General features: G+C 57.2%; 52 protein-coding genes (2 of these 52 cut by a window edge). 33 read left to right on the top strand and 19 right to left on the bottom strand.

Annotated elements, in window-relative coordinates; translation table 11 throughout:
- Positions 1–406: the 5' end (the start) of a peptidyl-dipeptidase Dcp gene (gene dcp, locus RTX96_RS03090; RefSeq protein ID WP_312670100.1), read on the bottom strand. It extends 1640 nt beyond the left edge of the window; 406 of the gene's 2046 nt are visible here — the first part of the coding sequence; it begins with the start codon at positions 404–406; the stop codon falls past the left edge of the window.
- 86 nt (positions 407–492) lie between these two features.
- On the opposite strand from dcp, the gene ydfG reads away from it, so the two are divergent.
- On the top strand, positions 493–1239 hold the full coding sequence (ydfG, locus tag RTX96_RS03085) for a bifunctional NADP-dependent 3-hydroxy acid dehydrogenase/3-hydroxypropionate dehydrogenase YdfG (protein WP_312670350.1): 747 nt from the start codon (positions 493–495) through the stop codon (positions 1237–1239).
- A gap of 90 nt (positions 1240–1329) precedes the next feature.
- Entirely contained in the window at positions 1330–2016 is a 687-nt protein-coding gene (locus RTX96_RS03080; RefSeq protein WP_103820972.1) for a GntR family transcriptional regulator, read from the top strand.
- A 107-nt stretch (positions 2017–2123) separates the two neighbouring features.
- Here RTX96_RS03080 and RTX96_RS03075 read toward each other — a convergent pair whose 3' ends face one another.
- The 4 genes from RTX96_RS03075 to RTX96_RS03060 all read right to left on the bottom strand — a co-directional run bounded on the left by RTX96_RS03075 (position 2124) and on the right by RTX96_RS03060 (position 6809).
- Positions 2124–3590, bottom strand: a complete 1467-nt coding sequence (locus RTX96_RS03075; protein ID WP_312670099.1) for a mannitol dehydrogenase family protein — start codon at positions 3588–3590, stop codon at positions 2124–2126.
- Between the two features lie 159 nt (positions 3591–3749).
- Complete coding sequence (locus RTX96_RS03070; protein ID WP_103820970.1) at positions 3750–5084, bottom strand: MFS transporter; 1335 nt, start codon at positions 5082–5084, stop codon at positions 3750–3752.
- Between the two features lie 60 nt (positions 5085–5144).
- Positions 5145–6359 carry a D-mannonate dehydratase ManD gene (manD, locus tag RTX96_RS03065; RefSeq protein ID WP_312670098.1) on the bottom strand — a complete coding sequence of 405 codons (1215 nt, stop codon included), beginning with the start codon at positions 6357–6359 and terminating at the stop codon, positions 5145–5147.
- 108 nt (positions 6360–6467) lie between these two features.
- Positions 6468–6809 carry a YnfA family protein gene (locus RTX96_RS03060; RefSeq protein WP_312670097.1) on the bottom strand — a complete coding sequence of 114 codons (342 nt, stop codon included), beginning with the start codon at positions 6807–6809 and terminating at the stop codon, positions 6468–6470.
- Between the two features lie 91 nt (positions 6810–6900).
- On the opposite strand from RTX96_RS03060, the gene RTX96_RS03055 reads away from it, so the two are divergent.
- Positions 6901–7242, top strand: coding sequence for a DUF1283 family protein (locus RTX96_RS03055; RefSeq protein WP_103820967.1), 342 nt, complete (start codon positions 6901–6903; stop codon positions 7240–7242).
- A 2-nt stretch (positions 7243–7244) separates the two neighbouring features.
- Here RTX96_RS03055 and RTX96_RS03050 read toward each other — a convergent pair whose 3' ends face one another.
- A complete protein-coding gene (locus RTX96_RS03050) occupies positions 7245–7955 on the bottom strand; it encodes a YnfC family lipoprotein (RefSeq protein ID WP_312670096.1) in 711 nt (236 codons plus the stop codon).
- Positions 7956–8213: 258 nt separating this feature from the next.
- Here RTX96_RS03050 and atzF point away from each other — a divergent pair, with 258 nt between their 5' ends.
- The 9 genes from atzF (at position 8214) to RTX96_RS03005 (ending at position 20179) form a co-directional block, all read left to right on the top strand.
- Positions 8214–10016: an allophanate hydrolase gene (gene atzF / locus RTX96_RS03045; RefSeq protein ID WP_312670095.1), complete on the top strand. Its 1803-nt coding sequence runs from the start codon at positions 8214–8216 to the stop codon at positions 10014–10016.
- Complete coding sequence (gene uca, locus RTX96_RS03040) at positions 10009–13629, top strand: urea carboxylase (RefSeq protein ID WP_312670094.1); 3621 nt, start codon at positions 10009–10011, stop codon at positions 13627–13629. The genes atzF and uca overlap by 8 nt, the downstream gene beginning before the upstream one ends.
- A 2-nt stretch (positions 13630–13631) precedes the next feature.
- Positions 13632–14318: a GntR family transcriptional regulator gene (locus RTX96_RS03035; protein ID WP_312670093.1), complete on the top strand. Its 687-nt coding sequence runs from the start codon at positions 13632–13634 to the stop codon at positions 14316–14318.
- A gap of 34 nt (positions 14319–14352) precedes the next feature.
- Positions 14353–15624: an urea ABC transporter substrate-binding protein gene (gene urtA / locus RTX96_RS03030; protein WP_103820962.1), complete on the top strand. Its 1272-nt coding sequence runs from the start codon at positions 14353–14355 to the stop codon at positions 15622–15624.
- Between the two features lie 59 nt (positions 15625–15683).
- Positions 15684–17258 (top strand): urea ABC transporter permease subunit UrtB, encoded by a 1575-nt coding sequence (gene urtB, locus RTX96_RS03025; RefSeq protein ID WP_312670092.1) that lies wholly within the window; start codon positions 15684–15686, stop codon positions 17256–17258.
- Positions 17258–18334, top strand: a complete 1077-nt coding sequence (urtC, locus tag RTX96_RS03020) for an urea ABC transporter permease subunit UrtC (RefSeq protein WP_103820960.1) — start codon at positions 17258–17260, stop codon at positions 18332–18334. The genes urtB and urtC overlap by 1 nt, the downstream gene beginning before the upstream one ends.
- A complete protein-coding gene (urtD, locus tag RTX96_RS03015; protein WP_103820959.1) occupies positions 18327–19118 on the top strand; it encodes an urea ABC transporter ATP-binding protein UrtD in 792 nt (263 codons plus the stop codon). Before urtC ends, urtD begins: the two co-directional genes overlap by 8 nt.
- 1 nt (position 19119) lies before the next feature.
- The gene (urtE, locus tag RTX96_RS03010; protein ID WP_312670349.1) at positions 19120–19818 is read left to right on the top strand and encodes an urea ABC transporter ATP-binding subunit UrtE; all 699 of its coding nucleotides are present in this window, start codon (positions 19120–19122) and stop codon (positions 19816–19818) included.
- A gap of 61 nt (positions 19819–19879) precedes the next feature.
- Positions 19880–20179 carry a DUF1161 domain-containing protein gene (locus RTX96_RS03005; protein ID WP_312670091.1) on the top strand — a complete coding sequence of 100 codons (300 nt, stop codon included), beginning with the start codon at positions 19880–19882 and terminating at the stop codon, positions 20177–20179.
- A gap of 5 nt (positions 20180–20184) precedes the next feature.
- Here RTX96_RS03005 and bioD read toward each other — a convergent pair whose 3' ends face one another.
- The 3 genes from bioD to RTX96_RS02990 all read right to left on the bottom strand — a co-directional run bounded on the left by bioD (position 20185) and on the right by RTX96_RS02990 (position 23254).
- Positions 20185–20880, bottom strand: coding sequence for a dethiobiotin synthase (gene bioD / locus RTX96_RS03000; protein WP_103820956.1), 696 nt, complete (start codon positions 20878–20880; stop codon positions 20185–20187).
- A gap of 125 nt (positions 20881–21005) precedes the next feature.
- On the bottom strand, positions 21006–22226 hold the full coding sequence (gene mlc, locus RTX96_RS02995; RefSeq protein ID WP_103820955.1) for a sugar metabolism global transcriptional regulator Mlc: 1221 nt from the start codon (positions 22224–22226) through the stop codon (positions 21006–21008).
- Positions 22227–22333: 107 nt separating this feature from the next.
- Positions 22334–23254, bottom strand: coding sequence for a LysR family transcriptional regulator (locus tag RTX96_RS02990; RefSeq protein ID WP_312670090.1), 921 nt, complete (start codon positions 23252–23254; stop codon positions 22334–22336).
- Positions 23255–23363: 109 nt separating this feature from the next.
- Between RTX96_RS02990 and RTX96_RS02985 the strand changes: the two genes are divergently transcribed.
- The 4 genes from RTX96_RS02985 to RTX96_RS02970 all read left to right on the top strand — a co-directional run bounded on the left by RTX96_RS02985 (position 23364) and on the right by RTX96_RS02970 (position 27841).
- A complete protein-coding gene (locus tag RTX96_RS02985) occupies positions 23364–24620 on the top strand; it encodes an MFS transporter (protein ID WP_312670089.1) in 1257 nt (418 codons plus the stop codon).
- A 180-nt stretch (positions 24621–24800) separates the two neighbouring features.
- Entirely contained in the window at positions 24801–26285 is a 1485-nt protein-coding gene (locus tag RTX96_RS02980; RefSeq protein ID WP_312670088.1) for a carboxypeptidase M32, read from the top strand.
- A 163-nt stretch (positions 26286–26448) separates the two neighbouring features.
- A complete protein-coding gene (gene asr / locus RTX96_RS02975) occupies positions 26449–26790 on the top strand; it encodes an acid resistance repetitive basic protein Asr (protein WP_103820951.1) in 342 nt (113 codons plus the stop codon).
- A 235-nt stretch (positions 26791–27025) separates the two neighbouring features.
- Complete coding sequence (locus RTX96_RS02970) at positions 27026–27841, top strand: trypsin-like serine peptidase (RefSeq protein WP_103820950.1); 816 nt, start codon at positions 27026–27028, stop codon at positions 27839–27841.
- Here the strand turns inward: RTX96_RS02970 and RTX96_RS02965 are convergent, their stop codons facing one another.
- From RTX96_RS02965 to RTX96_RS02950, 4 genes are all read right to left on the bottom strand, one after another.
- Positions 27842–30004, bottom strand: coding sequence for an EAL domain-containing protein (locus tag RTX96_RS02965; protein ID WP_312670087.1), 2163 nt, complete (start codon positions 30002–30004; stop codon positions 27842–27844). It abuts the gene before it with no gap.
- 157 nt (positions 30005–30161) lie between these two features.
- Positions 30162–30299, bottom strand: coding sequence for a hypothetical protein (locus RTX96_RS02960; RefSeq protein WP_181016644.1), 138 nt, complete (start codon positions 30297–30299; stop codon positions 30162–30164).
- A 64-nt stretch (positions 30300–30363) separates the two neighbouring features.
- Positions 30364–30795: a hypothetical protein gene (locus RTX96_RS02955; protein ID WP_312670086.1), complete on the bottom strand. Its 432-nt coding sequence runs from the start codon at positions 30793–30795 to the stop codon at positions 30364–30366.
- A 158-nt stretch (positions 30796–30953) separates the two neighbouring features.
- Entirely contained in the window at positions 30954–31193 is a 240-nt protein-coding gene (locus RTX96_RS02950; RefSeq protein WP_103820947.1) for a hypothetical protein, read from the bottom strand.
- 427 nt (positions 31194–31620) lie between these two features.
- Between RTX96_RS02950 and RTX96_RS02945 the strand changes: the two genes are divergently transcribed.
- From RTX96_RS02945 to RTX96_RS02935, 3 genes are all read left to right on the top strand, one after another.
- Complete coding sequence (locus tag RTX96_RS02945) at positions 31621–32505, top strand: SDR family oxidoreductase (RefSeq protein WP_103820946.1); 885 nt, start codon at positions 31621–31623, stop codon at positions 32503–32505.
- Between the two features lie 50 nt (positions 32506–32555).
- A complete protein-coding gene (locus RTX96_RS02940) occupies positions 32556–34391 on the top strand; it encodes a glycoside hydrolase family 15 protein (RefSeq protein ID WP_312670083.1) in 1836 nt (611 codons plus the stop codon).
- Between the two features lie 99 nt (positions 34392–34490).
- Positions 34491–35003, top strand: coding sequence for a ferritin-like domain-containing protein (locus tag RTX96_RS02935; protein WP_103820944.1), 513 nt, complete (start codon positions 34491–34493; stop codon positions 35001–35003).
- Positions 35004–35171: 168 nt separating this feature from the next.
- Here the strand turns inward: RTX96_RS02935 and smrA are convergent, their stop codons facing one another.
- Entirely contained in the window at positions 35172–35735 is a 564-nt protein-coding gene (smrA, locus tag RTX96_RS02930; protein WP_312670082.1) for a DNA endonuclease SmrA, read from the bottom strand.
- Between the two features lie 411 nt (positions 35736–36146).
- On the opposite strand from smrA, the gene ogt reads away from it, so the two are divergent.
- The 6 genes from ogt (at position 36147) to uspE (ending at position 41208) form a co-directional block, all read left to right on the top strand.
- Positions 36147–36662, top strand: a complete 516-nt coding sequence (ogt, locus tag RTX96_RS02925) for a methylated-DNA--[protein]-cysteine S-methyltransferase (protein WP_312670081.1) — start codon at positions 36147–36149, stop codon at positions 36660–36662.
- 191 nt (positions 36663–36853) lie between these two features.
- On the top strand, positions 36854–37606 hold the full coding sequence (gene fnr / locus RTX96_RS02920; RefSeq protein ID WP_131406021.1) for a fumarate/nitrate reduction transcriptional regulator Fnr: 753 nt from the start codon (positions 36854–36856) through the stop codon (positions 37604–37606).
- 905 nt (positions 37607–38511) lie between these two features.
- Positions 38512–39003, top strand: a complete 492-nt coding sequence (tssD, locus tag RTX96_RS02915) for a type VI secretion system tube protein TssD (RefSeq protein WP_312670080.1) — start codon at positions 38512–38514, stop codon at positions 39001–39003.
- Entirely contained in the window at positions 39003–39368 is a 366-nt protein-coding gene (locus RTX96_RS02910) for a tlde1 domain-containing protein (protein ID WP_312267956.1), read from the top strand. The genes tssD and RTX96_RS02910 overlap by 1 nt, the downstream gene beginning before the upstream one ends.
- Before the next feature lie 4 nt (positions 39369–39372).
- Positions 39373–39813, top strand: coding sequence for a Shiga toxin A subunit (locus RTX96_RS02905; protein ID WP_312670079.1), 441 nt, complete (start codon positions 39373–39375; stop codon positions 39811–39813).
- Positions 39814–40257: 444 nt separating this feature from the next.
- Complete coding sequence (uspE, locus tag RTX96_RS02895; RefSeq protein ID WP_042393661.1) at positions 40258–41208, top strand: universal stress protein UspE; 951 nt, start codon at positions 40258–40260, stop codon at positions 41206–41208.
- A gap of 57 nt (positions 41209–41265) precedes the next feature.
- Here the strand turns inward: uspE and pntB are convergent, their stop codons facing one another.
- Positions 41266–42654 carry a Re/Si-specific NAD(P)(+) transhydrogenase subunit beta gene (gene pntB, locus RTX96_RS02890; RefSeq protein WP_312670078.1) on the bottom strand — a complete coding sequence of 463 codons (1389 nt, stop codon included), beginning with the start codon at positions 42652–42654 and terminating at the stop codon, positions 41266–41268.
- Positions 42655–42664: 10 nt separating this feature from the next.
- Positions 42665–44194 (bottom strand): Re/Si-specific NAD(P)(+) transhydrogenase subunit alpha, encoded by a 1530-nt coding sequence (pntA, locus tag RTX96_RS02885; RefSeq protein WP_312670076.1) that lies wholly within the window; start codon positions 44192–44194, stop codon positions 42665–42667.
- 489 nt (positions 44195–44683) lie between these two features.
- Here pntA and ydgH point away from each other — a divergent pair, with 489 nt between their 5' ends.
- The 3 genes from ydgH to folM all read left to right on the top strand — a co-directional run bounded on the left by ydgH (position 44684) and on the right by folM (position 47946).
- Complete coding sequence (gene ydgH / locus RTX96_RS02880) at positions 44684–45628, top strand: DUF1471 family protein YdgH (protein WP_103820936.1); 945 nt, start codon at positions 44684–44686, stop codon at positions 45626–45628.
- Positions 45629–45804: 176 nt separating this feature from the next.
- Positions 45805–47190 (top strand): amino acid permease, encoded by a 1386-nt coding sequence (locus tag RTX96_RS02875; protein WP_312670075.1) that lies wholly within the window; start codon positions 45805–45807, stop codon positions 47188–47190.
- 33 nt (positions 47191–47223) lie between these two features.
- On the top strand, positions 47224–47946 hold the full coding sequence (gene folM / locus RTX96_RS02870) for a dihydromonapterin reductase (protein WP_103820933.1): 723 nt from the start codon (positions 47224–47226) through the stop codon (positions 47944–47946).
- Here folM and RTX96_RS02865 read toward each other — a convergent pair.
- Complete coding sequence (locus tag RTX96_RS02865; protein ID WP_312267962.1) at positions 47943–48278, bottom strand: GlpM family protein; 336 nt, start codon at positions 48276–48278, stop codon at positions 47943–47945. The genes folM and RTX96_RS02865 overlap by 4 nt on opposite strands.
- 126 nt (positions 48279–48404) lie before the next feature.
- Here RTX96_RS02865 and rstA point away from each other — a divergent pair, with 126 nt between their 5' ends.
- The 3 genes from rstA to tus all read left to right on the top strand — a co-directional run bounded on the left by rstA (position 48405) and on the right by tus (position 51474).
- Entirely contained in the window at positions 48405–49121 is a 717-nt protein-coding gene (gene rstA, locus RTX96_RS02860; RefSeq protein ID WP_312670072.1) for a two-component system response regulator RstA, read from the top strand.
- Between the two features lie 3 nt (positions 49122–49124).
- Positions 49125–50435 carry a two-component system sensor histidine kinase RstB gene (gene rstB / locus RTX96_RS02855; protein ID WP_312670070.1) on the top strand — a complete coding sequence of 437 codons (1311 nt, stop codon included), beginning with the start codon at positions 49125–49127 and terminating at the stop codon, positions 50433–50435.
- 109 nt (positions 50436–50544) lie between these two features.
- Positions 50545–51474, top strand: a complete 930-nt coding sequence (tus, locus tag RTX96_RS02850) for a DNA replication terminus site-binding protein (RefSeq protein ID WP_312670068.1) — start codon at positions 50545–50547, stop codon at positions 51472–51474.
- A 10-nt stretch (positions 51475–51484) separates the two neighbouring features.
- On the opposite strand, the gene fumC is transcribed toward tus, so the two are convergent.
- Both fumC and fumA read right to left on the bottom strand, forming a co-directional pair.
- Positions 51485–52888 (bottom strand): class II fumarate hydratase, encoded by a 1404-nt coding sequence (fumC, locus tag RTX96_RS02845; RefSeq protein WP_312670066.1) that lies wholly within the window; start codon positions 52886–52888, stop codon positions 51485–51487.
- 121 nt (positions 52889–53009) lie between these two features.
- Positions 53010–54656, bottom strand: coding sequence for a class I fumarate hydratase FumA (gene fumA, locus RTX96_RS02840; RefSeq protein ID WP_103820927.1), 1647 nt, complete (start codon positions 54654–54656; stop codon positions 53010–53012).
- Positions 54657–54854: 198 nt separating this feature from the next.
- Here fumA and manA point away from each other — a divergent pair, with 198 nt between their 5' ends.
- Entirely contained in the window at positions 54855–56033 is a 1179-nt protein-coding gene (manA, locus tag RTX96_RS02835; protein ID WP_312670063.1) for a mannose-6-phosphate isomerase, read from the top strand.
- Between the two features lie 97 nt (positions 56034–56130).
- Positions 56131–57671, top strand: the 5' portion of a protein-coding gene (locus tag RTX96_RS02830) for a YdgA family protein (protein ID WP_312670061.1). Its footprint extends 109 nt past the window's final position; 1541 of the gene's 1650 nt are visible here — the first part of the coding sequence; it begins with the start codon at positions 56131–56133; its stop codon lies off the right edge, out of view.

Here is a 57671-nt window from a genome sequence, read left to right as displayed (position 1 = left end):
TTAGCCGTACCGATTCCGCGTCCAGCCCAAGCGTATGGCGCTGTTGCCAGACGGCATCGATACGGGAGTAAAGCGCGCTATCCAGGTAGATATCATTCGCCAGATCGGCCAGCTCTGCAGAGAAGGCTTCATCAAGCTGCTGAAGGTAGTCATTGGTGTGGGCGGAGGTCATGGCAAAAAAGAGGCTGGCGACCCGCGTCAGTAGCTGCCCGCTCTGCTCCAGCGCCAGAATGGTGTTATTGAAATCCGCCGGTGTCGTCGCCTGAGCGATGGCGCTGATCTCAGCGCGCTTTTGTCTTACCCCTTCGTCAAAGGCGGGACGATAGTGGCTATCGTCAATCATATCGAAGCGCGGAGCCAGATAAGGCAGCGTGCTTTCGCGTAATAAAGGATTTGTTACCGACATTTCAACTCCTTAAACATTGTCGTTTACCGCAGGCTCTTAACCCATGCTATCGTAATAACACACAAAAAGCGTTGAGGAACAGAATGATGATTATTTTAGTAACCGGGGCAACGGCAGGGTTTGGCGAAAGTATTACCCGCCGTTTCGTTGAGAACGGTCATAAAGTGATTGCTACCGGCCGTCGTCAGGAGCGTTTGCAGAGCCTGAAAGATGAGCTGGGCGATAGCGTTCTGACCCTGCAGCTGGACGTACGCAACCGCGCCGCTATCGAACAGGCGCTGACCTCCCTCCCTGCCGAGTGGCGCGATATCGACGTGCTGGTCAACAACGCCGGACTGGCGCTGGGCCTTGAGCCTGCGCATAAGGCCAACGTCGAAGACTGGGAGACAATGATCGATACCAACAATAAGGGGCTGGTCTATATGACCCGCGCCGTGCTGCCGGGGATGGTGGAGCGCAACCGCGGCCATATCATCAATATCGGCTCAACCGCAGGCAGCTGGCCCTATGCGGGCGGTAACGTCTATGGCGCCACCAAGGCCTTTGTACAGCAGTTCAGCCTTAACCTGCGTACCGATCTGCATGGTACGGCGGTGCGGGTAACGAATATCGAGCCGGGTCTGGTCGGCGGAACGGAGTTCTCCAACGTACGCTTTAAAGGCGACGATGATAAAGCCGGCAAAACCTACGAAAATACCAACGCGTTGAGCGCAGAGGATGTCACTGAAGCCGTCTGGTGGGTCGCGACTCTGCCGAAACACGTTAACATCAATACGCTAGAGATGATGCCGGTTAGCCAAACCTGGGCTGGCCTGAGCGTACATCGCAGCTGATATTTCCCTCCCGGCCTGCGGGCCGGGTATGGGATGCAGATCAAATAGATGGTATGGTAGGCCAGTCACTATTCTATTAAGTATGAGCGCATGGCCGTCGAAACCCACCTTAATCCTGTATTGCCCGTCAATCAGCAAATTTACCGTATCCTGCGCCAGGATATCGTACATTGCCTGATCCCCCCCGGCACACCGTTGTCGGAGAAAGAGGTGTCGGTGCGATTTGACGTCTCGCGCCAGCCGGTTCGTGAAGCCTTTATTAAGCTGGCTGAGAATGGCCTTATTCAGATCCGCCCCCAGCGCGGCAGCTACGTAAATAAGATCTCCATGACTCAGGTCCGCAACGGCTGCTTTGTCCGCCAGGCGATTGAGTGCGCCGTCGCCCGTCGGGCCGCGACGCTGATCACCGACAGCCAGCGCTATCAGCTGGAGCAGAACCTCCACCAGCAGCGGATCGCTATCGACCACAAGCAGCTTGATGATTTTTTCCAGCTTGACGACGAGTTTCATCAGAAGCTGGCGCTGATTGCCGACTGCCAGCTGGCGTGGGATACGGTGGAAAACATCAAGGCAACCATCGACCGGGTGCGCTATATGAGTCTCGATCACGTCTCCCCGCCCGAGAAGCTGCTGCGCCAGCATCAGGCCATCTTTGACGCACTGGCGAAGCATGACGTTGAGGGGGTGGATAAAGCGATGACGGCGCATCTGGAGGAGATTGGCGAGACGGTACAGCTAATCCGCCAGGAGAACAGCGACTGGTTTAGCGAGGAGTAGTCATCGGCTGTGGTGAGATGTAGGCCGGGTAAGGCGTTAAGCCGCCACCCGGCGTAACGGGCTGATGCGGCTATGTCGGGCGGCGCTTCGCTTGCCCGACCTACAATTTAACGCTGACTTTGGATGTATTGCGCCACGGTGGCTTTCGCCCCCTGCGCCAGCAGCTGCTGATAGGCCTGCTGCACCTGCTCCACAAAAGCACGCTCCTGCGGCAGCTCTTTGCCAAAGATCGCTTCGATACCCAGCAGCGCCATTACGCGGGGTTCGCCCTCTTCGCTGCCGTTAACCGCCTGCTGAATTGTAGACAGCAGCGGATCGCTGACCTCAATTGCCTGCCCCTGTTCATCAACGCCGCCGACGTAGCGCATCCAGCCCGCCACGCCCAGCGCCAGCAGAGAGAAATCGCTCTTGTGCACCAGATGCCAGCGCACGGAGTCCAGCATACGCTGGGGCAGCTTCTGGCTACCGTCCATTGCAATCTGCCAGGTGCGGTGGCGCAGCGCCGGGTTGCTGTAGCGGGCAATGAGCAGATCCGCATAGTGAGCCAGATCGACGCCCTTCACCTTCAGCGTCGGCGCCTGCTCGTTTAACATCAGCACATGCGCGGCGAGGCGGTAGTTTTCATCCTCCATACACTCGTTAATGTGCTGGTAACCGGCCAGATAGCCGAGATAAGCGAGGAAAGAGTGGCTACCGTTGAGCATTCTCAGCTTCATCTCTTCGAACGGCACCACGTCGGTGACCAGCTCCGCACCCGCCCTCTCCCATTCCGGACGTCCGGCAACGAAGTTATCCTCCACCACCCACTGCCGGAACGGCTCGCAGGCGACGCCCGCCGGATCCCGTACGCCGGTCAGCTGCTCGATTTTGTCGAGCGTATCGGCAGTCACCGCCGGAACGATGCGGTCCACCATCGTTGATGGGAAGGTGACGTGTTGCGCGATCCATTCTCCCAGCTCAGCGTCTACCGCGCGGGCGTAGGCGCAAACCACGTTGCGCACCACGTGACCGTTTTCCGGCATGTTATCGCAGGACATCACGGTGAAGGCTGGCAAGCCAGCGGCCTTACGGCGGGCCAGCGCTTCAACAATGACGCCCGGTGCGGATTTCGGCTGCTGCGGGTTTTGCAGATCGGCGACGATCAGCGGGTGATCGAGCATCAGCTCACCGGTGGCAGGCGCATGGCAGTAGCCTTTCTCGGTAATGGTCAGAGAAACAATCGCTACTTGCGGTTCGCATAGGGCGGCAAAAACGGTTTCCAGCCCGTCGACCTGGGCGTGCAGTGCGCGTTTAACTACGCCAACCACCCGCGCGGTCCAGGCATCGGCGGACATCTCCGCCACGGTATAGAGGTTATCCTGCTGCTTAAGATCGGCAATCTGCTGCTCACCGCCGATCAGGTTGACCTCGCAGTATCCCCAGTCGCTGTTATGCTCTGCCGCCAGGATATCCGTGTAGACACCCTGATGGGCGCGGTGAAATGCACCAAAACCTAAATGGACGATACGCGGAACCAGTTTGGTGCGATCGTAGCCAGGCAGCGTAGCCTTTGCCGTTAAGAGCGTGTTTTGCATTATATAACCTATGGTTTATTAAGATCGGGACAGGTTGAGAGTAACGCTTGTATGGTTGTATGCTTTGACCTGAATTAAGCTTTTTGCAATTGGTATAACATCATAGGGAAGTTATGTGACAGGCGGCCTCCTTGCCGCCAGAGGGAATGAGAGAGTGAATTAATGCTTTTGCCACTGCTGATATTCACGTTTTAACCGCTGCGGCGCCGTTTCCGGCATCATAAGCAGGCCAATCACCGAGATGACGCCCAGAACAGCCACATAGGTAGCCAGCCCGTAATAGTGCCCTTCAGTGACCTGTAGGATCTTCACTGCGACTAAGCCGAGGATACCGCTACCGATTAGCGACCCCATCTGCCAGATCAGTGCGATACCGCTGCAGCGAATATGCGTTGGGAAAAGCTCAGGGAAATAGGAGGCTTGTGGCGCGTAGCACATGCTATGCCCTACGCTGAGAACCAGGATCATTACCAGCTGCGTTAACCAGAAACTGTCCTGATTAATTGCAAGGAAGAAGGGAACAATCATAATCACCTGCAGCAGCGCGCCCATAATATAAACCGGCTTGCGGCCAATCTTATCGCACAGGGAACCCATCAACGGTATGGCAAAGATCTCCAGAATGACCGCTACAATCATGGTTTCCATCAGAATATTGGCATCGAGATTATTAGCCTTACCGTAGGCAAGGACGATGACGGTAAACATCGCGAAGGTACAGGCTTCAATCAGCTTGGCACAGACGCCTTTAATAACGATCCCCGGGAAGTCGCGAATAACTTCCACCAGCGGACGCGACTCTTCGGCTTTGGTTTCACGAATTTGAGCGAATACCGGCGACTCATCAATTTTCAGGCGGATAAACAGGCCAACGATCACCAGCAACAGGCTCAACAGGAACGGAATACGCCAGCCATAGTCCATCATCGCTTCCGGAGAGAGGGTTGCATTAAGCAGCGCAAACAACGCTAACGGCAGCAGAAAGCCCACCGGTGCGCCTATCTGTACCCAGCTGGCGAAAAAGCCGCGGTGTTTCGGCTCTGAATATTCCGCCGTCATCAGCACTGCCCCGGCCTGCTCGCCGCCAACACCAAACCCTTGCAGCACACGAATGAAAATAAGCAGTACCGGTGCCCAAATACCAATTTTTTCATAGGTCGGTAACAGCCCAATACAGAACGTACCCAAGCCAACGATTAAGATAGTAATAACCAGCGCTTTTTTGCGGCCAACCTTATCGCCAATATGACCGAACACAATTCCGCCTAACGGTCTTGCTAAAAATCCCACCGCGTAGGTAGCAAACGCGGCCAGCGTACTAATTAACGGATCGCTGCTGGGGAAAAACAGATGCCCGAAAAAGAGTACCGCAGCGGTACCGTAGGCAAAGAAATCATAATATTCAGCAGCGGTACCAATTGCCGAGGCAGAGGCAACCCGGCGAATGATGGGTTTATTATCTACGCCGTTTTTAATATCAACTGAACTAACCATAAATATGTACCTATGTAGGGTATAGGGTTAATTAACTTTCTGACCGTGTGTCGTTAAAACTTACCAGTTCCACAGCGTGCCGTCTTCGAGGCGGGCTACCGGCAGGTAGGCAGGATCGTAGGGATATTTCGCCGCCAGCTTCTCGTCAAACTCTATGCCGAGACCAGGCTTCTCGCCGGGGTGCATATAGCCGTTGTCGAAGGTCCAGCTATTCGGGAAGACCTCCAGCATCTGCTCGGAGTAGCCCATGTACTCCTGCACGCCGAAGTTCGGTACCCAGAGGTCGAAGTGCAGCGCCGCCGCATGGCAGATCGGCGAGAGATCCGACGGGCCGTGAGAGCCAGTACGCACCTGGTAGAGCGAGGCGAAGTCGGCGATACGGCGCATGCCGGTAATGCCACCCGCGTGGGTAATGGTGGTGCGGATATAGTCAATCAGCTGCTCTTCGATCAGCTGCTTACAGTCCCAGATGCTGTTGAAGACTTCACCTACCGCGATTGGGGTTACCGTGTGCTGGCGGATCAGGCGGAAGCACGCCTGGTTCTCGGCCGGGGTCGGATCTTCCATCCAGAACATGCGGAACTCTTCAATGCTCTTGCCGAAGCGCGCCGCCTCAATGGGCGTCAGGCGATGGTGCATGTCGTGCAGCAGGTGCTCGTTAAAGCCAAACTTGCTGCGTACCGCGTCAAACAGCTTCGGCGTGAAGTCGAGGTACTTCTCCGTTGACCAGAGCTGCTCTTCCGGCCACTGGCCTTTGGTGGCAGGCTCGTAGGCCAGCCCTTTACCTTTAGACATACCGTAGGTAGTTTTCATTCCCGGCACGCCGCACTGAACGCGAATGGCTTTGAACCCCATCTCTTTATGGCGGGCGTAATCTTCCAGCACGTCGTCAATGCTGTGGCCGGTGGTGTGGCAGTAGACCATCACCCCTTCACGGGAGGCACCGCCCAGCAGCTGATAGAGCGGCATGTTGGCCGCTTTGGCTTTGATATCCCACAGCGCCATATCGATAGCCGAGATAGCGGACATGGTGACCGGACCACGACGCCAGTAAGCGCCCTTGTAGAAGAACTGCCAGATATCTTCGATGCGATGTGCATCGCGGCCAATCAGCTGCGGGCAGAGGTGATCCCTAAGATAGGACGCTACGGAGAGCTCACGCCCGTTCAGCGTGGCATCGCCCAGACCGACAATCCCCTCGTCGGTGGTAATTTTTAGGGTGACAAAATTGCGCCCCGGACAGGTAACAAATGCTTCAGCCCCTACAATCTTCATCTTCTGATCCTTTACATCTCGGTTGCGATGGAGAGAATCTACGCAACTGAGCTACTACCATACAAGTATGATGATCGTAAAACTGTCCCTGGATCACAAAAAAAGGCGCTATGCGCGCCCCCATCCTGCCACGATAATCAGCATCCCGCAGAGCGCTACCAGCGCACCCAGCCAGTCATAAACGCTGAGCTTGACGCCATCCACGACCCGCAGCCAGATTAGCGCGGTGCAGACATAGACCCCGCCGTAGGCGGCGTAAACGCGTCCGCTGGCGGCGGGATGAAGCGTTAGTAGCCAGACAAAAGCCGCCAGCGCCACGCCGGCTGGGATCAGCAGCAGCGGACTTGCTCCCCTTTTCAGCCACAGCCAGGGCAGAAAGCAGCCGACAATCTCGCATAACGCGGTAATAAAAAAGAGCAGCGTGGTATTAAGAACGGCGGTATTAAACATTAAAGATAACGGCCTTATATCGTCTAAGAAGAATGGTGTAGAATAACGTGAGACCGGAGCCACGTCCTCCCTGGCGAAACAAGGAATAACAATGAACATGACCTTTAGTAAACGCCTGTGCCTGGCGGCTATGCTGACGCTAAGTGCTGGCATGATGAGTGCCGCAGCCAATGCCGATACCAATAAGCTTATCATTGAGTCCGGCGACAGTGCCCAGAGCCGCCAGCAGGCCGCGATGGAAAAAGAGCAGTGGAACGACACCCGCAATCTGCGCCACAAGGTGAACACGCGCGTGGAAAAAGAGTTTGATAAGGCTGATGTGGCCTTCGACGCTCGCGATAATTGCCAAAAGAGCGCCAATGTTAACGCCTACTGGGAAGAGAATACGCTGCGCTGCCTCGACCGCCGCACCGGGCGGCCAATCGGGCAGTAACCTTAGTAGTAGGCGATCGTATTTTTGATTGCGTACTTATGCTCAACGGCAGGCGTCACGCTTTCATCCACGATGGTTAATGAGCAGCTCACCGGGTTGTCATGACGATCGTATTCACAGGCCTGCTTCACGCTGCCGATAGGCTTATCGTTCAGCGTGCTGACGCCGGTATAGTCGAGCTTTTTGCGTCTGTCCGTTGAGGGCGTTGATTCCACGGACAGATGCATCTCCTTGCTGGTGGTCGATTTACCGAGCGGATACCCTTCCGCATCGTACTGGTAGTTAATCTGTAACTCCTTGCCGCGGGCAAGGACCACAAACCCCTTCTCATCCGTATCCCAGGTTACGCCCGCCGAGGGGAACTCCGCCAGCTGGCATTTACCCTGCAAGCGCAGGCGCTTCTCATGGGTTACAGCATCAACATAGAAGTTGGCATTGAGCACCAGAGCCAGTCCGGTATTGTTATCCACGTCGTGAAGCTCCAGCGTATCGAAACAGCCCTCCTGCGAGAGCGAGCCGGTTACGCGTTTTGATACTTCACCCTTCTCATTGAGCAGCGTCTGGCTAAAATCTTTCACCGGGCCACGCAGCGGGTCAAAGTCAAACTCATTGGAGAAGCTGGCCATCTCCGGCGTAAACGACACCGGCGCTTTGCCGTCATCGCATCCGGTCAGCGCTGCCGCCACCGCCGCCAGCATCATTAACTTTTTCATAAATTTCCCACCCGTTGCACCCTATTAAAGCATCTTAGCAAATTCAGTAATTTATGTAACATCATCCCTTTGTATTACCTGTGCAGCCTAACCGTGACCACGCGCACCTTTTTTGCTCAACGCTGCGCAGGCCGGGTGCAGCCATAACCTCGCCGCCACGTAAAATTATTAAAATATTATTATTTAACAATACATTAAAAACTGGCACGCCGCTTGCTATTTGAATTCCATCTTGTATACCAGATGGAATTGCCCACTATGACAATAATGATCGGCCAGACCCTGAAGGGGTGGCAGCAGCAGATCCAACAGCAGCATGGCGACGCTCTTTCCCTACTGACGGCGCACCTGGCGGCCCTCTCTACTGATGATAGTGCATGGATCACCCTCGCTACGCCCGAGCAGATCGCCGCCCAGCTGGCAGCGCTAACGCCCCGCTACCAGCAAAACCCTGCGGCGCTGCCGCTGTATGGCATTCCCTTCGCAGTAAAAGACAATATCGATGCGGCTGGATTTCCCACCACGGCGGCCTGCCCGGCGTTTCGCTATATTGCCGAGCAGGACGCCACCACGGTTGCCCAGCTTAAAGCCGCCGGGGCGATTGTCATTGGCAAGACCAACCTCGACCAGTTTGCTACCGGCCTGGTGGGGACTCGCTCTCCGTGGGGCGCGGTGAGCAACAGTTTTAATCCTGAGTATGTCAGCGGCGGCTCCAGCTCCGGCTCGGCGTCCGTGGTCGCGCGCGGCCTGGTCCCCTTTTCACTGGGGACTGACACGGCAGGTTCCGGCCGGGTGCCCGCCGGTTTTAATAACATCGTCGGGCTGAAACCCACCAAAGGCTGGTTCTCAGCCAGCGGCGTGGTTCCGGCCTGCCGCCTTAACGATACCGTCTCGGTATTCGCCCTGACCGTCAGCGATGCCTGGACTATCGCCGAGGCGGCAGCAGGCTACGATGCCCGCGACGCCTACTCCCGCCACGCACCGGCCACCGCGCCCGCCGCGCTGCCTGAGCGCCCGGTGTTTGCCGTTCCCGACACGCTGCAATTTTTTGCTGACGCTCAGGCTGAAGAGGCGTGGGAGCGCGCCCTTGAGCAGCTGCGCAGCTGCGGCGTAACGCTGAAAACCATCGACTTCACGCCGTTCGCCGAGCTTGCCGCCCAGCTCTATCAGGGACCGTGGGTTGCCGAGCGCACCGCGGCTGTAGGAGACATTATCGAACGCCCGGAAGAGATGGATCCGACGGTGTATCAGATTGTCGCCGGAGGCAGTCGCTACAGTGCGGTGGAGGCCTACAAAGCCGAGTATCTGCGTGCCGAACTGGCCCGTAAAATTCAGCAGACGCTGGCCGAGGTTGATGCGCTCGTCGTTCCCACCTCGCCGACCATTCGCACCAGGGAGGAGATGCAGCAGGAGCCGATCCGCTACAACTCGGAGTTTGGCACCTACACCAACTTTACCAACCTGGCCGATCTCAGCGCGCTGGCCCTGCCCGCGCCGTTCCGCGCCGACGGCCTGCCCGCCGGGATCACTCTGCTCGCTCCCGCCTGGCACGATCGTGCCCTGGCTAGCTTCGGCGTCCGCTGGCAGCAGCTGAGCGGCCTGAGCCTGGGCGCGACCGGTACCCGCCTCCCCGCAGACCAGGCCGCGCTGCCTCTCTCAAAGGATCACGTGCGTATCGCGGTCGTCGGGGCGCATCTGCGCGGTATGCCGCTCAACCACCAGCTGATTAATCGCCGGGCGGTATTTGTCGGGACCAGCGAAACCGCAGCCTGCTACCGCCTTTACGCCCTGGCCAATACCCAACCGGCAAAACCCGGTCTGGCCCGGGCCAGCAGCGGCGAATCTATTCAGGTTGAGCTGTGGGATATCCCGCTGGCGCGCTTCGGGGAGTTTGTCGCCGAGATCCCGGCTCCGCTGGGGATCGGCTCTCTGGAGCTGGCCGATGGCCGCTGGGTGAAAGGTTTTATCTGTGAGGGTGCGGCGCTTGGCGACGCGCAGGACATTACGGCTTACAAAGGCTGGCGGAACTGGCTCGCCAGCAAGGAGACCCAGCATGTTTGATCGCGTACTGATTGCCAACCGGGGCGAAATCGCCTGCCGCGCTATCCGCACCCTGCAACGTCTGGGGATCGTGAGCATCGCCGTCTACTCCGACGCGGATAAAAACGCCGAGCACGTCAAGGCGGCGGATATTGCCCTGCCGCTCGGCGGCGAGAAGGCCAGCGATAGCTATCTGCGCATCGACAGCATTATCGACGCCGCTAAGCAAAGCGGCGCCCAGGCTATCTGGCCTGGCTACGGCTTTCTCTCTGAGAGCCTGGCCTTTGCCGACGCCTGCGAGCAGGCGGGTATCGTCTTTGTTGGCCCCACGGCGCGGCAGATCGGCGAGTTTGGTCTCAAGCACCGGGCGCGGGAGTTAGCTGCCCAGGCGGGCGTGCCGATGACGCCGGGTACCGGCCTGCTAAATAGCCTCGACGAGGCGCTGCGGGCCGCAGAGGAGATTGGCTACCCGGTGATGTTAAAAAGCACCGCGGGCGGGGGTGGGATCGGTTTGACCCGCTGCGCCGACGCCGAGGCGTTGCAGTTGGCGTGGGAGAGCGTCCGCCGTCTGGGCGAGCAGTTCTTCAGCGACGCAGGGGTGTTTATTGAGCGCTGCATCGATCGCGCCCGCCACGTCGAGGTGCAGATCTTCGGCGACGGCCTGGGCAACGTCGTGGCCCTCGGCGAGCGTGACTGCTCCCTGCAACGCCGCAATCAGAAGGTGGTGGAAGAGACCCCCGCGCCGGGATTACCAGAACCTACCCGCACCGCGCTGCTCGCCTCTGCCGTTGAGCTAGGCAAGCTGGTGAACTACCGCAGCGCGGGCACGGTGGAGTATATCTATGACGCTGAGCAGGATGCATTCTACTTCCTTGAGGTCAACACTCGACTCCAGGTAGAGCATCCGGTCACCGAGTGCGTTACCGGTCTCGATCTGGTTGAGTGCATGCTGCGCGTCGCCGCCGGGGATAGCATCGACTGGGAACGGCTCCAGCGCCCACCGCTGGGCGCGGCGATTGAGGTACGTCTGTATGCTGAAAATCCACTGAAGAATTTCCAGCCGAGCCCTGGCGTTCTGACTCACGTTAGCTTCCCGGAGAACGTGCGCGTCGACAGCGGCGTGACCACCGGCAGCGAGGTCTCCGCTTTCTACGATCCGATGATCGCCAAACTGATCGTCCATGCACAGACGCGTGATCAAGCCCTGGTTAAGCTGCGCGAGGCGCTGGACGCCACTCAACTGCACGGCATCGCCACTAATCTTGACTACCTGCGACAGATTGTCGCCAGCGAAGCCTTCACGCAAGGCAGCGTCTGGACGCGGATGCTCGACACCTTTATGCCCGCCACGGCGGCCATTGAGGTCGTGCAGCCCGGCACCTGGAGCAGCGTACAGGATCACCCTGGCCGACCGGGCTACTGGGACGTCGGCGTCCCGCCCTCGGGCCCGATGGACGATTTTGCCTTCCGCCTCGCTAACCGCATCGTCGGCAACCACGCCTCCGCCGCCGGGCTGGAGTTTACCCTGCAAGGCCCGACCCTGCTGTTTCACAGCGATACCACCATTGCCCTCACCGGCGCCGACTGTCATGCCGAGCTTGACGGCCAGCCTGTCGCGTACTGGCAGCCGGTGGCGGTCAAAGCAGGGCAGACGCTGGTGCTGGGCCGCGCCCAGTCCGGCTGCCGCACCTATCTTGCCGTGCGCAACGGTATTGATGTGCCCTGCTATCTTGGCAGCCGCGCCACCTTTGCCCTCGGTCAGTTTGGCGGCCACGCCGGACGCACGCTGAAGGTGGCCGATCTGCTGCCTATCTCCCGCCCGGAGCTGGCCGCCTGCACCACGCCCGCGCCGGAGCGGGATCCGCAGCCGCTGGCCGCCGGGCTGATCCCGGAGTATGGGGAGAACTGGCACATCGGCGTACTCTATGGCCCCCACGGCGCGCCGGATTTCTTTACCCAGGAATCTATCGACGAGTTCTTCGCCAGCGAGTGGCAGGTGCACTACAACTCTAACCGTCTCGGCGTACGCCTGACCGGGCCGAAACCCGCGTGGACTCGGCCCGACGGCGGTGAGGCAGGCCTGCATCCGTCCAACGTCCACGACTGCGAGTACGCCATCGGCGCGATCAACTTTACCGGCGACTTTCCGGTGATCCTCACCCGCGACGGCCCCAGCCTCGGCGGCTTTGTCTGCCCGGTGACCATTGCCAAAGCGGAGCTGTGGAAAGTAGGCCAGGTGAAGCCTGGGGATCGCCTGCGCTTCTATCCGATAAGCGTTGAGGAGGCGGTAGCGCTGGAGAAAGCTCAGCACCGCATCGTCGAGACGCTGGAGCCTGCCGAAACGCTGCCCGCGTTTGCTACCCCATCGCTGGCGGATCGCGACGGGGCCTCCGCCGCCGCGCTGGTCTCTATTCCGGCCAGCGGCGCGGCGCCCGCCATCTGCTATCGCCAGGCGGGCGATAACTACATTCTGATCGAGTATGGCGATAACGTGCTCGATCTCGCCCTGCGCCTGCGCGTCAGCCTGCTGATGGAGCAGCTTCAGGCTCTGGCCCACCCGGGTATCAAAGAGCTCTCTCCTGGCGTGCGCTCGCTGCAGATACGTTACGACAGTCTGGTTATCAGCCAGCCATCGCTGGTGAAGATGTTGCTGGATATTGAAGGCCGTCTGGGCGACGTCAGCGAGATGAAGGTGCCGTCGCGCATCGTCTGGATGCCGATGGCCTTTGAGGACAGCGCCACCCTTGGCGCGGTCAGCCGCTATCAGGACACGGTGCGAGCCAGCGCCCCCTGGCTGCCGAACAACGTTGACTTTATTCAGCGCATTAACGGCCTGGCGGATCGTAACGCGGTGCGCGACACCATTTTCGACGCCAGCTACCTGATCCTCGGCCTCGGCGACGTCTACCTCGGCGCGCCCTGCGCCGTACCGGTGGATCCGCGCCACCGCTTGCTGAGTTCGAAATATAACCCGGCGCGCACCTTTACCGCCGAGGGGACGGTAGGCATTGGCGGGATGTATATGTGCATCTACGGCATGGACTCGCCCGGCGGCTACCAGCTGGTGGGCCGCACCCTGCCTATCTGGAACAAATTCCTCAGAAACAGCCAGTTCAAGCAGGACGAGCCGTGGCTGCTGCGCTTCTTTGACCAGGTCCGCTTCTACCCGGTCAGCGAGGAGGAGTTGGATCGCCTGCGGGACGATTTCCGCGAAGGTCGGGCCACCATCCGCATTGAGGAGACGGAGTTCGACTATGCCGAGCATCTGCGTTTCCTTGCGCAGAACGCGACTGACATTGCCCAGTTCCGCGAACGTCAGGCCGCCGCCTTTAGCGAAGAGGTCGCCCGCTGGCAGCTGGATGAGCAGCCGCAGCCCGAGGAGATTGTGCTACCTGTAGCCGACGCGGTGGACGACGGCGCGCTGGCGGTGAATGCCGATATGAACGGCAACATCTGGAAGGTGCTGGTCCAGGCTGGCGATGAGGTTATCGCCGGCCAGCCGCTGGTCATTGTCGAGGCGATGAAGATGGAGCTGGCGATCCACGCCCCGCAGGCGGGCCGCATCAAGCGCATCAGCTGCCAGCCGGGCCGCCCGGTAAGCCCTGGCGATGCCCTGCTCTGGCTTGAGCAGTGAGCATGAGCGGCAAGCCGGGGCTGGCGGAGCGCATCTACCGCGCGCTGAAAAATGAGATTTTCACTTTTCAGCTGATGCCGGGGGATCGGTTTAGCGAGAGCGAGGTTGCCGGGCGGATGGCAGCCAGCCGGACCCCGGTGCGCCAGGCGCTCTACTGGCTGGAGCACGAGGGCTACGTCGAGGTCGCCTCGCGCAGCGGCTGGCAGGTAAAGCCGTTCGACTTCGCCTGGTTCGAGGCGCTGTACGATCTGCGGATCGTGCTGGAGCGCGAGGCGGTACGCCGCCTGTGCGGGATGCCCCCCGGCACCTGCGCCGAGCATCTCGCTCCGCTGATTGCCTTCTGGGTGGATGCCTTACCGCTGGAAGACGGTCTGGCGGTCTCGCCCCATGACGAGCAGTTTCATACCGCGCTGGTGGCAGCAACGGGCAACAGCGAGATGACCCGGGTGCACGTCGATCTGACGGAGAAGATACGCATTATTCGCCACCTCGACTTTACGCGGGACGATCGAGTGGCAGCGACCTATCAGGAACACGGGCGTGTGCTACGCGCCATTTTGACACAGCAGACAGAGGAGGCGCAGCGGATCCTGACCGACCACATATTACAGAGCAAAGCGGTGGTCAGAAAAATCACACTACACAGGCTTCAGCAATCGCGGCTACCGCCGGTTTCATCGCAGATATAACGCAATAATTCTCTTACACTTTTAGGGGTTAATGATGAAAAGACGTTCGTTAATTAAAGCCTTTGCCCTCTCCGCCACTATGGTCGGCATGGGGATCTCCTGGCAGGCCTGGGCCGCCGACACCATTAAGGTGGGCATTATGCACTCGCTCTCCGGCACGATGGCGATCTCCGAAACGCCGCTGAAAAACGTCGCGCTGATGACCATCGATGAGATCAACGCCAACGGCGGCGTGCTGGGGAAAAAGCTGGAGCCGGTGGTGGTCGATCCCGCCTCTAACTGGCCGCTGTTCGCCGAGAAGGCCCGCCAGCTTATCTCCCAGGATAAGGTCGCGGCGGTGTTTGGCTGCTGGACCTCGGTCTCACGCAAATCGGTACTGCCGGTATTTGAGGAGCTGAACGGCCTGCTCTTCTATCCGGTGCAGTACGAGGGCGAAGAGATGTCACCGAACGTCTTCTACACCGGCGCAGCGCCTAACCAGCAGGCGATCCCGGCGGTAGAGTACCTGATGAGCGAGGACGGCGGCAGCGCTAAACGCTTCTTCCTGTTAGGTACCGACTACGTCTATCCGCGCACCACCAATAAGATCCTGCGCGCCTTCCTGCACAGCAAAGGCGTACAGGATAAAGATATCGAAGAGGTCTACACCCCGTTCGGCCACAGCGACTACCAGACCATCGTCGCCAACATCAAGAAGTTCGCCGCGGGGGGCAAGACCGCCGTCGTCTCCACCATCAACGGCGACTCCAACGTGCCGTTCTATAAAGAGCTGGCGAACCAGAGCATCAAGGCCACCGATGTGCCGGTCGTGGCCTTCTCGGTGGGCGAAGAGGAGCTGCGCGGCATCGACACCAAACCGCTGGTAGGCCATCTGGCGGCGTGGAACTACTTTGAATCCGTCGATAACCCCACCAACGCCAAATTTGTTGCCGACTATAAGGCCTATGCCAAAGCGCATAACCTGCCGAACGCCGACACCGTGGTGACCAACGATCCGATGGAGGCCACCTACGTCGGGCTGCATATGTGGGCCCAGGCGGTAGAGAAAGCGGGCACCACCGACGTGGATAAGGTGCGCGCCGCAATGGCCGGACAGACCTATAAAGCGCCGGACGGCTTCACCCTGACGATGGACAAGACCAACCACCACCTGCACAAGCCGGTGATGATCGGCGAGATCGAAGATAACGGCCAGTTTAACGTGGTCTGGCAAACCGAACAGCCGGTTCGCGCCCAGCCGTGGAGCCCGTTTATCGCCGGTAACGATAAGAAGCCGGATACGCCGGTGAAATCTACCGGGCAGTAACCCTGGCGCCCGGCGGCATAGGCTGCCGGGCAATGACTCCATCAGCGGAACAAGCGACCATGAAAATAGCCACGCGCTTCGGCCTCTTCTTTGCCTGCTGCCTGCTGCTCATCGGCACGGCCTCTGCCGGACCGGCAAGCGAGTACGGCGCTGCCAGCCGAACCCAGCAGGCACAGCTTTTACAAACCTGGTCCGCCGCGCCCGATGCGTCGCGTTTGCCCCTGCTTCAGGCGCTTCGCCAGGAGAACGTGGTCGTCGATAAGCGCGGCCAGCTTTTTACCCAGTCGGGAGAGACCCTTACGCCATTGGAGGGCAACGCGGCCCCCGAGGGGAGCCCGCGCCGGGTCTTTATGAATAACCGCATCCGTACCCTGGTGGCTAACGCTCTCGCCGCCCACCAGCTGGTGAGTGAGGATCGCGCCCTGCGTCTCGCCGCCGCGCGTAATTTGCAAAACGACGCCACGGCGGAGCAGCTTCCGCTGATCCAACAGCGGCTGGCCCAGGAGCAGGATGACGAGGTGAAGGCGGCCCTGCTGCTGGCCGCCGCCACTCTCCAGCTCGCCGATGCGAGTCCACAGGTGCGCCTGCAGGCGGTTAAGCAGCTGGGCGAGAGTAGCGCCCCGCCGATCCAGGCCAGCCTTCAGCGCCTCACCCAGCCGCAGAACGAGCCGGATGCCAGCGTGCGCGCCGCCGCTGCCGACAGCCTGAAGCAGATCCAGCAGCGCCTGCGCTGGGGTGACTGGCTGGGGCAGGCCTTTAGCGGACTGTCGCTGGGATCTATCCTGCTGCTGGCCGCCCTTGGCCTGGCCATTACCTACGGCCTGCTGGGGGTGATCAACATGGCCCACGGCGAGATGCTGATGCTGGGGGCATACGCCACCTGGCTGGTGCAGGATCTCTTTGCCCGTCTCGCCCCGCAGTGGCTGGCCCTCTATCCCATCGTTGCCCTGCCGGTGGCCTTTTTCATTACCGCCGCGATGGGGATGGCGCTGGAGCGGCTGATCATTCGCCATCTCTATGGTCGCCCGCTGGAGACCCTGCTGGCCACCTGGGGCATTAGCCTGATGCTGATCCAGCTGGTGCGCCTGCTGTTTGGGGCGCAGAACCTGGAGGTGGCTAACCCAGGCTGGCTCTCTGGCGGCTGGGCGGTGCTGCCCAACCTGATCCTGCCTTACAACCGCATCGCGGTAATCGTCTTCGTGCTGCTGGTGCTGGCTCTCACCTGGCTGCTGCTCAACAAGACCCGGCTGGGGATGAACGTGCGGGCGGTTACCCAAAACCGGCGGATGGCCGACTGCTGCGGCGTGCCCACCGGGCGGGTAGATATGCTGGCCTTCGGGCTTGGTTCCGGCATTGCCGGGCTGGGGGGCGTGGCGCTGTCGCAGCTGGGCAACGTCGGTCCTGAACTGGGCCAGGGCTATATCATCGACTCATTTTTAGTGGTGGTACTGGGTGGCGTCGGCCAGCTGGCAGGCACGGTGGTGGCGGCCTTTGGCCTCGGCATCATCAACAAGCTGCTGGAGCCGCAGATTGGCGCGGTGCTGGGCAAAATCGCCATTCTGGTACTGATCGTGCTGTTTATCCAGAAACGGCCGCAGGGGCTGTTTGCATTCAAGGGGCGAGCGATCGACTGATGACCCAACCTATCACCCTGACGCTGGCGCAGCGCGCGCCCCGTCTGACGCGCACCCTGACGCTGGGCACTATCGCCCTGCTGCTGGCCCTGCCGTTTCTGGCCCTGCTGCCGCAGGATCATCCCCTGGCGATGTCCGCCTATACGCTGACCCTGGTGGGCAAGATCCTCTGCTACGCCATCGTCGCCGTGGCGCTGGACCTGGTCTGGGGCTACGCTGGTCTGCTGTCGCTGGGGCACGGGCTGTTCTTCGCCCTCGGCGGCTACGCGATGGGCATGTACCTGATGCGGCAGGCGGCAGGCGACGGCCTCCCGGCCTTTATGACCTTTCTCTCCTGGAGCGAGATGCCGTGGTTCTGGACCGGCACCCAGCACTTTGCGTGGGCGCTGTGCCTGATCGTGCTGCTGCCGGGTCTGCTGGCATTGCTGTTCGGCTACTTCGCCTTCCGCTCGCGCATCAAGGACGTCTACTTCTCGATCATGACCCAGGCCCTGACCTACGCCGGGATGCTGCTCTTCTTCCGCAACGAAACCGGCTTCGGCGGTAACAACGGCTTCACCGGCTTTACCACCCTGCTCGGCTTCCCGGTCACCGCCACCGGAACGCGCATCGGCCTGTTTATCGCCACCGTGCTGCTGCTGGTCGCCGCGCTGGGCATTGGAATGGCGCTGGCGCGCAGCAAGTTTGGCCGGGTGCTGACGGCGGTGCGCGACGCCGAGAACCGGCTGATGTTTTGCGGCTACGATCCGCAGGGTTTTAAACTCTTCGTCTGGACCCTCTCCGCCGTGCTCTGCGGCCTCGCCGGGGCGCTCTACGTCCCGCAGGTGGGCATTATCAACCCGAGCGAGATGTCGCCCACCAACTCCATCGAAGCCGCCATCTGGGTAGCGCTGGGCGGGCGCGGGACGCTGATCGGGCCGCTGCTAGGGGCAGGCATCGTTAACGGGGCGAAGAGCTTCTTCACCGTCGCCTTCCCGGAGTACTGGCTCTTTTTCCTGGGCCTGATGTTTATCCTCGTCACGCTGTTCTTACCGCGCGGCGTCATTGGCCTGCTGAAGCGGAGGAAGCATGACTGACACCCTTTTTACCCAGCCGCTACCGCAGGATCGCTACCGGGAGACCACCGATCCGGTCTTGCTGCTGGAGAATATCAACGTCTCCTTCGACAGCTTTCGCGCCCTCACCGACCTGACGCTGGCGATTGGCGTTGGCGAGCTGCGCTGCATCATCGGCCCCAACGGCGCAGGCAAAACCACGCTGATGGATGTGATCACCGGCAAGACCCGCCCGCAGAGCGGCAGCGTGGTCTACGACCAGAATATTGACCTGACCCAGCTCTCGCCGGTGGAGATTGCCCGAGCGGGCATCGGGCGCAAGTTTCAGAAGCCAACGGTGTTTGAGGCGCTGACGGTGGCGGAGAATCTGGAGATCGCCCTGAAAACCGACAAATCGGTGTGGGCCAGCCTGCGGGCGACGCTCAGCGGCGAGCAGCGGGATCGCATCGACGAGACCCTTGAGCTGCTGCGGCTGGCCAATCAGAGCCAACGTCAGGCGGGGCTTCTCTCCCACGGCCAGAAGCAGTTCCTGGAGATTGGCATGCTGCTGGTGCAGGAGCCGCACCTGCTGCTACTCGACGAGCCTGCCGCCGGGCTGACCGATGCGGAGACCGAGTATATTGCCGAGCTGTTTCGTACCCTGGCAGGCAAACACTCCCTGATGGTGGTGGAGCACGATATGGGCTTTGTCGACACCATCGCCGACCACGTTACGGTGCTACACCAGGGCCAGGTGCTGGCGGAGGGTTCCCTGCGCGAGGTGCAGGCGAATGAACAGGTTATTGACGTTTATCTGGGGCGCTAACATGCTGGAAGTGAATGAACTGCATCAATACTACGGCGGCAGCCATATCCTGCGCGGCCTCTCGTTTGCGACGCATCCTGGCGAAGTAACCTGCCTGCTGGGGCGTAACGGCGTGGGGAAAACCACCCTGCTGAAGTGCCTGATGGGGCTGATCCCGGCCAAATCCGGGACTATTAGCTGGCAGGGTAAGATCATCAACCAGCAGAAGCCCCACCAGCGGGTGCGCAGCGGCATGGCCTATGTGCCGCAGGGGCGGGAGATCTTTCCCCGGCTGACGGTAGAGGAGAATCTGCTAATGGGCCTGTCGCGCTTTGCCGGTCCCCTGGCCAGGCGGGTGCCTGATGAGATTTACGACCTGTTCCCGGTGCTACGGGAGATGAGGCAGCGGCGCGGGGGCGACCTCTCCGGTGGCCAGCAGCAACAGTTAGCCATTGGCCGGGCGCTGGCCTGCCGTCCGCAGCTGCTGATCCTCGATGAGCCGACGGAGGGGATCCAGCCCTCGGTGATCAAAGAGATTGGCGTGGTGATTAAAACTCTGGCCGCACGGGGCGACATGGCGATCCTGCTGGTGGAGCAGTTTTATGACTTTGCCGCCGAGCTGGCGGACAGCTATTTAGTGATGTCCCGGGGATCAATCGTTCAGCGCGGCAGAGGCGAAGAGATGGAGTGTCACGGCGTGCGCAATCTGGTCGCGATTTAGCCGTGGCTGAGGTAAAGCGGCTGCTAGACTAGAGCTATACCCCTGAAAACAGGAGCCGTGTATGAAAGCGTCCCGTTTGCTCGTCGCTCTGGTTCTGTTTGCCGCTGCCCCGGCGTTGGCCGCGCCGGAGTATTGCGAAAAAGTCAGACGCGAGATCAAGCAGCGCATTATGGCCAATGGCCTGCCGGAGTCGGCGTTCACGCTGAACATCGTCCCGGCAGACCAGGCGGATAAGCCCGATACGCACGTGGTCGGCCACTGCGCTAACGATACCTATAAGATCCTCTATACCCGTACCGGCAGCGGAAACGTGCCTGCGGCTGGCGCGACGCCTGACGGCTCCCGTACCGAGCCGCAGTAGCCAGATCAGGCCAGCACGCGATCGGCGATCAGCGTTCGGGTCAGGAGAGTCACGTCGATATAGTGCGCCAGGTCGCGCTGCTCGGCGCGCGGCAGATAGGGTAGCTCGCCGATCATCGGCGCGGGGATCTTTTTGCCCAGCACGTTAATGATCTCGGCATAATGGGCAAGGCCAGGGTTGATGCGGTTAGCGACCCAGCCAATCAGCGGTAGACCATCACTGGCGATCGCCTGAGCCGTCAGCAGGGCATGGTTGATACACCCCTCCTGGATCCCCACCACCATAATCACCGGAAGCTGCTCCTGCACCACCCAATCAGAGAGAGGGCGCAGATCGTTCATCAGGCCGCGCCAGCCGCCGGTGCCCTCAACAACCACATGGTCAACGCGGTCACTAAGGTGTGCCAGCCCCTTTGAGAGCAGGCCATAGTTAATAGGGCAGCTGTGGGCTACGCTGCTCTCTTCTTCGCTCAGGGCAATAGGATTTACCGCCTCGTAGGGCAGCGCCAGCGTTGAAACGCTTTGTAGCACCAGCGCATCTTTGTTGCGCAGCCCCTCAGGCGTCTCTTTACTCCCTTTCGCCACTGGCTTGTAGCCGGCAACGCTTCTGCCGCTGGCCGCCAGCGCCTGCAGAAGTGCGCGGGAGACCACTGTCTTCCCGACAGCCGTATCGGTACCCGTAATAAAGAAACGCTTAAGCATCACTTACTCCACCGTTTTGCCGCGAAAATATACACCACGAAAATAATTCAGAGGAGAAAGTCTAAGTTAAGTCGCCAGGGGCTAATTTGAGGTAGCGCAATTTTTCCTCCAACTGTGCGAATTTGTTAACCCTGCAACAGTCGAATCAGCAACGAACCGTTATACATCGCGTCTTTTACCAGCGCGGCACCCGCCATTGTGCCCTGATTAGAGAACTGGGTGCTCTCGACGGTGATGTGTCGGCTATAGGCGGGCAGCGACTGCTGGCGAATGCAGTTGCTAATGGCCGGGAAGAGAATATCGGCGGCCTGGCTCAGGGGCGAACCGATAAGAATTTTTTGCGGATTAAACAGGTTGACCATGATCGCCAGAATGCGTCCGACATTGGTGCCTACCCCGGTGATAATGTCCGTCGCCAGCCGATCCCCCTCTCGCGCCGCCTGGCAGAGTGAAGCAACGGTAAGCGGCTGGCCGTGCAGCTGCGAGCTCATCGACTGGCTCATGCGCTGCTGCGCCAGCTCCAGCACGCTCTCCACGCTGGCGATGGTTTCCAGACAGCCGTGGTTGCCGCAGTAGCAGCGCTTACCGTAGGGATCGACCTGGGTATGGCCTATCTCAACCAGGCTGCTGCTACCCGCATGGAGCAGACGCCCGTCGGTGATCACCCCAGCGCCAACGTTGTGGTCGATTACCACCTGAATAACGTCGCGCGCGCCACGGGAGGCGCCAAACAGCGCCTCTGCCATCGTCCACGCGCTGATATCATGCTGAATATAGACCGGCACGCCGGTATGGCGCTCCAGAGCCTCCCCCAGTGCCATATCTTTGACGTCTTCATAGAACGGCATGCGGTGCACGATGCCGTTCTCGGTATCAATGATACCTGGCAAGGTGATAGCGATGGCGGTCAGGCGTTCGAGCTTGCTCTGGTGCCGAATAAAGAACTGGTCGATGTGATGAATAACGCGGCTGGCAAAGGGCGTGTGGGAGTGTAACGGCAGCTCAAGCTGCTCTTCGACCACCAGCTTGCTGCTGAGGTCGCGCAGGGCGAGATGGATCTCACCCCGGCTGATGCGCAACGAGAGATAGTGCCAGGCCTCGGTTTCTACCATCAGACCCACGGCGGGCCGCCCTCGGCTGCCTGGCTCCTGGATCTCCGTCTCCTGCACCAGGTGCGCTTCTAGCATTTCACGGACAATCTTGGTAATGCTGGCGGGGGCAAGCTGCGCCAGACGCGACAGATCGATTCGTGAAACCGGGCCTAGCTGATCGATAAGCCGGTAAACGGCTCCTGCATTGGTCTGCTTAATCTGATCAATATGGCCGGGCGTACTATCAGCAACCACCTCTTGCTCCCTTTATTTTCGCGCTTCGAAATAAACTTTAGGCTATGGTGAAGCAGTTCCTCAAGGCCGTCAAATTTTTGATTAGCCTTGTGATTTACCGCACATTTTCATCCTCTGCCGGGTAGATTCTGGTCACTTTTAACACTCTTCAATAACTGCTGCTTGAAATGCAGCGCGGCTGCGCCCTGCTCGTGGTGCCGCGACCAGACTAGCCACATCTGTGAGACCGCATCGGCTTCGGCAATGGGTAGCCAGCGCATCTCATTCAGCTGAACCCGGCAAAACGAGGCGGGCAGAATCGACACCCCCAGGCCAGCGGCAACCAGTCCGATAATGGTCATCGCCTCGCCGACCTCCTGGGCGATACGCGGCACCAGGTCGTAGCGGCGCAGCAGGCCAAGTATATCGTCGTAGAGGCCCGTCCCGACATGAGGATCGAAGAAGACAAACGGCTCCTTCGCCAGCTCGCTTAGCGTCACCGCAGGCTGCAAGGCCAGGGGGTGATCGCACGGCACCATCGCCAGCAGCGGCTCGCGCAGGATCACCTCCCACGCCAGGGTATCCGGCAGCGCGGTATTACGCATCAGGCCCAGATCCAGTGTCCCCTCATGCAGGGGGGCGATCTGTTCACGCGTATTGATCTCCCGGGTTTGCAGATGCACGTCCGGGTAGCGTCGCCGGAAGGTGGAGAGCGTATCGGAGACCGCTTTGATAAAGGGCGCGGAGGAGGTAAAGCCAACCCGCAGCTCACCGCTCTGCCCCTGATGCAGGCGGGCAGCGCGTGCGGCGGCGTCATCGACCTGACTGAGGATCTGTCGGCTGTCGAGTAGAAACTGTTTTCCCGCCGGGGTTAGCGCCACGCTGCGGTTAGTACGGGCCAGCAGCCGGGCGCCGATCTGCTGCTCGAGCAGCTGGATCTGCTGGCTTAGCGGCGGCTGGGAGATATTCAGCCGGGCCGCCGCATGGCCAAAATGCAGCTCTTCCGCCACGGCAATAAAGTAGCGCAGGTGACGCAGTTCGATATTCATATTTTTAATGTATTATTTGAGATTATTAATATATTAGACAGAATATTTACATTTTCCTACCCTTAGCGGTAATCGCTCTAAATTAGCAACACACCACTAAGGATCCCCCGTGAGCCGTACTACCGTCGTTGACATCGCCCCGGCGAGCGATGCCGACGTGCAGACCACCGCCACTCCCGCCACGCCCTATATTAAACGCGGCACGCCACAGTTTATACGCGTCACGCTGGCGCTCTTCTCTGCCGGCCTCGCCACCTTCGCCCTGCTCTACTGCGTGCAGCCGATTCTGCCGGTGCTCTCCCATGAGTTTGGCGTCTCGCCAGCCAGCAGCAGCATCTCACTTTCGATCTCCACCGCCATGCTGGCCATTGGACTGCTCTTCACGGGGCCACTCTCGGATGCCATCGGCCGCAAGCCGGTGATGGTCACCGCTCTGCTGCTGGCTTCGTGCTGTACGCTGCTCTCCACGATGATGACCAGCTGGCACGGCATTTTGATTATGCGGGCGCTGGTGGGGCTGTCGCTGAGCGGCGTCGCGGCGGTTGGGATGACCTATCTGAGTGAGGAGATCCACCCCAGCGTGGTGGCCTTTTCGATGGGGCTCTACATTAGCGGTAACTCTATCGGCGGCATGAGCGGACGCCTGCTCAGCGGCGTGTTTACCGACTTCTTTAGCTGGCGCATCGCCCTGGCGGTTATCGGCTGCTTTGCCCTCGCCTCGGCGCTGATGTTCTGGAAAATACTTCCGGAGTCGCGCCATTTTCGCCCCGCCTCGCTGCGGCCCCGATCGCTGATGATTAACTTCCGCCTGCACTGGCGCGATCGCGGTCTGCCGCTGCTGTTTCTTACCGGCTTCCTGCTGATGGGATCGTTTGTCACTCTGTTTAACTACATTGGTTACCGCCTGATGCAGACCCCGTGGCAGCTGAGTCAGGCGGTGGTGGGCCTGCTCTCGGTAGCGTACCTGACCGGGACCTGGAGCTCGCCCAAAGCCGGGGCAATGACCGCCCGCTTTGGCCGCGGCCCGGTAATGCTGGTCTCAACGGGGATTATGCTGGGCGGCGTGCTGCTGACGCTCTTCTCATCGCTGGGGCTGATTTTTGCCGGGATGCTGCTCTTCTCGGCTGGCTTCTTTGCCGCTCACTCCGTCGCCAGCAGCTGGATCGGGCCGCGGGCGCGTCGGGCAAAGGGCCAGGCCTCCTCGCTCTATCTCTTTAGCTACTACCTGGGATCGAGCCTGGCCGGGACGCTCGGTGGCCTGTTCTGGCACAGCTACGGCTGGAACGGCGTGGGCGGGTTTATTACCGTGATGCTGCTGGCTGCGCTGCTGGTAGGCCGCAGCCTGCACTACCGTCTCGCGGCGTAGCGTAATGTACGCCTGCCTGAACATGCCGGGCGGCGCTACGCTTGCCCAGCCTACAAACAGCGCCTTACCGTAGGCCCGTGCAGGCGTAGCGCCCCCGGGCAATTTCTCGCAGTGGTATCAGTGCGAGCGTCCTGTTATCTTGAAATGTAAGCAAATAAAATCAGCACAACACGAGGCATAATGGACACCAGCAACTACCAGCAGCTCACCCGCACCTTCCAGCGTCTTTACCGTTTCTCCCACCTCTCATCCATCGCCGGCTGGGACATGATGACCACTATGCCCCCCGCCGGGAGCGCTGCCCGGGGCGAGGCGCTGGCAGAGATCAGCGTTCTGAAACACCAGATCCTGACGGATAAAAAAGTAGCTCAGTGGCTGGATGCGGCCGCGCAGGAGGATCTCAACGATGTTGAACAGGCCAACCTGCGGGAGATGACCCGTCGCTACCAGCAGGCAGCGGTGCTGCCGGAAGCGCTGGTAGAGGCGAAATCGCTGGCGGGTAGCCGCTGCGAGCACGCCTGGCGTAGCCAGCGCCCTACAAACGACTGGGAAGGCTTCTCTGCCAACCTGAAAGAGGTGGTGAAGCTTAGCCGTGAAGAGGCCAGGCTGCGGGCGTCGGCGAAGGGCTGCACCCCTTACGACGCGCTGCTGGATCTCTATGAGCCGGATATGACCGCCGCCAGGCTCGACGTGCTGTTTGCCGATCTGAAATCCTGGCTGCCGGATCTGCTTAATCAGGTAGTGTCCAGGCAGGCGCAGCGCCAGCTTATCGCGCCGGTCGGGCCATTCCCGGTGGAGAAGCAGCGCGAGCTGGGTCTGGCGGCGATGCGCACGCTGGGCTTTGATTTTGACGCAGGCCGTCTGGATATCAGCGCCCATCCGTTCTGCGGCGGCGTGCCGGAGGACGTGCGCATCACCACCCGCTACGATGAGAACGAGCTGCTCAGCGCCCTCTTTGGCGTCGTGCATGAAACTGGCCACGCGCGCTACGAGCAGAACCTGCCCCGCACCTGGCTGGGACAGCCGGTCGCCGAGGCCCGCTCGATGGCCATCCACGAATCGCAGAGCCTGTTCTTCGAGATGCAGCTTGGCCGCAGCAAGGCGTTCTTAACGCGTCTTCTGCCTGCAGTCATTGAGCGCTTTGGCGCGCAGCCCGCCTTTAACGACGAGAACTTTATCGCCTGGAACCAGCAGGTTAAACCTGGCCTGATCCGTGTCGATGCTGACGAGGTGAGCTACCCCGCGCATGTGATCCTGCGCTATGAGATTGAGCGGGCGCTGATCAACGGTGAAATCGAGGTGGACGATATTCCGGCGCTGTGGGATGAGAAGATGCAGCACTGGCTGGGTCTCTCGACCGTGGGCAACTACCGGGACGGCTGCATGCAGGATATTCACTGGACCGACGACGGCTTTGGCTATTTCCCGTCCTATACCCTTGGCGCCATGTACGCCGCGCAGCTGTTCCATGCCGCACGTACCGCGCTGCCTCACCTTGATGCTGCCATTGCCGAAGGGGATTTCAGCGCCCTGTTTGAGTGGCTGCGGCAGAATATCTGGCAGCACGGCAGCCGCTTTACCACCACCCAGCTGATCGAGTCCGCAACTGGGGAAGCGCTAAACAGCCGCTACTTCCGTCAGCATCTTACCGCCCGCTATCTGTAACTTTGCAGACCGGGACAAGCGTACCCGGCCTTTCTTTCTGGATTGTACAAACGGTTACACGACGATACCAATCACTCACGGAAGCCTCGTATTAAGAAGCATATAGTCTCTTCACCGGCCCCGCAGTGGGGTTGAATGATGAAACCAATTCGAGGATATCAGAATGAAAAAAGTATTAGCTCTGGTTGTTGCCGCTGCTATGGGTCTCTCTTCTGCTGCGTTCGCTGCTGACACCGCTGCGACCACCGCTGCGCCAGCGGCTACCGCTCAGACTCAGAGCGCTGCTCCGGCTGCCAAAACCACCCACCACAAAAAACACCACAAAGCTGCCGCGACCCAGAAAGCGCAGGCTGCTAAAAAGCACCACAAAAAAGCCGCTAAACCGGCTGCAGACCAGAGCGCTGCCAAACCAGCCGCCGATCAGAAAGCCCAGGCTGCTAAGAAACACACCAAAAAAGCAGTGAAACACACTGCGGCTAAGCCGGCTGCCCAGCCTGCTGCCTAAGTTTGATACCTACTTCAGCGCCCGCCTGTCGGGCGCTGCTTCTTTCGGAGGGTCTATGCTGCAACGCTACCGTTTTGAGCTGATTTTGCTCATGCTGATTGCCTGCGCGCTGGTCACCCTGCGCTTCTATCTTTCCTGACTGTAGCACGCTGATTTTACTCCCCCTTTCCTCCCGTCCCGTCTATAGTTGTTGCTTAGGGTTTGAATAATCACTATTGCCCCACCAGAGTGTGATATGCATAAATTCGGTATTCTGCTATTGGGTTCGCTTTGCTTTATCTCTTTTTACAGCCACGCCGATGATGATGCCGCTGCCGCCGCTGAGATCAAGACGCTGTTTTTTAACCACGACGATCGGGTCCGGGTAAGTAATCCGACGCAGTCGCCGTGGGACGCTATCGGCCAGCTGGAGACCGCCAGCGGCAATCTCTGCACCGCTACGCTGATTTCACCCCATCTGGCGTTAACCGCCGGACACTGTCTGCTGACGCCGCCCCGCGGCAAGGCTGATAAAGCCGTGGCGCTGCGCTTTGTGGCGCAAAATGGCATCTGGCGCTATGAGATCCACGGTATTGAGGGACGGGTTGAGCCAACCCTGGGCAAACGCCTGAAGCCTGACGGTGAAGGGTGGATCGTTCCGCCTGCCGCTGCGCCGTGGGATTTTGGTCTGATCGTGCTGCGCTATCCTCCGTCGGGGATTACGCCTCTGCCGCTGTTTGACGGCGATCGTGATGCGCTTACCGCCGCGCTAAAAGCGACCGACCGAAAGGTAACGCAGTCCGGCTACCCGCAGGATCACCTGGACAACCTCTATAGCCATCAAAACTGCGTTGTAACCGGCTGGGCGCAGGATAGTGTCCTCTCGCACCAGTGCGATACGCTGCCCGGCGATAGCGGCTCTCCGCTAATGCTGAAGACCGACGACGGCTGGCGATTGATTGCGGTACAAAGCTCCGCGCCCGGAGCGAAAGATCGCTGGCGTGCCGATAACCGGGCTATTGCCATTACCGGCTTTCGCGATCGGCTGGATGCCCTCGCCCAGGCGCAGTAGTTAACCCTGACGGCGCTGGCGGTGCTGCCGCAGCGCGTCAATCGGCATCGGCGCGCCAAAGAAGTACCCCTGAAGCCGATCGCAACCGGCCAGGCGTAGCAGCTTCATCTGTTTTTCATTCTCGACCCCTTCCGCAATTACCGCCATCCCCAGCGCGCTGGCAATACGTATTGTACCGCCTACCAGCGCCGCGGCCTGCTCATCATGATCCACCAGCCCGGCCAGCGACTTGTCTATCTTGATGGTGTCAAAATTGAAGCGCCTGAGGTAGCCAATGCTGGAGTACCCGGTACCAAAATCGTCCAGCGCAATGGCCGTCCCCAGCGTCTTTAAATTGCGGATAGCCGAACAGGAGCGATCCGGGTTCTCCAGGACATAGGTCTCTGTCACCTCCAGCTGCAGGCGATGGGCGGGAAAATGGCTATCCCGGAGTACGCCAGCCACCTTATTTTCAAAGTCGGGATCGCGAAACTGCGCCGGAGAGATATTTACCGAGAGCTTGAGATCGCTAAGCGGTTGCAGGTCCATACAGGCGCGGCGCAGAACGAACTGGCCGAGGGCATGGATCAGACCGCTGCTCTCCGCAATGGGAATAAACGCATCCGGCGGCAAGGGGCCTGCGGGCCGACGTGGCCAGCGCACCAGCGCCTCAACGCCCATCGTCAGCTGACTGCGGGCATCAACGATAGGCTGGTACCACACGTCAAATTCGTTGCGGAGCAGACCGTCACGGATATCGTTTTCGATGGCAACCTTGCGCTCGCGGGCGCTGTTCAGCTCGGCATCGTAATGGGTGACCTGTGCTTTGCCATTCATTTTGGCGTGGTACATAGCGATGTCCGCCCGGCGAAACAGCTCTGAACTGGTACACTCCAGCAGGGTGCCGCTGGCAATACCAATGCTGGCGCCGATATAGATAGTGCGCTCGCTCAGGCGAACCGGCAGATTGAGCATCATCAGTACCTGCTCGGCAAAGCGGCTCGCCTTCTCGCTGGCCTGCTCGCCGCTAATGGTCATGGCAAACTCGTCCCCGCCCATCCGGGCCAGCATGCCACCGGCGGGAACCTTATCGCGCAGGGTTCTGGAAAGCTCCACAATCAGGCGATCGCCCACGTCATGACCATAGATATCGTTGACGTCTTTGAAGCCATCGAGATCGATAAATACTACGCTTATCGCCTCATTGGGGTTGGCCAGGCTAAGTGCCTCCAGACGCGCCAGCAGCGCCCGCCGGTTCGGCAGGCGGCTTAGCCAGTCGGTCATGGCGGTGCTGCGGGCCAGCTTCTCTCCCTTCGCCAGCTTATAGAGACCGGCGCTGCTCAGCATGATAAACAGCAAAATCAGGCCGGCGACGAGGGCAATAATCTGGCGGATCTCCCATGCTGCCGCATGCGCCGCTCTGGCACCGGGGAGCTGTGGCTCCCAGCTTAAATAGCCCAGCAGATCGCCCGCCGAGCTTTTCAGCGGCACGCTGAAGTCATGGATTTGGTTAAGGCTGAAGCGCAACTTCTCAATCTGAAAAGTATCACCCAGCGCTTTAAGATTTTGAGTATCGATATGGCGGGTAATGACCAGATAACGGCGGCGATTTCCCATCTCGGTCAGTGAACCAGCCGCAGGCCGAATCAGGCCAATGCCAATGAAGGCTACGCCGCGCCGGGTTCGGGTGATCCCGGCATAGATATTCTGTTCGCCGGGCAAGGCATGGCGCTGCTGGTTAATAAGCGCCTGGAAGCCAGCGCCAAAAAAATCGAGCGTGTGCTCATTAAAAGGTTTATTGCGAAACGATCCCCATAGCACGGAGTACCGTTCATCCAGAATAAAGGTCCCGTCGTAGAGATTAGTGATTTTATACTCTGCACCCCAGGTATTATTGAGCCACTGAGTATCAAGCTTTGGGCGATAGACCTCACGAACCGCGTCATCCCACACGGCATTATCTATAACCAGCGACCAGACGCGGTTAACCGAGGTCTGTATGGCACCCTGCACAGAGAGTGCCGAGCGATGTTCATCTATTTCGTTCGTTTTAGTGCTAACAAGATGCAGGGAGAGATAGAGCAAGGCCACCACGGACACAATCAGTCCAATACCAGCGACAAAAATCAATATCGATAGCGTTCTTGCGGTAGGGATATTACGCCAGCTTAACGGTTTATACATTCACCGCCCTCTTATCCGTCTGAACGGCCATCATCTTTTTATTGGTTTTCTAAAATAAGCGTAATCCAGTCGGCCGATTTCGCTGCGCATTAATCGCACTAGTTCAGGCGATTGCAGCGGCAGCGAAAGGGCTTTGTTGCAGATTTTCAGGATGTTGCTAGCTGGCTTTGAACGGATCTTTACGATCGTCCTGGCTATCATCCCGCTTGCGGGGGAGCTCGCCCTGCTTGGCTGGATTATCCTTAACCGGCTTGGTCTCTTCTGCTTTTAAGGGGGAAGCGTAGTTGTCCGTCATCATGTTCTCCTGTTATTACCTCATCTGAAGTTTAGTCAACGATTCAGTAAGCGGGTAACTGATTCTATGCCCGCAACGAGGAGCGCTTTCGCCCCCTGTCTCGAGCCGGACGTACAAGTACATAACCCATTTCGGTAAACTCACGGTTATCCATCGTTTCCCCCCCCAGCCTGTCGTGTTGCCAACGTCCTGTCAGGGCATTAAACGTGAGCTTCAACTCTCCCTCTGGGGTATTAACAATATACTTTCCGCTCGGTAAATAACCACATGAGTAATTGATTCTGCGCATAGGTGGGGCTTTAACATCATATTCAATTTTGCGAAAGCCGGTAGAGGCGGTGGTGAAAAGATAAAACGGCAGGCTGGTTATTTTTAAATCACCAAAGTCGGCAATAATTTCACCGTCCCGAATCAGCTTAAGCGCTTTCAAAACCAGATTAACTGAATGGGACCCCTCATAGGTGGGATATTCAGCTTTGAAATAGACAAAGTTCATATATGCCTCTACAACCTTTCCAGGCTATCGCGTTTGATCAAGATTAGCAATGAAAACGCAGCCGTAACTATTTTTATTAAATCATAGAGGTCGTCAGGCGGGAATTTCCGCAGCAGCAAATGTCGTGCGTACTACTGCGGTTGAAACGTGGTACAAGCTCAGGCCACTTTTTCCACTACGGGATTTTCGCACTGGCGCAGGCTAAGCTGCAGGTCGTAAATCAGACTTTTTACCATTTCCGGGGAAAGGTGAAAGAACTGTGAATCAAAAGTGCTGGCTCCTGCCGTGTACGGAGAGGTACTGAAACCAAATCTCATTACAACGCCGTTGTGGTCCTCCTCCGGACCGACCTGCCAGCCTACGACAGGAAACGCAGGTAATACGGGCTCTTTGCTCATCCAAAATCTCCTTATAAACGTGATGCAATAGGTAACCTTTGCAGCCAATCTCGTCAGCGCGTCTTAAGATTCATCTTAAACTCACCAGCGTAATTTTCAGTTTAGCCTAACGCCAGGCAGACACAAGCCAACCCTAAGAATTAAGGGCTATAAGCTTGTAACCAGGACCATTCTGAAGCCTTTTCTGCAAAACGTTAACAGTACTTTCGTATGATTTGCACCTTCCCGCATTTTATTTAGCACAAGCGTTACTGAATGCCAGAAAATGACTTAAAAAGTTTACAATTTAACCTAATAGCATAATTCCAACGCCAAAATAACTTTTAGGTAAAGTTTTTAAAGTATCAGCATAATTTTTAAAAAAAATAGCGGATCGGCGTATTGCTGACTACGGTTATTACTGGTTCATTCAACGAGACGGATTATTATGACGACACAAGATAACAACCTCCCTCACTATCCACGCCCTCCTTTTGTAGAGCAAACTCAGAAAGTGCCGGGGCTTGCGTCAGAAATGAAGCCGATCCCCGATCATGGTGAAACCAGCTATACCGGTTCGGGTCGGCTGGCAGGTAAAAAGGCCCTTATTACCGGCGGTGACTCCGGTATCGGTCGTGCCGTAGCAATCGCCTATGCCCGAGAAGGGGCAGACGTCGCTATTAACTACCTGCCGGAAGAGGAATCTGATGCTGAAGCGGTGATTGCACTCATTAAGGCTGAAGGTCGTAACGCCGTGGCGCTGCCGGGCGACATTCGTTCAGAAACGTTCTGCCAGCAGCTGGTGGTAGAAGCCATCAACAAGCTCGGCGGCCTGGATATTCTGGTTAACAACGCCGGCCACCAGCAGTTCTGTGAATCCATCGAGACCCTGACTACCGAAGCGTTCGATGAAACCTTTAAGACCAACGTTTATGCCCCATTCTGGATCACCAAGGCAGCCGTGCCGCATCTGAAAGAGGGCGCTGTCATTATCAACACCTCTTCCGTTCAGGCCTTCCAGCCGAGCGATATCCTGCTGGATTACGCCCAGACCAAAGCCTGTAACGTTGCGTTTACCAAAGCGCTGGCCAAGCAACTGGGTCCGAAAGGCATCCGCGTCAACGCCGTCGCGCCGGGTCCCTACTGGACGCCGCTGCAGGTGTGTGGCGGACAGCCGATGGAAAAAGTAAAAGCCTTCGGTGAAACTGCCCCGCTCGCCCGTCCAGGCCAGCCGGTAGAGATCGCCCCGCTCTATGTTCTGTTCGCGTCTGATGAGAGCTCCTTCTCCTCCGGCCAGGTCTGGTGCTCTGACGGCGGCACCGGCACGGTGTAATACTCGGGCAGGCCCCGCCTGCCTTGTCGATTTTTGCAGGATAAGCATTAATGAAGAATCAACCTTTACCCCGAACTGCGCGTACCGACGGCTATGCTGGCCTTGGCGACTATGCCGCCATTGGCGATGGCCGCTCGGTAGCGCTGATAGCACCAGATGGCGCTATCGACTGGTGGTGCGCGCCTAACATGGATTCGCCGCCGCTGTTCGATCGCATTCTGGACGCCAAATTTGGGGGCTATTTTCAGATCGAACCGGTCGATGACTACTGCATGCAGCGCCAGTATCGGGAAAACAGCAACGTGCTGGAAACCTGTTACACCACTAAAAAGGGTAAGGTCAGATTCACCGAGTCCCTGAACAGTAATAACGCAGGCCGCCTGCCCTGGTGCGAGCTGGCGCGCCGCGTCGAGGGGCTGGAGGGTGAAGTGGACCTGAAGCTGGTCTTTGTCCCCGGTACCGCCGCCTGTACCCGCTCATCATGGATAGGCGACTCAGTGAAAGGCCAGATTGTTCACGTTGGCGATCTGATGGCTATGCTGCGTACCACCTCCGACATTGAGATCACCTGCGTGGACGATCAGGCGATCGAAGGCGTGTTTACCGCTAAAGCGGGCTCGCGCTCGTTGGTGGCCCTGTTGGTGAGCGATAACGAGCCACTGGCCGTTCCGCCGCTGGAAAAAATCGACGAGCGGATTGACGTTAGCGATAAGAACTGGGCATCCTGGGCAGAGCACCTGAGCTATGAAGGTGTACACAAGAAGCACGTAGTTCGCTCTGCGCTGGCGCTAAAATTCCTGCTCTACTCCCCAACCGGTGCCCTTGCGGCTGCCCCGACCACCTCCCTGCCGGAGGGCATCGGCGGCGAAAAGAACTACGACTACCGCTACGCCTGGATACGCGACGCCTGCCTGATTATTCGCGCCTTTGCGTTTATCGGCGCACTTGAAGAGTGTAAGGCGGCCTTCTCCTGGTTGACCCACACCATCGTGCGTCACGAAGGCAAGCTGCGGGCCTGCTATACCCTGGACGGCGACGTGGTGCCCAATGAGACCTACCTGCCGCTTGACGGCTATAAGGGATCTCAGCCGGTGCGCGTGGGCAATAACGCCCAGAGCCAGCAGCAGCTCAGCATGTATGGTGACATGCTGGATACCGCGCTGCTGTTCGTCCATGCCGGTCACGTGCTGGATCTCACTACCGCCCGTCTGCTGGCTTCGCTGGCTAACGAGTGCGCGGATACCTGGCGCCAGGATGACTGCGGTATCTGGGAGCTTCCCGAGCGGCGTCACTATACCCACTCCAAAATGGCCTGTTGGGTGACGCTGGATATCGCCGTACGGCTGGCAGAAGACGGTCATATCGAAAAAACCTGGGTAAACCGCTGGTCGCGCGAGCGCGATCGCGTCAGCGCCTGGATTGAAGAGCACTGCTGGTCCGAAGGGAAACAGGCCTACACCTTCTACGCCGGTAGCGATCATCTGGATGCCGCCATGTGCCTGGCTTGGTACTACGGCAAGAAAGTGAATCCGGAGCGCATGAAATCTACCTACAACGCGATTTACGCCGAGCTGGGGCACCATTCGCCCATGCTCTATCGCTACAGCGAGGTAGAGAAAGAGGAGAGCACGTTTGTGGCCTGCTCATTCTGGCTGGTGGAGGCCTGGGCGCGTTTAGGTGATACGCAAAAAGCGGCCGATTACATGGAAACGATCCTCGGCAACCTGTGTGACAAAGGCAATGTCGAGAACTTTAACGAGATGTTTGACGTGCGCACCGGCGAATGGCGCGGCAATGTCCCACAGGGATTGAGCCATCTGTCGCTGATTTGTGCTGCCGACGCGCTGTCACGCTTCCGTGATGGCGAAAAGCAGTGGCACGTCTGACGATTTCACTTAAGGCTTCTATACTTCAGAGCGTAAGTGCTCTGTTAAACCCAAAGAAGAGTGCAATAAATAATTGGATCTTACGAGGAGTGATTAACGATGGCGACTAACTATACTGAACACTATCATGACTGGTTACGCGACGCTCATGCGATGGAGAAACAGGCTGAATCCATGCTGGAGAAGATGGCAGGCCGTCTTGAGCACTACCCGGATCTGCGTGCGCGTATCGTGCAACATATTGAAGAGACCCGCCAGCAGCAGAAGCTGGTCGATCAGGTTCTTGCCCGCAATAACATCTCGACCTCTACGCTGAAAGATGCGATGGGTAAACTCTCTGCGATGGGCCAGGCTATCGGCGGTATGATGACGCCTGATGAAGTTGTTAAAGGCGCAATCAGCGGCTACGTCTTCGAGCATTTCGAAATTGCCTGCTACACCTCACTGATCAGCGCCGCCGAGATGGCCGGTGACCACGAAGGCGCGGCTGTTTTCAAACAGATCCGCGAGCAGGAGATTGCGATGGCCGACTGGTGTCAGACCCACCTGCCTGATGTGACTCAGCAGTTCCTGTCACGCTCTGCCCAGCCAAATACCGAAGCTAAACGCTAACTGTCCCCCCTGCCCGTTTCGCTCTGAAGCGGGCAGTTCTCCTGCAAGAGTAATTTTGTCCGCGCAGGTCAATACATAATATACCCATGCTAATAACGCTGCGTAATTAATTAAATGGTGGCTATTTAGCCGCGAGCAAATAGATGTAAAATCCACTACACCTATTATCTAGCGACTCCGTTTAGCATGGCGCTCCCAATTATCCTGTTTTGCCTGCGCAGATTTACGCAGTGCAATATAACACGCCCCGCTCCCACCATGATGTGGCAGCGCCTGACAAAATGCCTGTACCTCTTCAAACTCGGGTAACCAGCGGAAAAGATAACTACGCACAATATTAGCGTGCGATTTATCTTCACGTCCTTTGCCGTGAATAATAAGCAGGTTACGCAGATTATCCTGCCGGGCCTGATGCAGGAAACTAAACAGCATCTGACGGCACTGTTCCACCGGCTGCTTGAGCAGATTGAGACTCGCCTGCTGGCTGTACTTACCAAGACGCAGCTTATCAATAACTCCGGATTGCAGCCCCTCGCGCCGGAACGCCAGCGGCGTCGCTAACGGCAGCACCTCAAGAAAATCGGTTGTCAGAAAATTTTCCTGCTGTAACAGATCGATACGCGGCGGCGTGCGCGTGTTACGGCTGGGATGCCAGTGGACGTCGGCACAGCGTTTCAGGGGTTGGACATCCTCCATGGCGTCAAGAAATAGCGATTTGTCGTCAAGGTTCATGGTCACTCCTCGTGCAACGTTTGACAGCTCAGGCGCTACTATAGCCACCTGGGGAGCAGGTCTCAACGCCGTTGTTTAATTTCTATCATGTTGCTGAAAAGGCGCTATGCCAGCAGAATGTACCCGGTTATAAGTACATTAACTGCCACTTAACTAATACCACAATTACAGTAAACAAAATGATTTAACTTAAACCGCTGATAACGTCATTACCAATCTTTACTGGAAATAGTATTAAAGATGTCTATACTAAAATAAACCCGCACAAGGAGTGGTTGCGTTAAAATAATGTAGGGATGCACTGCTGTGTGTACTGTAGAGTCTGGCGGATGTCGACAGGCTCTATTTTTTTACGCCAAAATCTGTAAGATAATATCCTATATTGCAACCCTGCAAATTTAGGATCTCGCCATGCTCACCCTGCTGGAAGACAAAATTGACACCCCTCTTGGCCCTCTGTGGGTCATCTGCGACGAAGAGTATCGCCTCCGTGCCGTTGAGTGGGATGAGCACGCCGATCGTATGGCGCTGCTGCTCAACGTTCACTATCGCAAGCCAGGCTACCGCCGTGTTGCCTCCAGCAATCCCGGCGGGCTAAGCGACAAGCTACACGACTACTTTGCCGGTAATCTTAGCGTGATAGATCATCTTCCTACGGAAACGGCCGGCACCCCTTTTCAGCGGGCGGTATGGCAAGCGCTGCGCGAGATCCCCTGCGGTCAGGTTATCCACTATGGCCAGCTGGCGGATATGCTGGGCAGAGCCGGTGCAGCGCGAGCGGTAGGGGCAGCGAACGGCGCGAATCCCGTTAGTATTGTGGTTCCCTGCCATAGGGTAATAGGCCGTAACGGTACCCTGACCGGCTACGCCGGAGGCGTGCAGCGTAAAGAGTGGCTTCTGCGCCACGAGGGGTATCTCCTCCTCTAAAAGGGGGCGTTTTGTGCTTTTTTTAGCGCTATTAGTCGATAAACCCCTAATCAACATAAGGAATTTCAATGAGTTAAACTTATTGATTTTTCAAAGGTTCCAATAAACGCTGTTTGGCGTTTAACCAGGCTTACGTGCTCAGCAAAAAGATGTTAAAATTGACCAATATCAATTACGGCCTGAGCATACCTATGATCCCGGAAAAGCGAATTATACGACGCATTCAGTCTGGCGGTTGTGCTATCCATTGCCAGGATTGCAGCATCAGCCAGCTTTGTATCCCGTTCACCCTTAATGAGCACGAGCTGGACCAGCTTGATAACATCATCGAGCGCAAAAAGCCGATTCAGAAAGGACAAACGCTGTTTAAAGCGGGCGACGAACTGAAATCGCTCTATGCGATCCGCTCCGGTACCATTAAGAGCTACACCATTACCGAACAGGGTGATGAGCAGATCACCGGTTTCCATCTGGCGGGTGACCTGGTAGGCTTCGACGCCATTGGTACCGGTCATCATCCAAGCTTTGCTCAGGCGCTTGAAACCTCAATGGTTTGCGAAATACCGTTTGAGACGCTGGACGATCTCTCCGGCAAGATGCCCAATCTGCGTCAGCAGATGATGCGTCTGATGAGTGGTGAAATTAAAGGCGACCAGGACATGATCCTGTTGCTGTCGAAAAAGAATGCGGAAGAGCGCCTCGCGGCCTTTATCTATAATCTCTCTCGCCGGTTTGCCCAGCGCGGTTTCTCGCCCCGGGAGTTCCGTCTGACTATGACCCGCGGCGATATTGGTAACTACCTGGGCCTCACGGTCGAGACCATCAGCCGTCTGCTCGGCCGTTTCCAGAAGAGCGGTATGCTGGCGGTAAAAGGTAAGTATATTACTATCGAAAACGGCGATATTCTCGCCGAGCTTGCCGGCCACGCGCGCAACGTCGCCTGACGGTCTCGCCGCAAATCACCTCTTGCCAGACAGCAAAATAGTCCGATTTGTTGATCTGGCAAAGGTTAGCCTCTGAATTCAGACACTTTTTTAGATATCAGTTACATACGACATCGTGCTTTAAGACAATAGCGGTAAATAGCGGGTAATCATTCGCCCCCAAATCCGCCCCCATGATTACCCCTCCAGAGAGGGGCAAAATCATCATAAGATCGGGTCATATTCCCCTAACCTTCCCAGCCGTATCTGGCGCTCATCTTTCCGACTCAACGCAAGCCCCGATTGCTGTAGGTGCCACCCCGGCACGGCTTTTCACTGCATCGAGCACATCGATAGCATTTCTCATCACGACCGCCCCATAACGATCACACCCAGGCCCAGCGCCCGGTGCTGTAGCCGCAGAACATGCTTGAGCTGACTGCCGTGCCTCTATTCCCAGGTTGTAACATTATCATGCAGATCCTGATGGCAAATCCGGCATATAGGTATGACATGGAAATCCCCCGCTTTCATATCAGTCTTCGAAATCGTGACCGATAATATGATGCTGATCGTCGGCAGGCACGCCACAACCGCATCACATCTGAGTTTTTACCCAGTCAGTATATGCCTGGCACTACCAGCGCAGGATTTCGGGGCGGCGGTCACGCGCAGCAGCTGACGGATAGCAGATTCAGGCAGCGTAAAAACCCGCACATGGCGGGTTAAATTGGCATGAGACTATTATTTGGATTTTGAACCTGTAGCAGTGCCTTTTGAAGTTCATGCGTCATATATTAATAGTGAATACTTTCTAAAATTAAATTTGATATATGCATATATACATGAATTGTAACCAATTTTCTGTGTAATCCAGGCTTTATCAGCGCCACACTACTTATCAATTTATTAACGAGGATATGTAAATGGCAATACCAGTATATCTTTGGCTCACCGACGATGCTGGAAACTCAGTGAAGGGGCCGGTTGATGTTAAAGATCGGGAAGGTAGTATAGAAACTTTAGAATTGATGCATACTGTTGAACTCCCTATAGATGATTTGACCGGAAAAATAACTGGCACTCGCTTTCATGGTGAACTGGCATTCAGAAAGGAGATCGATTGCACCTCCCCTTACCTGTATAAAGGAATTACATCAGGTAGAAATTTTAAAAGCGCACAATTTCGCCACTATCGGATAAACCACAACGGACAGGAAGAGGAATATTTCAGGACTACACTCGAAAATGCCAGAGTCACTGATATTGAATCATTCATGTTAGACATCAAAGATCCCCAATTCGAAAAGCAAACTCATCAGGAGTACGTATCCCTAAGCTACGAAAAAATAACGTGGCATTATATTGACGGGAATATTATTCACAGTGACACATGGCAAGAAAGGGGTGAAGCATAATGACATGGGAATATGACGTAAAAACCGCACAATTCTATCACAATGGAACTTATGTATTTTCAGCTAGATATGCTGGCGCTGAAGGTTATTACAACGATCCATCAAAAGAGTGTGTTATGGGTAAAGGACCACTCCCACGAGGCACATACCACATCGGGGCCCCTTTTTTTCATCCGCACGCAAAAAAATACACGATGCGATTAACGCCTTCGTCCTCTAACAACATGTGTGGGCGCGATGGTTTTCTTATTCATGGTGATAGCATATCAAAGCCAGGGCATGCATCCAATGGATGTATAATCCTCGATCTCAATTACAGAATAAAAATTGGCACTAGTCATGATCATGTTCTTATCGTGAAATGATATCATGAATAAAATCACACTCATTATTCTACTATTTCCCATGATCTCACACGCAAGCGATACAGATTGTGCAAATGTTGGAGCCTCGATCGAAACGGGGTTATTCCAGGATATCACAGGGTCAATGAATATTGCGCCTTCATCAATTATCAAAGATATGACCTCAGTTGAGGTTTTGAATATCTCGCCCGTGTCCCGTATTTTCGCTGCGCAAATGGCCGCAGTGGATCATAAAGCTGATATTGCACGCAAGGATGGGCTTGAGTTATCTGAATCTCAGTACCTTTCTTCTTACTACGATAATGGAGTAAAAAATGTCACTGCAAAGTATACTTATCAGAACAAAGACGGCAAAAAGGATATATTTATAGCCTCTGGCCTCATCAACGCTGATGAATGTTCTGTGCGCTATAACGGCTATTTAACATTATCCCGTGAGTTCTGATGCTGTGGGGGCTAGACCCCCAGCTCCATTTTTGCCCCACCATTGACCAACTGAATCATTAGTTGCTGCAGCTGTTGTACTGCTGCATGATAGTCTGTCGCATCATTTCCATTTGCTGCATAATCTGACCAGTCTGAGCCAGCGTCAGCCAGATGGCGCACGAAGATGCGCGCATGGTCTACGAAGTCTATTCTAAGTGGTCAGGCGACATGAACCATCATCAGATCGACATATTGAATAGCCGTTTGCCAATAGCTTTGCCCCCAGGACGCCCCATAGGGAAGCACGTACTGAGAAAAGTCGTTTGATTCTAGTGTCATACGCTTATTAGCAACAAAATAGTCCGATTTGTTGATCTGGCAAAGGTTAGCCTCTGTTTCATTCTCCACATATAGGTTACTCTTTTAATTACAGACTGCGGTGACAGATGTAAGGAGACCCTGTATGGCCATGTATCAAAATATGCTGGTTGCCATCGATCCCAATCAGGATGACCAGCCAGCGCTACGGCGCGCTGTGTATTTGCATCAGAAAATTGGCGGCCGCATCAAAGCTTTTCTGCCAATCTATGACTTCTCATATGAGATGACCACCCTTCTGTCGCCCGACGAGCGGACCGCCATGCGTCAGGGCGTCATTAGCCAGCGGACCGCCTGGATCCGCGAGCAGGCAAAATATTACATCGATGCCGGGGTGCCCATTGATATCAAGGTGATCTGGCATAACCGCCCTTTCGAAGCCATCATTCAGGAAGTGTTAACCGGGCATCATGACCTGGTGCTGAAGATGGCCCACCAGCACGACAAGCTGGAGTCGGTGATCTTTACGCCCACAGACTGGCATCTGCTGCGTAAGTGCCCCTGCCCGGTGTGGATGGTGAAAGACCAGCCGTGGCCTGAGGGCGGTAAGGCGCTGGTGGCGGTTAATTTGGCCAGTGAAGAGCCCTACCATAATGCGCTGAACGAGAAACTGGTCCGGGAAACCATCCAGTTGGCCGAGCAGGTGAACCATACGGAAGTGCATCTGATCGGTGCTTACCCTGTCACCCCGATTAACATTGCCATTGAACTGCCAGAGTTTGATCCTACCGTCTACAACGACGCTATCCGTGGTCAGCATCTGCTGGCGATGAAGGCCCTGCGCCAGAAGTTTGGTATTTCAGAGAAGTTGACCCACGTTGAAAAAGGATTGCCGGAAGAGGTGATCCCGGATCTGACAGAGCATCTGCAGGCAGGGGTAGTTGTGCTGGGAACGGTCGGACGTACCGGCCTCTCCGCCGCGTTTTTAGGCAACACCGCCGAGCAGGTTATCGACCACCTGCGCTGCGACCTGCTGGTCATCAAACCGGATGACTACCGATCGCCGGTTGAAATCGATGACGACGAAGACGATTGAGTCGTTGAAGTAATAAAAAAACCGCCATTACGGCGGTTTTTTTATTTTATGCGCGTCTTATAACGCTTTCAGAATCGCATCCACGCTCTGCCTGGCATCGCCAAACAGCATCTGGGTGTTCTCTTTAAAGAACAGCGGGTTCTGCACGCCAGCGTAGCCGGTGTTCATCGAGCGTTTAAACACAATGACGTTCTGCGCCTTCCACACTTCCAGAACCGGCATCCCGGCAATCGGGCTACGCGGATCGTTCAGCGCCGCCGGGTTGACGGTGTCGTTCGCGCCAATGACCAACACCGTATCGGTATCGGAGAAATCATCGTTGATCTCATCCATCTCCAGCACGATGTCATACGGCACCTTCGCCTCCGCCAGCAGCACGTTCATGTGGCCCGGCAGACGTCCGGCAACCGGGTGAATACCGAAGCGCACCTTGATGCCGCGGGCACGCAGTTTCTCCGTGATCTCCGCCACTGGATACTGCGCCTGAGCTACCGCCATGCCGTAGCCTGGGGTAATGATGACCGAGTGTGAATTCTTCAGCAGTTCGGCGGTCTCCTCCGCGCTGATTTCACGGTGCTCGCCCACCTCGTCGTCCTCACCGGTTGAGGAGCCATCGGTACCGAAGCCGCCGGCGATTACGCTGATAAATGACCGGTTCATCGCCTTACACATGATGTAGGAGAGGATCGCACCGGACGAGCCTACCAGCGCACCGGTGACGATCAGCAGGTCGTTGCTGAGCATAAAGCCCGCCGCCGCCGCCGCCCAACCGGAGTAGGAGTTGAGCATCGAGACCACGACCGGCATATCCGCCCCGCCGATTGACGCCACCAGGTGCCAGCCGAACGCCAGCGCGATAATGGTCATCACCAGCAGCGCCAGCACCTGCAGACCCACGCTTTCGGTGCGGACAAACACCAGCAGCAGCAGGAAGGAGACCACCAGCGCCGCAAGGTTCATCTTGTGACGGTTTGGCAGCATCAGCGGCTTAGAGGAGATTTTGCCGCGCAGTTTGCCGAACGCCACAATGGAGCCGGTGAAGGTCACCGCCCCGATAAAGATGCCGAGGAACACCTCCGTCAGGTGGATATTCACCAGGATCGGCTCCAGGCCCGGCTCGTGGTACAGGTAGCTGTTAAAGCCCACCAGTACGGCGGCCAGACCCACGAAGCTGTGCAGGATCGCCACCAGCTCCGGCATCTCGGTCATCTCAACTTTCTTCGCCAGATGAATACCAATCGCGCCACCAATAATCATCGCTACGATGATCCAGGCAACATTACCGGTATCCGGCCCAAAGATGGTGGCGATCAGCGCAATCGCCATCCCGGCGATACCAAAGCGGTTCCCCTGCTGAGAGGTTTCATGCTTTGACAGCCCGGCCAGGCTGAAAATAAACAGGATCGCGGCAACAATGTATGCAGCTGTAACTAATCCTCCAGACATGTGCTACCCCTTAGTTCTTCCGGAACATTTTCAGCATGCGCTGAGTGACGGTGAAACCACCGAAAATATTGATACTGGCGATCAGTACGGCAATAAAGCTCAGGAAGCTTATCCAGCCGCCATGACCAATCTGTAGCAGCGCACCAACGACAATAATGCCTGAGATGGCGTTAGTCACCGACATCAGCGGGGTATGCAGGGCGTGGGAGACATTCCACACCAAGTAATAACCCACCACGCAGGCCAGGGCGAATACGGTAAAGTGGCCGAGGAACTCCTTCGGTGCGACGTCCGCCAGCCAGCCGAAGAGAATAATAGCCAGCGCCATCAGGGCGTATTTGCGCCACGGCGAGGCCGACGCTTTTGGCTCCTCCAGAACCGGTGCGGCTTTCGCGGCCGCCTGCGGCTGGGCTGAAACCTGAATAGGCGGTGCGGGCCAGGTGGTTTCGCCGTCGCGGATCACCGTCACGCCGCGCACCACCACGTCGTCAAAATCGATGGTGACGTTGCCATCTTTCTCTTTGCACAGCAGCTTCAGCAGGTTAACCAGGTTAGTACCATAGAGCTGGGAGGACTGGGTCGGCAGGCGGCCCGGCAGATCGGTATAGCCGATCACCTTGACGCCGTTGGCGGTGGTGAAGATCTCGTTAGGCACAGTATATTCGCAGTTGCCGCCGTTTTGCGCTGCCAGATCGACAATCACGCTGCCCGGCTTCATGGTATCAACCATCTCACGCGTGATCAGCGTTGGTGCCGGTTTACCTGGGATCAGCGCGGTGGTCACAATGATGTCCACCTCTTTCGCCTGGGCGGCAAACAGCGCCATCTCGGCTTTGATAAAGGCCTCAGACATCACCTTGGCGTAGCCGTCGCCGCTGCCCGCTTCCTCTTTGAAATCCAGCTCAAGGAACTCTGCGCCCATGCTCTGGACCTGCTCTTTTACTTCCGGGCGGGTATCAAAGGCGCGTACGATGGCACCTAAGCTGTTGGCCGCGCCGATGGCGGCAAGGCCAGCAACGCCTGCGCCAATGACCATCACTTTGGCGGGCGGCACTTTCCCTGCGGCGGTGATCTGCCCGGTAAAGAAGCGGCCAAATTCATGAGCGGCCTCTACAATGGCGCGGTAGCCCGCAATATTGGCCATTGAGCTGAGCGCGTCGAGGGACTGGGCGCGGGAGATACGCGGCACCGAGTCCATCGCCATTACCGTCACGTTACGCGCGGCTAGCTTCTCAAGCAGCTGTGGGTTCTGCGCGGGCCAGATAAAGCTCACCAGCGTGGTGCCCGGATTAAGACGTTCAATTTCATCATCGCCAGGCGCGTTCACCTTGAGGATGATCTCTGATTGCCAGATCGCATTGCCATCGACAACCTCTGCACCTGCCTCGGTAAAAGCAGAGTCATCGAAGCTTGCCAGCTTGCCTGCGCCGCTTTCGACCGCGACGGTGAAACCCAGTTTAAGCAGCTGCTCTACCGTTTTCGGTGTCGCCGCCACGCGGGTTTCATTGGCCAACCGCTCTTTTGGTATACCAATACGCATAGTTTTCCCTTCCATCGGTTTTGAATGAGGGTTTGTCAGTTTCTTCACAGATATCAAAAATAAAACCGTAACAAACTTTCTATAACCTACTGAAAATAACGCTTGTGATCTACCGCAACAATTGAGTAATTAAGGTTTTATTAGGGAAAGTTGAGCCAACATGGGTATAAACAGCCCAATTTGACTTTAAATAATAGCGACGGCCCCATATTCCGCTTATACGAGACGGCAAAACACGATTTATCGCCGCATAAGATCGCTATTTTAACAAGGTATTAACTTAAAAAAGTCATATGCTTAATCACTTTTACTGGTCAAGCGTCTGTTTTTTCAACATATCTCTTTTCGTTATGTCTGCCCACCCTCTCGGTAGCACTGGCGGTGAAAAATCTCGCAGACAGTTGCAAGATTAAAATGCAATAATCATCCACGTTTTCAAGACATCTCTAATACCAGTATCTGGTTTGCGCAAGGCGAAGGACTATTTTTATGAAGCTTAAGAACACCCTCCTGGCAACCGCACTGCTGTCGGCAACGGCCCTGTCGGCTCATGCCGCCACCGAGTTGACGCCGGAGCAAGCGGAAGCGGTGAAACCATACGATCGCATCGTCGTCACCGGCCGCTTTAACGCTATTAGTGACGCTGTCACCGCCGTCTCCAACCGAGCCGATAAAGCAGGCGCAGACGCCTTCTTCGTCGTGGATACCTCTGATTTAGGCAACAGCGGCAACTGGCGCGTGACGGCAGACCTCTATAAGAAAGACGCAGCCAAAGCAGAGGTCTCGCAAAACCGGGTGATTAACGGCGTGACTGAGCTGCCTAAAGACGAAGCTATCCAACTTGAGCCGTTCGATACCGTCACTGTCCAGGGTTTCTACCGCAGCCAGCCGGAAGTGAACAGCGCAATCACCAAAGCAGCGAAAGCTAAAGGTGCGGCCTCGTTCTATATTGTGCGCCAGGTAGACGCCAACGACGGTGGTAACCAGCGTATCACCGCCTATATCTACAAAGCTGACGCGAAGAAACGCGTTCTGCAGAGCCCGGACGCTATTCCGGCTGACTCTGAAGCGGGCCGCGCCGCACTGGCGAAAGGCGGTGAAGAGGCGAAGAAAGTTGAGATCCCAGGCGTAGCCACCAGCGCTGCACCAAGTGCAGAAGTTGGCCGCTTCTTTGAAACGCAATCCTCTAAAGGTGGACGTTACACCGTCACCCTGCCGGACGGCACAAAAATCGAAGAAGTGAATAAAATTACGGCAGCGCAGATGGTGCCGTTCGATAACGTTCAGTTCACCGGTAACTACGGTAACATGACCGAGATCTCTTACCAGGTGGCGAAACGCGCCGCGAAGAAAGGCGCGAAGTATTATCACATTACGCGCCAGTGGCAGGAGCGTGGTAACAATATTACCATCAGTGCCGACCTCTACAGATAATTCTCCAAAAGGCGGCTGAGGCCGCCTTTTTCTCGCATTTCTGCAAATTTCCGCCATACATTATTGCATGCGCATCTTTCACTACGTAAAATCCCGCGCCTTAGTATGATCCACGCTATTTATGCGCTCCGGCGAAATAATTATTCTGGATTTGTCGTTTTTTTAACAGGATGCCAATGGAAAAGAAACTTGGCCTGAGCGCGCTGACAGCGCTTGTTTTAAGTTCAATGCTGGGCGCGGGCGTATTCAGCCTGCCGCAAAATATGGCGGCCGTCGCCAGTCCCGCTGCGCTCATGATCGGCTGGGCCATTACCGGAGTAGGCATTCTGCTGCTGGCCTTCGCCATGCTGCTGCTCACTCGCCTGCGCCCCGATCTTGACGGCGGTATATTCACCTATGCCCGGGAAGGTTTCGGCGAGCTTATTGGCTTCTGCTCCGCCTGGGGCTACTGGCTCTGCGCGGTCATTGCCAACGTCTCCTATCTGGTGATTGTCTTTTCGGCGCTGAGCTTCTTTACCGATACGCCCGCGCTGCGCCTGTTCGGCGATGGCAATACCTGGCAATCCATCGTGGGCGCATCCTGCCTGCTGTGGATTGTCCACTGGCTGGTGCTGCGCGGTGTGCAAACCGCGGCGAGCATCAACCTCGCGGCTACGCTGGCGAAGCTGGTGCCGCTGGGCCTGTTTGTGGTGCTGGCCGGGCTGGCGTTCAACGCCGACAGGTTCAGCCTCGATTTTACCGGAGTAGAGCTTGGCGTGCCGGTATGGGAGCAGGTGAAGAACACCATGCTCATTACCCTGTGGGTCTTCATCGGCGTCGAGGGCGCGGTGGTGGTATCCGCCAGGGCGCGCAATAAGCAGGATGTAGGCCGGGCGACGCTGATGGCGGTGATCGCCGCTCTGACGGTCTATCTGCTGGTCACCCTGCTGTCGCTGGGGGTGGTGCCCCGCCCGCAGCTGGCGGAGATGCGTAACCCCTCTATGGCCGGGTTAATGGTCGACATGATGGGATCCTGGGGTGAGGTGATCATTGCCGCCGGGCTGATCGTTTCCGTCTGCGGGGCCTACCTGAGCTGGACCATTATGGCAGCAGAGGTGCCTTTGCTGGCGGCTAAATATAAGGCCTTCCCGCGTATCTTTGCTCGTCAGAATGAGAATAACGCGCCGTCGGCCTCGCTGTGGCTGACTAACGCCAGCGTGCAGATATGCTTGATTCTGATCTGGCTCACAGGTTCTGATTACAATACACTTTTAACCATCGCATCCGAGATGATTCTGGTACCTTATTTTCTTGTGGGTGCTTATCTGTTAAAAGTGGCCCAGCGTCCGCTGCATCAGGCGACGGGTATCGGTGCCTGCATCTATGGCCTATGGTTACTTTATGCCTCCGGTCCCATGCATCTGCTGCTGTCAGTCGTGCTCTATGCACCTGGACTGCTGGTCTTTCTCTATGCACGGCGTACGCATCCGCAGCGCGATTTGTTACAACGTCACGAAAAGGTGCTGATGGGGCTACTGCTCATTGCTGCGCTTCCGGCGACCTGGATATTGATGGGGCAGTAACGCTGCCCTACGCTATAAACCAAGGAGATTATGATGGGAAAAAACGACCCCTGCCCGATTCTTATTACTGGCGGCGGCCGCCGTATTGGCCTTGCCATTGCCCACCATTTTCTCAACCAGCAGCAGCCGGTTATTGTTAGCTACCGCACCCCCTATCCAGCAATTGATGTTTTACAGGAGGCGGGCGCAGTCTGCATTCAGGCTGACTTCTGTCATGATGAGGGTATCCTCGCCTTTGCCGAAAAGGTGAAATCTCTTACCCACGGGCTGCGGGGCATTATTCACAATGCCGGGGCCTGGGTGCCGGAAAAACCGGGAACACCGGTTACTCAGGTACTCTGCGAAATGATGCAGATCCACGTTCATGCTCCCTATCTGCTGAATCACGCTCTGGAAAGCCTGCTGCGCGGCCACGGTCACGCCGGTGGGGACATCATCCACTTCACCGATTATGTGGTTGAGCGCGGCAGCGATAAGCATATCGCCTATGCGGCCAGTAAGGCGGCGCTGGATAATATGACCCGCTCGTTTGCACGCAAGCTGGCCCCGGAGGTGAAAGTGAACTCTATCGCCCCGTCGCTGATCCTGTTCAACGAGGGGGATGACGCCGAGTACCGGCAGAAGGCGCTAAATAAGTCGCTAATGAAAATCGCCCCTGGAGAGAAAGAGGTGATCGATCTGATCGACTACCTCTTAACCAGCCGCTTCGTGACCGGTCGCAGCTTTGCCCTCGACGGGGGACGCCCGCTGCGCTAGTGAAAGCGGCTCCAGCAGTAGATGAGTAGCCAGGCGCTGAGGCTCCAACAGAGTACCGCTGCCCCCAGCGCCAGCGGCAACCGCATAGAGGCGGTGAAATACCATAGCGACAACAGGTATAAAAAGTAGGGAATAATTGCCCACATGCCAAACACGATGGTGGTGCGCAACGCCTCGACGCCGCGCTCGGAAGCAACAATGTAGTGTGCTATCAGCGCAAAGGTAGGAAACAGCGGGATCAGCCCGGCAATGTAGTAATTTTTCGTTTTTGCCAACACGCCAATCAGCAAAACCACCAGTGCACCAATCGCCGCTTTAACCACTAACCCCATGATTTATTCCTGACTCTTCCTAAGATTAAGCTACCAGCATAACGGAAGCGCTGCCGTTTATGAAAGATTAATGGAAGCTTCCGGCAAGGCGGTGTATGTTGGCGCTTTTGCCCCTTATGATGACCTATGAACAAGATCGTTTATGTGGAAGACGACCCGGAAGTGGGTGCGCTGATTGCTGCCTATCTTGGCAAGCACGACATCGACGTGGTACTGGAGACGCGTGGCGATCGCGCTGAAGAGACCATTCTGCGTGAAAACCCAGAGCTTGTGCTGCTCGATATCATGCTCCCCGGCAAGGATGGCATGACCCTGTGCCGCGATCTTCGTGGCCAGTGGCTAGGTCCCATTGTGCTGCTGACCTCCCTCGATAGCGATATGAACCATATTCTCTCTCTTGAGATGGGCGCCAGCGACTACATTCTGAAAACCACGCCGCCCGCCGTGTTGCTGGCCCGCCTGCGGCTCCATCTGCGCCAGAGCACCGTGGCTGCCCGCCCCGCTGCCACCGCATCGCTCACGCCGCACAATGCGCTGCGTTTTGGCACCTTATCTATCGATCCTGTTAATCGTCAGGTACTGCTTGCCAACGAGCCGGTCGCTCTCTCAACCGCCGATTTTGACCTGCTCTGGGAGCTGGCCACCCACGCCGGGCAGATCATGGATCGCGATGCGCTGCTGAAAAACCTGCGTGGAGTAAGCTACGACGGCCTGGACCGCAGCGTTGACGTCGCCATCTCGCGCCTGCGCAAAAAGCTGCTGGATAGCGCCACCGAGCCCTATCGAATTAAAACCGTGCGTAACAAGGGCTACCTGTTTGCCCCGCACGCGTGGGATAACTAACGAATGAAGAAGCTTTTCGTACAGTTTTACCTGCTGCTGTTTGTCTGTTTTCTGGTGATGACCATGCTGGTCGGGCTGGTGTACAAATTCACCGCGGAACGGGCAGGCAGGCAGTCCCTGGACGACTTGATGAAAAGCTCCCTCTACCTGATGCGCAGCGAGCTGCGGGAGATCCCGCCCCATGAGTGGAGCAAGACCCTGAAGGAGATGGACCTCAATCTCTCCTTTGATATGCGTATCGAGCCGCTGAATAAGTTTCACCTCAGCGCAGCCACTACCCAGCGGCTGCGCGAGGGGGATATTGTCGCGCTCGACGAAGAGTATACGTTTATCCAGCGAATCCCCCGCAGCCACTACGTGCTGGCGGTAGGGCCGATCCCCTATCTCTTCTATCTGCATGAGATGCGCCTTTTTGACATCCTTCTGATGGTCTTTATTGCTATCTCCCTCGCCTTCCCGGTCTTTATCTGGATGCGCCCTCACTGGCAGGAGATGCTGCGGCTGGAGTCCGCCGCCCAGCGATTTGGTAGCGGGCACCTTAATGAACGTATCCATTTTGCCAGCGGGTCGAGCTTTGAGCGCCTCGGCGTCGCCTTCAACCAGATGGCGGATAATATTAACGCCCTCATTGCCAGCAAGAAGCAGCTCATTGACGGGATTGCTCACGAACTGCGCACCCCGCTGGTACGCCTGCGCTATCGGCTGGAGATGAGTGATAACCTGACGGAAGCCGAGCGGCTGGCGCTAAATCGCGATATCGGCCAGCTTGAGGCGCTGATCGAGGAGCTGCTCACCTACGCCCGCCTCGACCGTCCGCAAAACGAGCTGCAACTCTCCGAGCCGGATCTGCCCCGGTGGGTAGCGGGCTATGTCGATGATGTGAACAGTATCAATCCTGCCCGCACGCTGAAGCTGGTGACTAACGCCGAGGCGAACTACGGCGCGCTGGATATGCGGCTGATGGAGCGCGTGCTTGATAACCTGGTGAATAACGCCCTGCGCTATAGCAACAGCACCGTGCGGATTGCTCTCCGACATGACGGCGCGCGGGCCAGCCTGACCGTAGAGGATGATGGCCCAGGCATTGAGCCAGAAGCACGGGAACGCATCTTTGAGCCTTTTGTCCGCCTCGACCCGAGCCGGGATCGCGCCACCGGCGGCTGCGGCCTGGGATTAGCGATTGTACGCTCTATCGCTCAGGCGATGGGCGGAGAGGTGGTTTGTGATGCCGGTGAATTAGGTGGCGCACGTTTTACCTTTAGCTGGCCGGTGTATCACCTGGTTTCTGTACCACCCGACATAGTCGTGCCATAACGCCGGATGGCGGCTGCGCCTTATCCGGCCTGCAAGACCTGTCGGCACGGTGGCCTAACCCTGTGGGATGTGCTACTCTTTTAGTATGTTGTAACTAATGGGGTTGCCTATGGCTAGCTATGACCTGATTGAGCGTTTAAACAGCACCTTCCGCCAGATCGAGCGCGAGCTGGCGGAGCTAAAGAGCGAACTTAGCGAATGTCGGCTTTTGGCCGGGCGCGTATTTGAGCTACCGGAGGTCACCAAAGAGGCCGAACATGAGCCGCTGACCACCATTCAGGTTACCCAGCACGTGGGCAAACGTGCCGCCGAGCGCGCCCTGCACCACTTCTCGCATCTCTTTATTCAGCAGCAGTCCGAGAACCGGAGCAGCAAAGCGGCAGTACGCCTGCCGGGGGTGATCTGCTACCAGACTACGCTGGCGACGCGCGAGCGTCTGGAGGAGCGTATTGGGCTGATCAATAGCCTGAAAACGGCCTTTGAACACATCGTTACCGTTGAGTCCGGGCTGCCCTCTGCGGCACGGTTTGAGTGGGTGCATCATCATCTACCGGGCCTGATCACCCTGAATGCCTACCGAACGCTGACCGTTCTGCGCGATCCCGCGACGCTGCGCTTTGGCTGGGCGAACAAGCATATCATCAAAAATTTTACCCGCGATGAGGTACTGGCCCAGCTGGAGAAGAGCTTAAAAGCGCCGCGGGCGGTAGGTGGCTGGACGCGAGAACAATGGCAGGCGCGGCTGGAGCAGGAGTACAACGACATCGCCGCGCTGCCGCAGAAGGCCCGGCTTAAGATCAAGCGGCCGGTGAAGGTGCAGCCCATTGCCCGCGTCTGGTACGCCGGTTCGCAAAAGCAGGTGCAGCATGCCTGCCCGACGCCCATCATCGCGTTGATCGCCGAGGAGAACGGTGGCCGGGTGCCTGATATCGGTGAACTGCTAAACTACGATGCGGATAATATCCAGCACCGCTATAAACCTGAGGCACAGCCGCTGACGTTAATCATTCCCCGGCTGCACCTCTACGTTGCAAACTAACAGTGGCGTATTAGCTGCCGGAAGGCATGCTGCCTACCATCGTTTCCGGACGCACCCAGGTGTCAAACTGCTCCTCGGTCAGGTAGCCCAGCGCCAGCGCCGAGGCCTTCAGGGTCAGCCCCTCTTTATGCGCCTTCTTGGCGATTTCGGCGGCTTTGTCGTAGCCAATGTGCGTATTCAGGGCCGTCACCAGCATCAGCGATTCATTGAGGAGCTGGTCGATACGCGCCCGGTCCGGTGCGATGCCGATGGCGCAGTGCTCGTTAAAGCTCTCCATTCCGTCGGCCAGCAGCCGCACCGATTGCAGGAAGTTATGGATAATCATCGGGCGGAAAACGTTCAGCTCAAAGTTGCCCGACGCGCCACCCATATTGATTGCGACGTCGTTCCCCATCACCTGACAGCAGAGCATGGTCAGCGCCTCGCACTGGGTTGGGTTGACCTTGCCCGGCATGATGGAGCTTCCCGGCTCATTTTCCGGAATAGTGATTTCACCGATGCCGCAGCGTGGGCCAGAGGCCAGCCAGCGTACGTCGTTGGCGATCTTCATTAGCGATGCCGCCAGCCCTTTCAGCGCGCCGTGGGCATGTACCAGCGCATCGCAGGTTGCCAGCGCTTCGAACTTGTTCGGCGCGGTAATCAATCCCTGTCCAGTGATAGCGGCCAGTTCATCGGCTACGCGGTGGGCATATTCCGGATGGGTATTTAGCCCGGTCCCTACCGCCGTACCACCGAGAGCCAGCTCCGACAGGTGCGGCAGGCTATTTTCGATATGCTTCAGGTTATGCTCCAGCATCGCCACCCAGCCGGAGATCTCCTGACCCAGCGTCAGCGGCGTAGCATCCTGCAGATGGGTACGGCCAATTTTAACGATATCGGCATAGGTGCGGGATTTTTCCGCCAGTGTGCGGGTCAGCTCCAGCAAAGAGGGGATCAGATCCTCACGTACGGCGATAACCGACGCCACGTGCATGGCCGTAGGAAAGACGTCGTTTGAACTTTGGCTTTTGTTAACGTCGTCGTTGGGGTGCACCTTACGCGCCATCCCGCGTTCGCCGCCCAGCAGCTCGCTGGCCCGGTTCGCCAACACCTCGTTCATGTTCATGTTGCTTTGGGTGCCGGAGCCGGTCTGCCAGATCGCCAGCGGAAACTCATCCGGATGGTCGCCCTTCAGCACCTCATCCGCCGCGCTGATAATGGCCTGCGCTTTCTCAGCAGCCAGCAGGCCCAGATCCTGGTTTACCTTTGCCGCCGCCCGCTTGGTCAAGGCCAGCGCCCGAAGTAGCGAGACCGGCATTTTCTCAGTTGAAATACGAAAATGCTCAAGCGATCGCTGGGTTTGCGCGCCCCATAGCTTGTCTGCCGGGACGTCGATTGCGCCCATCGAATCTTTCTCACTGCGATGCGAAGTCATACACGCTCCTTGAATAGTTGTGATGTGGGTAACAACATGCTCACTTGCCCAAAGAGTTATTAGTATTGATGATTTTCAGCCGTCAGCAGCAAAAAAAAACCGCCCTTTCGGGCGGTCTTGTTTACTTCACGCAGCGGGCACAGGCCGAGGCGTGGATCTGCTGGAAGAAGTCGTTGCCCTTATCATCCACCAGGATGAACGCCGGGAAGTCGACCACCTCAATTTTCCAGATGGCTTCCATCCCCAGCTCCGGGTACTCGATGCACTCCAGGCTGCGGATACTGCCCTGGGCCAGTACTGCCGCCGGGCCGCCAATGCTGCCGAGATAGAAACCGCCGTGCTTATGGCAGGCGTCGGTCACCTGCTGGCTGCGGTTGCCCTTCGCCAGCATGATCATACTTCCGCCCTCGGCCTGGAGCTGATCGACGTAGGAGTCCATTCGCCCTGCCGTGGTCGGGCCGAGTGAGCCAGAGGCGTAACCTTCAGGCGTTTTCGCCGGTCCGGCGTAGTAGATCGGGTGATCTTTGACGTACTGCGGCAGGCCTTCGCCACGATCCATCCGCTCTTTCAGCTTGGCATGAGCGATGTCGCGGGCCACGATGATGGTGCCGCTGAGCGACAGGCGGGTCGACACTGGATACTGCGATAGCTGCTGCAGGATGTCACGCATCGGACGGTTGAGATCGACGCGAACCGCCTCCCCCTCGCCTGCCTGGCGCAGCGATTCAGGAATGTATTTCCCCGGATTCTGCTCCAGCTTCTCGATCCAGATCCCGTCGCGGTTGATTTTGGCTTTAATATTGCGGTCCGCCGAGCAGGAGACCCCCATGCCCACCGGACAGGATGCGCCGTGGCGCGGCAGGCGGATCACCCGCACGTCGTGGGCGAAGTATTTGCCGCCGAACTGCGCCCCGAGGCCGAGATCCTGCGCGGCACGCAGCAGCTCATTCTCCAGGGCCACATCGCGAAACGCCTGGCCGTGCTCGTTGCCTTCGGTAGGCAGGCCGTCGTAGTACTTGGTTGAGGCGAGCTTCACCGTCTTCAGGGTCGCCTCCGCCGAGGTGCCGCCAATCACAAAGGCAATATGGTAAGGCGGGCATGCCGCCGTCCCCAGGGTGCGCATCTTATCGACCAGGTAATCCTTTAGCTTGCCCGGCGTTAGCAGCGCCTTGGTCTCCTGGTAGAGATAGGTCTTATTGGCCGAGCCGCCGCCTTTGGCAATACAGAGAAACTTATATTCGTCGCCGTCAACGCTGTAGAGGTCAATCTGCGCCGGCAGGTTGGTGCCGGTGTTGACCTCGCGATACATATCCAGCGCCGCGTTCTGCGAGTAGCGAAGGTTATCTTCGATATAGGTGTTGTAGACCCCACGCGCGAGAGCGGCCTCATCGCCGCCGCCGGTCCAGACGCGCTGCCCTTTTTTACCGCTGATAATGGCCGTGCCGGTATCCTGGCAGGTCGGGAGGATCCCCTTTGCCGCGATGTCGGAGTTGCGTAAAAACTGCAGCGCCACGTAGCGATCGTTCTCGCTGGCCTCGGGGTCGGCGAGGATATCCGCCACCTGCTGCTGGTGCGCAGGACGCAGCATAAACGAGGCGTCGTGGAAGGCCTGCTGCGCCAGCAGCGTCAGCGCCTGAGGTTCAACCTTAAGGATTTCGTGGCCTTCAAACTCCGTTACGGAGACGTGATCTCGGGTAAGGAGATAGTATTCGGTATCATCCTTTTTGAGGGGAAAAGGATCCTGATAGTGAAAAGGTTTTGTCGACATTTTGCTCTCACTTACTGCGCGGTCTGGTTATGGTCTGGGCAAACGTTCCGTTGCCCTGCTTAAAAGCGAGTCTGCTTATCCTACACAATTTTTTAACAAAAACTGAGATAAGGACGACTTTTTAAGTTTAGTGATTACATACCATAGGTTTATTGGTTTAATACGCGTAGATTATTCAACACAGTGCAGGGCTTGATAATGCAAAAACTCATTAACTCAGTGCAGAACTATGCCTGGGGAAGTAAAAGTGCGTTAACGGAACTCTACGGGATCGCCAACCCTAACGGTCTGCCGATGGCAGAGCTGTGGATGGGCGCGCATCCGAAGAGCAGCTCAAAAATCGAGAACGCGTCTGGTCAGCCGCAGTCGCTGCGAGAGGTGATTGACCAGGATAAAACGGCGCTTTTAGGCCAGGCGGTCGCGGAGCGCTTTGGCGAGCTGCCGTTCCTGTTTAAGGTGCTGTGCGCCGACCAGCCACTCTCTATTCAGGTTCACCCAAATAAGCAGGCCTCGGAGATCGGCTTTGCCAAAGAGAACGCGGCGGGTATTCCGCTGGATGCAGCCGAGCGCAACTATAAAGATCCTAATCACAAACCCGAGCTGGTATTTGCCCTGACGCCGTTCCTGGCGATGAATGCCTTTCGCGAATTCAGCGATATCATCTCTCTGCTCCAGCCGGTGGCGGGCGCGCATTCGGCTATTGCTCACTTCCTGGCGCAGCCGGATGCCGACAGCTTAAGCCAGCTCTTCGCCAGCCTGCTTAATATGCAGGGCGAGGAGAAATCACACGCCCTTGCGGTGCTGAAGGCTACGCTGGCAAGCGCGCAGGGCGAGCCGTGGGAGACCATCCGCTTTATCTCTGAGTTCTACCCGGACGACAGCGGTCTCTTCTCCCCTCTGCTGCTTAATGTGGTCAAGCTCAACCCAGGCGAAGCGATGTTCCTGTTCGCTGAGACCCCGCACGCCTACCTGAAAGGCGTGGCGCTGGAGGTGATGGCTAACTCCGATAACGTCCTGCGCGCGGGCCTGACGCCAAAATACATCGATATCCCTGAGCTGGTGGCTAACGTGAAGTTTGTGCCGAAGCCAGCGGCCGAGTTGCTGACTGCGCCAGAACAGCGCGGTGCCGAGCTGGATTTCCCTATTCCGGTCGCCGACTTTGCTTTCTCCCTGCATGACCTCTCCTCAGATACATCAACGCTTGCGCAGTCGAGCGCGGCGATCCTCTTCTGCGTTGAGGGCGAGGCGGTGCTGAGCAAAGGCGAACAGCGGCTGGTGCTTAAGCCGGGCGAGTCAGCCTTTGTCAGCGCTGAGGGATCCCCTGTTGAGGCGAGCGGCATTGGCCGCCTGGCTCGCGTCTACAATAAAGTGAACTAAGTACTGACCTTTTTGCACCTTATTGCTAAGCTTAGCAAGACCTTACGACTCTCCAGGCGGCCTTTTCCGCCTGGTTTCATTTTTAGGGATAATCGCTATGAAGAAAACGCTTGTCGCTGCGGGCATTATTGTTGCACTGGGCGTCGTCTGGACGGGAACGGCCTGGTACACGGGTAAACAGCTGGAAAAACATCTTGCTGACATGGTTGGGCAAGCCAACGCCGAGCTTAAGCGCAGCGCGCCGGGCGCGGGCCTGGAAGTGGCCGCGCAGAACTACGAGCGTGGCATCTTCAAAAGCCATCTACAGCTGCTGGTCAAACCGGTTGAGGGTGAGCAGAACCCCTGGCTGAAACCCGGTCAGAGCGTGGTGCTGAACGAGACAGTCGATCATGGTCCGTTCCCGTTTGCCCAGCTTAAATCGTTTAATCTCATCCCGGCTATGGCGTCTGTGAAAACTACTCTGGTGAATAACGATGTCTCTAAGCCGCTGTTTGATATGGCGAAAGGCGAGTCACCGGTAGAGGTCAATACCCGCATCGGCTACGGTGGCGATACCGGCTCCCATATCCAGTTTAAGCCGTTAAGCTATGAGAACGAGGGTGAAAAAGTTGCCTTCAGCGGCGGCGATTTCCAGCTTGATGCCGATAAAGACGGCAACGCCATCTCCCTGAAGGGCGAGGCGCAGAGCGGCCTGGTCAATACCGTTAACGAGTATGGTCAGCATGTGCAGGTCACCTTCAACAATCTGAAAACCGACGGTGACAGCAAGCGTGCGCAGTTTGATGAGCATCTGGGGAACCAGAAGCTGAGCGTCGAGAAACTGGCCGTGGCGGTGGAAAACAAAGAGATCGCGGTGATGGAAGGGACCGATCTGACCATCAAAAACGATCTGGTCAACGACGGCAAAAACATCAACAGCCAGCTCGACTACACGGTCAATAGCCTGAAGATCCAGAGCCAGGATATGGGCAGCGGCAAGCTGACGATGAAAATTGGCCAGATTGACGGCCAGGCCTGGCACCAGTTCCGCCAGCAGTACAATGCCCAAAATCAGGCTCTGCTCTCTCAGCCTGAAGTGATGAAAGACCCGACGCTCTATCAGCAAAAATCTACCGAGGCGCTCTTTGGCGCCCTGCCGCTGCTGCTAAAAGGCGAGCCGGTGATCACCATCGCCCCGCTGAGCTGGAAAAACAGCAAAGGCGAGACGACGTTTAACCTGTCGCTGTTCATGAAGGATCCGGCCGCCACCCCTGCGGCACCTGCCCCGCAAACCCTGGCGCAGGAGGTCGATCGCAGCGTGAAGTCGCTGGAGAGCAAGCTGACTATTCCAATGGATATGGCGACAGAGTTTATGACTCAGGTGGCTAAGCTGCAGGGATACCAGCAGGCGGATGCCGAAAAACTGGCCAACCAGCAGGTAAAAGGTCTGGCGGCAATGGGCCAGATGTTCCGCATCACCACGGTAGCGGATAACGCGATTAGCACCAGCCTGCAGTACGCCAACGGCCAGGTCAATCTCAACGGGCAGAAGATGAGCCTCGACGAGTTTGTCGGCATGTTTGGTATGCCTGAGCTGGGCGTTCCGCAGGTTGAACCTGCTCCGGCACCAGCACCGGCTCCGGCGCCGCAGGCAGTACC

It is taken from the genome of Pseudescherichia sp., assembly GCF_032052675.1.
In the GTDB taxonomy this organism is placed as follows: domain Bacteria; phylum Pseudomonadota; class Gammaproteobacteria; order Enterobacterales; family Enterobacteriaceae; genus Pseudescherichia.
The sequence above is the reverse complement of the archived record's forward strand: the minus strand, read 5'-3'. Positions and strand labels throughout refer to the sequence as shown.

Coding starts and splice junctions, on each gene's coding strand:
- RTX96_RS03035 (WP_312670093.1), top strand. CDS start 13,632: ATGAGCGGCAAGCCGGGGCTGGCGGAGCGCATCTACCGCGCGCTGAAA.
- RTX96_RS02910 (WP_312267956.1), top strand. CDS start 39,003: ATGACATGGGAATATGACGTAAAAACCGCACAATTCTATCACAATGGA.
- RTX96_RS02935 (WP_103820944.1), top strand. CDS start 34,491: ATGGCGACTAACTATACTGAACACTATCATGACTGGTTACGCGACGCT.
- RTX96_RS02980 (WP_312670088.1), top strand. CDS start 24,801: ATGGACACCAGCAACTACCAGCAGCTCACCCGCACCTTCCAGCGTCTT.
- pntB (WP_312670078.1), bottom strand. CDS start 42,654: ATGTCTGGAGGATTAGTTACAGCTGCATACATTGTTGCCGCGATCCTG.
- RTX96_RS03050 (WP_312670096.1), bottom strand. CDS start 7,955: ATGAAAAAGTTAATGATGCTGGCGGCGGTGGCGGCAGCGCTGACCGGA.
- uspE (WP_042393661.1), top strand. CDS start 40,258: ATGGCCATGTATCAAAATATGCTGGTTGCCATCGATCCCAATCAGGAT.
- manD (WP_312670098.1), bottom strand. CDS start 6,359: ATGAAGATTGTAGGGGCTGAAGCATTTGTTACCTGTCCGGGGCGCAAT.
- RTX96_RS02970 (WP_103820950.1), top strand. CDS start 27,026: ATGCATAAATTCGGTATTCTGCTATTGGGTTCGCTTTGCTTTATCTCT.
- rstA (WP_312670072.1), top strand. CDS start 48,405: ATGAACAAGATCGTTTATGTGGAAGACGACCCGGAAGTGGGTGCGCTG.
- pntA (WP_312670076.1), bottom strand. CDS start 44,194: ATGCGTATTGGTATACCAAAAGAGCGGTTGGCCAATGAAACCCGCGTG.
- atzF (WP_312670095.1), top strand. CDS start 8,214: ATGACAATAATGATCGGCCAGACCCTGAAGGGGTGGCAGCAGCAGATC.
- RTX96_RS03080 (WP_103820972.1), top strand. CDS start 1,330: ATGGCCGTCGAAACCCACCTTAATCCTGTATTGCCCGTCAATCAGCAA.
- ydfG (WP_312670350.1), top strand. CDS start 493: ATGATTATTTTAGTAACCGGGGCAACGGCAGGGTTTGGCGAAAGTATT.
- tssD (WP_312670080.1), top strand. CDS start 38,512: ATGGCAATACCAGTATATCTTTGGCTCACCGACGATGCTGGAAACTCA.
- RTX96_RS02960 (WP_181016644.1), bottom strand. CDS start 30,299: ATGACGGACAACTACGCTTCCCCCTTAAAAGCAGAAGAGACCAAGCCG.
- uca (WP_312670094.1), top strand. CDS start 10,009: ATGTTTGATCGCGTACTGATTGCCAACCGGGGCGAAATCGCCTGCCGC.
- RTX96_RS02865 (WP_312267962.1), bottom strand. CDS start 48,278: ATGGGGTTAGTGGTTAAAGCGGCGATTGGTGCACTGGTGGTTTTGCTG.
- urtB (WP_312670092.1), top strand. CDS start 15,684: ATGAAAATAGCCACGCGCTTCGGCCTCTTCTTTGCCTGCTGCCTGCTG.
- fumA (WP_103820927.1), bottom strand. CDS start 54,656: ATGTCGACAAAACCTTTTCACTATCAGGATCCTTTTCCCCTCAAAAAG.
- RTX96_RS02940 (WP_312670083.1), top strand. CDS start 32,556: ATGAAGAATCAACCTTTACCCCGAACTGCGCGTACCGACGGCTATGCT.
- RTX96_RS02905 (WP_312670079.1), top strand. CDS start 39,373: ATGAATAAAATCACACTCATTATTCTACTATTTCCCATGATCTCACAC.
- RTX96_RS03060 (WP_312670097.1), bottom strand. CDS start 6,809: ATGTTTAATACCGCCGTTCTTAATACCACGCTGCTCTTTTTTATTACC.
- ydgH (WP_103820936.1), top strand. CDS start 44,684: ATGAAGCTTAAGAACACCCTCCTGGCAACCGCACTGCTGTCGGCAACG.
- RTX96_RS03005 (WP_312670091.1), top strand. CDS start 19,880: ATGAAAGCGTCCCGTTTGCTCGTCGCTCTGGTTCTGTTTGCCGCTGCC.
- RTX96_RS03055 (WP_103820967.1), top strand. CDS start 6,901: ATGAACATGACCTTTAGTAAACGCCTGTGCCTGGCGGCTATGCTGACG.
- RTX96_RS02950 (WP_103820947.1), bottom strand. CDS start 31,193: ATGAGCAAAGAGCCCGTATTACCTGCGTTTCCTGTCGTAGGCTGGCAG.
- RTX96_RS02965 (WP_312670087.1), bottom strand. CDS start 30,004: ATGTATAAACCGTTAAGCTGGCGTAATATCCCTACCGCAAGAACGCTA.
- fumC (WP_312670066.1), bottom strand. CDS start 52,888: ATGACTTCGCATCGCAGTGAGAAAGATTCGATGGGCGCAATCGACGTC.
- RTX96_RS03070 (WP_103820970.1), bottom strand. CDS start 5,084: ATGGTTAGTTCAGTTGATATTAAAAACGGCGTAGATAATAAACCCATC.
- RTX96_RS02945 (WP_103820946.1), top strand. CDS start 31,621: ATGACGACACAAGATAACAACCTCCCTCACTATCCACGCCCTCCTTTT.
- tus (WP_312670068.1), top strand. CDS start 50,545: ATGGCTAGCTATGACCTGATTGAGCGTTTAAACAGCACCTTCCGCCAG.
- RTX96_RS02955 (WP_312670086.1), bottom strand. CDS start 30,795: ATGAACTTTGTCTATTTCAAAGCTGAATATCCCACCTATGAGGGGTCC.
- asr (WP_103820951.1), top strand. CDS start 26,449: ATGAAAAAAGTATTAGCTCTGGTTGTTGCCGCTGCTATGGGTCTCTCT.
- urtD (WP_103820959.1), top strand. CDS start 18,327: ATGACTGACACCCTTTTTACCCAGCCGCTACCGCAGGATCGCTACCGG.
- ogt (WP_312670081.1), top strand. CDS start 36,147: ATGCTCACCCTGCTGGAAGACAAAATTGACACCCCTCTTGGCCCTCTG.
- fnr (WP_131406021.1), top strand. CDS start 36,854: ATGATCCCGGAAAAGCGAATTATACGACGCATTCAGTCTGGCGGTTGT.
- urtE (WP_312670349.1), top strand. CDS start 19,120: ATGCTGGAAGTGAATGAACTGCATCAATACTACGGCGGCAGCCATATC.
- smrA (WP_312670082.1), bottom strand. CDS start 35,735: ATGAACCTTGACGACAAATCGCTATTTCTTGACGCCATGGAGGATGTC.
- bioD (WP_103820956.1), bottom strand. CDS start 20,880: ATGCTTAAGCGTTTCTTTATTACGGGTACCGATACGGCTGTCGGGAAG.
- rstB (WP_312670070.1), top strand. CDS start 49,125: ATGAAGAAGCTTTTCGTACAGTTTTACCTGCTGCTGTTTGTCTGTTTT.
- RTX96_RS02990 (WP_312670090.1), bottom strand. CDS start 23,254: ATGAATATCGAACTGCGTCACCTGCGCTACTTTATTGCCGTGGCGGAA.
- urtC (WP_103820960.1), top strand. CDS start 17,258: ATGACCCAACCTATCACCCTGACGCTGGCGCAGCGCGCGCCCCGTCTG.
- urtA (WP_103820962.1), top strand. CDS start 14,353: ATGAAAAGACGTTCGTTAATTAAAGCCTTTGCCCTCTCCGCCACTATG.
- folM (WP_103820933.1), top strand. CDS start 47,224: ATGGGAAAAAACGACCCCTGCCCGATTCTTATTACTGGCGGCGGCCGC.
- RTX96_RS02875 (WP_312670075.1), top strand. CDS start 45,805: ATGGAAAAGAAACTTGGCCTGAGCGCGCTGACAGCGCTTGTTTTAAGT.
- manA (WP_312670063.1), top strand. CDS start 54,855: ATGCAAAAACTCATTAACTCAGTGCAGAACTATGCCTGGGGAAGTAAA.
- RTX96_RS03075 (WP_312670099.1), bottom strand. CDS start 3,590: ATGCAAAACACGCTCTTAACGGCAAAGGCTACGCTGCCTGGCTACGAT.